Here is a 57,671-nt window from a genome sequence, read left to right as displayed (position 1 = left end):
TCAATGAGACCTGTTGGGGATACCCAGAATACAATCGATACGGATACGTTTAGCTTTTCGTTTGGGTTAAAGCAGATGGCTTATTGGTTAACGTTTATTGGGTTAACGGTTTTATTTGGACTAGCATGGTTTGATACGGTTATTTACAAAAATATAAGAAGAGTGAAAATAGATCGATTGTTTTATTTGCTCAGTGTGATTGGTATTATTTTATTAATCTTACATCATCGATTAGACTTATCTGGGCTTCACCTTAAAGATTTTTTTGCAATAAAATTTGTTTGGATACCTATTTTACAGATTATCCTTATTACCCTTGGGATATGTCTAAGAACGCTCCGTGTGGTAATGATTGGTTTGGCCCTTCTTCTATGGCCATTTATGATAGGACACGCTTCATACCCTCGCTATGGCGGTTATGTAACGATGACTGTAAATGTGATCCATATCTTAGCTGCTGGGATATGGATGGGTGGCTTAGTTGCATTGTTGTTGAAGCCAAAACATCAGGACTCTCAAGAATGGTTTAAAAAGGTAGGTCCATCCTTCTCTAAGTGGGCAGTGACCAGTGTGATACTCATCATATTTTCTGGCGTTTGGATGTCCGCTAAATTTCTTCCATCCTTTTCATGGATTAGTTTAATGGAAAGCGAATGGGGGCGTGCGCTGATTATCAAGGTCACTCTGTTTTTAGTGCTTTTGATGATCGGATATATCCAACGGAAAATAGTCAAACAGATGAAGAGAAAAATTATTCATTCCTTTTTTAAAAGAGTAAGAACAGAAATAATCTATGGTGTACTTGTTTTCTTCTTTGCTGCAAGCTTAGTTGCTGCCAATCCTAGTGCTGCTGAGCAAGGAGTATATGAGGAGCCAGTAGAACGACAAGATGATCTAGAATTGAATGTAGAAATTGCCCCATTAGAAATGGGGCTGAACACGATAACGTTAGATTTTGCTAATAATCCTGATATAAAAAATGTTGCTGTTGAACTAAGTATGCCTCCAAATTGGCGGATTAAAGTAAATGCGTTTAAAGTTGATGAGGGACTATATAAACTGACTGGAAACCTACTCCATGCTGCAGGCACCATTAATATGAAGGTGAACGTAACACTTGATAATGGCAAAGTAATCGAGATTCCGTATCGGATTGTTGTTCCTGGTGAGATACGATTTAATGAATAAAAGGAATAAATTCACTCTTTTGCATATACATTATATATGTGTTACAAAATGGATATCTGTACATACTTAAGATAGAAATTAGTGTACAATGAATCTAAAAGTTGTTCAAAAAGCAGAATCAAGGAGTTTCAACTCGATGGAATTACTACAAGTATTAAAAGATATACAGCATGAATGCAAGTCTCTCGATACTTTAGACCGTTTAAAGATAACAGGGATAGCGGAATCCTCTTCCAGCATAAAAGAGGGTTTTCTTTTTGTAGCAATAAAGGGGAATACATTTGATGGCCATCATTTTATCGATGATGCAATAACTAAAGGTGCATCTGCGATTATTGGGGAACAAGAATTAAGCGGTTTGTCTGTCCCGTACATAAAGGTGGAAAATAGCAGACAGGCGCTTGGGGTTCTGGCAAAAAACTACTATGGAAACCCATCCAAATCGAAAGTAATGATCGCTGTTACAGGCACGAATGGAAAGACAACAACGAGTTATCTTTTAAAGCATATTTTAGAAGAAAATGGATTATCCTGCTCATTGATTGGAACCATTCAGACAATCGTTAATGGAGAAAGCATGAAGTCGAAGAATACGACACCGAGTTCGCTAACCATCAATCATCTATTAAATAAAAGCAAGGATCAATTTGTCATTTTAGAAGCATCTTCTCATGGATTGTCCCAATACCGTCTAGAAGGAATGGAGTTTGATTTATGTTTATTCTTAAATTTGACTCACGAACACCTTGATTATCATGAGACGTTAGAAAATTATTTTGAAACAAAGGCAAGTCTTTTTAATAAATTGAAGCGTGATGGGAAGGCCATTATTAATGCAGATGATATTTGGGGGAGAAAGCTGGTTGAGAAGCTACAACATGAACAAGTCCAAACGTTTTCCGTTGGTCAATCGATGGACAATGACTACTTTATTAGCAAAATCGAACCTTCACCAAATCCGACCATTAAAATAGAAGAAAATTCGAAACAACAGACGATTTCTTTTCCTATGGCGGGAACACATAATTTATACAATGCTGCAATGGCTTATGCTGCAGCACAACAACTATCTATACAAACGAAGGATATCATCGATTCAACCAAAACTTTCCCCGGTGTAGATGGGAGATTTGAAGTGTTCCCTCAACAAAATGGATCAAATGTCATTGTTGATTATGCACATACCGCTGATGCAGTTTTCCATTGCTTACATACAGCGCGTTCCTCCGGGGCACAAAGGATTATTCATATTTTCGGTTTTAGAGGCAATCGGGATACGACAAAAAGAAAAGAAATGATTCAAATTACTGCTGATTTAAGTGATCAATATGTATTGACGATGGATGATTTAAATGCAGTACCTTTGAAGGAAATGTTACATACATTGGAATCGCTTAATAGTACCTATGGCAATGACAAGGGTGTTATCATACCTGATCGTACCTTAGCGATTGAACATGCAGTAGCAAATAGTAAAAAAGGCGACTGGATTATTATTACAGGAAAAGGCCATGAACAATATCAACAAGCATTTGCTTTACCAACAAAAACGGACAAAGAAACGGTGATGTACTTTAAAAGCCTGAAGTTAAAATAACTACCATCCATTGTATATTTTTTCATAAAAAGAGGCTGCCCCATTTTTTGGGACAGCCTCTTTTCTAACAATTTAGTACCATGCTGCGCCTACAATAATGAGAAGGATAAACAGTACAACAATTAATACAAATCCTCCTCCGGCACCATAGCCGCTACAGCCTGCACCATAACCGGCACCATAGCCATATCCACCATATCCGAAGCCCATTAATATTCCTCCTAACTTCAATCTTTAGTAACTGTCACAACGACAAGAAGCGCCTATGATCATTAGTAGAATCTAATAAGATGAATCCTCCGTCGTAGCCACGCCTTCTCCAGCAAATACTGCACGATTTGAAAAATACACTTCCTTCGTTGTCTACTAGTAGCTTATGTAGTTATGTGAAAAATGTAAGGGTTTATGTCCATTCACTTGTAATCATCGCTTTAAGTAGTTTTATAGATTGAGTTAGATTAGAAAAAGCAAGTTGAAGTAACTCCTATGCTTTTCCCTGAAAAATAAGTTATCGTTACACAAATTTGCCATTAGAGACCTATATCAAGATAAGACTAAGGTCTTAGTTAAAAATATACCCTAGGGCCATTAAATCGGGCGAGTAATCTCGGTATGATAAGAGCATGAAAGGAGGGAATAAAAAAATGAAAACATTCCTACTAATCCTGCTTGCAATCGTTGCAGGTATCATCATTCTTGCCAACCTAGGCCCGATGATTATCCTACTGGTAAGTTTACTTGTTTCTTACTATGCGATTAAAAAATTCATCTTAGCAAATACAGCAATGGAAAAGGTACTTTGGGGATTTGCGATTTTACTTGGTATCGCTATTTCCTTGTCGAACGTCCCAGCATTAATAGGCGTTGCCTCCTTTGTCGTGCTTTATTATGCCTATAAAAAGTGGAAAAGTGAAAAGGACCAAAAGTATCTAGAAGAAATTTATGAATAAAACACAATAATTAAAGGAGCGAAAATAATGAGCAATCTATTTACAAGAATAAAAGAAACGATCAGCGCAGACTTACATGAAGTTTTAGATCAAAAGGAGCAAAAAAATCCAATTGGTCATGTGAATCAATATATACGTGAATGTGAGCAGGAAGCGAGAAAAATAAAGCATCTGGTTGATAAGCAATATGACATCAAACAACAGTTTTCCCGTGAGCTTCAGCAAGCGAAAGCAATGGTGGAAAAAAGAAAGCGTCAAGCAGCAATTGCTCAAGAGGCAAATGAAACAGAATTACAGGAGCAAGCATTAGAAGAGCAGCTTCAATATGAAGGAAGAGTTCAGCAGTTACAGGAAATAACAGATAAAGCACGGAACGAATTAGAACTTCTGGAAACCAAGTATGTTCAAATGCGTCATAAACTAAAGGATTTATACGTAAAAAGAATGGAATTAAAGTCTAGGGAGAATGTTGCAAGGGCACATAAGGGAATGAATAAAGTACTGCAATCTGATTTGGCAGCCAAAAGCACATCTAAATTTGAGGAATTGGAAAGCTACATTGAACGATTGGAAAATCAAGTCAAATCGGATTATCGTCTATACACGCTAGATGCAAGATTTGCAGAGCTCGAAAAAAGAGTTGCTTCTAAGTAGTTTCATGGTAGTCTTAAGAGAGAATTGCTAAGGGGGTCAGACCCCTTAGTGAGACTTTATTTTTAAACAGAGGAGAGCTCCTATGATTAATAAAGCGAATATAGGCATCGTAGATATTCTGTTGCTTGGGACGATGCTTCTATTTCTTGTCGAATTGTTGTTTCTTAACACTGGACTCCTCATCTTTTCGGTCATTTTTATATTGCTCGTTTATTTTGGCAAGAAAACCTATTATCGACCTCGTGGGAAATTCATGTTTTGGGTGGGTGCCTTCTTCCTTGCGGTTACAGTGATGAACACGATTGCATTTAAAGTTTTGTTAATGGTCGGGGTTATTTATTTTGTTTACAAATGGTATAAGTCAAAGCAAGATCCGGCTTATTATGCACCGCAGTTTACTGAGCATGAACCGGATGAACCTGAAAAAATTGTTCGAAAAAAGGTTGTCTTTACGAATAATTGGTTTGGGGAGCAAAAGACTCCGCCCCGTGCGTATGAATGGCAAGATGTCAACATTCAAACGGCTGTCGGAGACGTCATTATTGATTTAAATTATACAGTTATTCCAAAAAGTGAACCGGTAGTTGTCATCCGTAATCTTGTAGGTAATGTGCAGATTCGTGTTCCGTATGATGTGGAAGTTAGTGTTCATCATTCGGTTATGTTTGGTACGGTTAAAATATTGGACCATGTAGAACCGAATGTATGGAATAAGGTGCTTCATCTGGAAACACCGAATTACTCGGATACGAATCAAAAAGTTAAAATCTTTACTTCGATGGTTGTTGGGAAAATCGAGGTGATTAGAGGATGAAAACGGTTGTTAATCGCTCGATTGTCCTTGGTGCAATCTATTCCTTTTGTTTATTTTTAGTGTTGGGGGGAATGTTTTTTCTTGCTTTTCCGCTACAGGATTGGACTTTATTATGGGAACAAACTTTGTTTGAACTACCATTTGTTTTGATTGCACCAGTAGTATCACTTGTGGTTGGAGCAGGTTGTGGAATGATTGTTGGCCTAGTAAGTAGAAAGCAATTATCAATCGTAGTACAATCGGTGGAAGCATTAAACCGCGGCACGAATTTTGAGGTAGACAAACAGATCAATATGACCGAAATTGCATCCTTGCAGCTGAAGTTAAAAGAGGTTCAACAATACATCAATGAACAAACGAAACGAACACAACGTTTAGTTGATGAGCGAGTAGAAGACCAGGAAAAGCAAATCGAACAAGTTGTTTCCGAGGAAAGAAATCGCTTGGCAAGAGAGCTTCATGATTCCGTCAGTCAAGAGTTGTTCGCAGCATCGATGATGGTATCGGCAATGAATGAGTCAACGATGGATAAAAGTGAAATGCTAACAAAGCAGTTAAAGCAAATAGAAGCTATTATACAACAAGCACAATTAGAAATGAGGGCCTTACTTTTACACCTGCGTCCTGTTGCATTGAAGAATAAATCCATTACAGAAGGGGTCAAACAGCTATTAGAAGAGCTGCAGCAGAAGGTTCCGTTGGAAATCAATTGGAAAATGGAACAGGTACAGCTCAGTAAAGGGGTAGAGGATCACCTGTTTCGAATTTTACAGGAATCAATATCCAACACATTAAGGCATGCAAAAGCAACTACATTAGACGTTTGGTTAGTGGAGAGAGACCATTTCGTTATTTTACGTGTAACCGATGATGGGGTTGGTTTTGACATGGAAGAAAATAGTGCCGGCTCTTATGGACTGACGAATATGAAAGAAAGAGCTGCTGAAGTTGGTGCAAATTTTCGGATGATAAGTATTCCAAATGAAGGAACTCGTTTAGAGGTTCGTGTTCCAATCATTGATATAGAAGGTGAACGAATTGATTAAAGTATTATTTGTGGATGACCATGAAATGGTTCGTATTGGGGTTAGTTCCTATCTGTCCACACAAGCTGATATTGAAGTTGTAGCTGAAGCGGACAATGGGAAAAAAGCGGTGGAGTTAGCATTGGAGCTCCGTCCGGATATTATTCTGATGGACCTAGTCATGGATGAAATGGATGGGATTGAAGCAACAAGAAAAATCGTTCAAGCATGGCCAGAGGCAAAAATTATAGTTGTCACTAGTTTTATCGATGATGAAAAAGTATATCCAGCACTCGAAGCTGGTGCGACAAGTTACTTGCTGAAAACTTCGAAGGCAAGCGAGATAGCGAAGGCGATTCGCTCCACCTATGAGGGAGAGTCTGTGTTCGAATCAGAAGTAACGAATAAAGTGTTATCGAAAATGAGAACGAAAAATGTTGTCCATCCCCATGAATCGTTAACTGCAAGAGAAATGGAAATCTTGTTATTAATTGCTCAAGGAAAAAACAATCAAGAAATTGCAGACGAATTATTTATTGCTTTAAAAACGACGAAGGTTCATGTCAGTAATATATTGAGTAAGCTCGAAGTTAGTGATCGAACACAAGCAGCTATTTATGCGTTTAAGCACGGTTTAATCAAAGGTTAGATGGAAGATTGCGCGTTGTCGTTCTATCCAATAATTGGTAAGATATAGGAAAAGTAAAGCGGAGGGGATATTGATGTCAGCAACAAATTTACCTGATCTTTTATCTTATCAAGCAACAGATGGAAACCATTTATATTACCGTCATTATGAAGCGAGTAATCCAGGAAGTATCGTTATCCTACTGCATGGAATTGGGGAAGACAGCAAGTATTTGGAGCCATTAGCTGCTTATCTTTCATCTGAAAATTTAGCCCACGTATTTACTCCTGATTTAAGAGGTTATGGAGAGAACCCAATACGTAGAGGAGATCTTGATTATATTGGGCAGCAAGAAGAAGATATTGCAGAATTGATTAAGCAATTAAAGAAAACATATCCATCTACAAAAGTAATTTTAGCCGGTCACTCTGCCGGTGGTGGGACATTTATACGGTTTGCAGATAGTAAATTTGCTAGTTTGGTAGATAAGTATTTACTGTTGTCCCCATTCGTGCATTTTCAGGCTCCGATTATGAAGAAGACCGAGGAGACTGAAAAGAACAAGGTGTGGATGGGAAGGCTGATTAAGCTCATGCTTCTAAATAAACTCGGTTTTACGAAACAGAATCATTTGCCAATATATAGAAGATTTAAGCCGGAAGAATTATTCCATGGTACAGAGACATTAACGCTAAGCTATCGATTATTCATGTCACGCATTCCTGATAATTATAAAAAAGCGCTGGCTAATCTACCTGAGTCTACGTTACTCCTAATTGGCGATCAAGATGAGGAGTTTGATCATACAAAATATGAACCCTTATTCACAAAATACTCCACGACAACACCTCAAGTGATAGCAGATACAGACCATAACGGTATTCTATTCCACCCAGATAGCCTAGACAAAATAAAGAACTGGATAACTGATTAAATTGTAAGACTGCTTTCTAAAAGATTGTTGCTTTGCCTATTTGTTTAGTGGAATCATATTTTATTATCTAGAGTGTTTAATCACAATGTAAGTGTATGGATGGAGGAGGGTTATTAGGATGACGAAAAAAGATTTTTTGAAGGAATTAGACTACCGGCTGAGAAAGGTGCCGCAACAGAAACGTAAAGAAATTATCGATGAATATGAAGAGCAGTTTGACATTGGTTTTACAGAAGGAAAAACAGAGGCCGAGGTTGCAGCTGCATTGGGAATTCCGAAAATGATTGCAGATGATATATTAGCAGATGTCGATGTTCAAGTAATAGAAAAGGGGAACCCAACGACAAGTATTTCCCGAGTCATCATTGCTGCGATTGGTTTATTCTTTTTCAACTTAATTTTTTTGCTAGGTCCAGTAGTAGCAATCATTGCGGTGTATCTATCGTTTTCAGCCGTTGGAATAGCCTTCTCCTTAACACCACTGGCCTGGCTTGTCTCCATTGTTCTTGGGCAGGCAGCAAATGTGCTCGGTGAATTTTTTATTGTTTTAACGGTTTCTAGTTTGGGTGTGCTTATTTCCATCGGTATGATGTATGTCGGTAAAGGATTAATTAAAGGAATTGGAACATATGTAAAATTTAATATTCGGGTCATTAAGGGGTGACGGGTATGAAAAAAGTTGCACTTATTGCGTTTATTTTTTTCATTATAGGTATTGTAGGCTCTCTTACTTTTAGTAGAGATGTATTTTCCATGAAGTCAGAAAATACTATTCAAGAGTCAAAGGTTGTTGATGGAGAGGCAATCGAATCTGTAGAGATCATAATGGATGTAGGAAAAGTCAACGTAACAGAAAGTATCGATGATTCGATCCACATCGAACTAAAAGGAAAATCATTAAATAAGCAATTGCAATTTGATGTCATAGAAGATGATGAAAAGTTAACGATTGAAACCAGGCAAAAAGATAAGGGGTTCCAATTTAATATCACTTCTCTATTTCGTTTTAATGAATCATTACAGTTAGATGTTCAATTACCTGCAAAAACCTATCAAAAGGTTGATGTAAAAACAGGTGTTGGTCAGATAAATATAGATTACTTGACGATTAATGAGCTAATAGCAAGTTCTGACGTCGGAGCCGTTCATATAGAAGGTGTGATTAGTGAAAGAGCAGTTTTAAAAAGTAATGTAGGAAAAGTTGATGTGAGGCAGGGAGTCGGTGCATTTACGATCGAAACAGATACGGGAAAAGTGGAGATGGATATGGTTGCGTTTACAGATGATATCATGGTGAAAACAGATGTAGGAGAAGCAGAAGTATCTGTCCAAGAACAACCAACCAGTTTATTGCTAAGCCTTCAGAGTAATGTCGGGGATGTGTCTGTTAAAAATTTAGATATTGTCTCCGAAATGTCTGGCAAAAGTTATTATAAGAAGGTGGGAAGTGGCTCACCGAAAGTTCATGTGCAGACAGATGTGGGAAAAGTTTCTGTTATAGGCCGCTAAGGAGAATGGACCTTTTAAGTGAATTCGTGCAATACAAGGAGAGAAAAGGTGCTGAATGTAACGAAAACGCCGAGGCTCATATAGTTCAATGCCAATCTAGTGCTGAACTCAATCAAACCAGAAGTATGATTGAGTTCAGTTCCTAGTCTTGTTCTCTCTCTAAAACTATAAGCCTAACGTTTCATTTGGAACTTTTATTCGAAACGAAATGTTATCATTTTTTAAGTCGAACTGTTGAGCCTTTATTTTAAAATTACTTTTAATATCCATTTGCGTAATGGCAACATAAATATTCTCTTCCTTTGGATTAATGACTACCCATTCAGGTGTAGGAATATTTCTTTGTAAATATTGCAACACTCTTTTATTTGGAAGATGTAATAATCCTAAAGAAATTTCTTTTTGGTTTAAGATTAAGTCTCCATTTTCCAGGACAACCGGCTCCAATCTAATGGAGATTGGAATTTCTGTATCAAAAGCTTCAATCGACCCCATTAGGTGGACATCATCGCCAAAGTCAACCGTATATTTGTCGCCTTTGTTATCTAAAAGTTTATCAACATAGGCATTGACAAGCTCATTTAGGTTCTCTTTGCTTGAACGAATGGTGAATTCTGCCCCATCTTCCTCTTCAATAAATTCTTTTTCGGGTACCTGTGTATGTGGCACAGGCCACATGATCAGTAATAAAATAATAAGGACACAAGCAAGAATAAAACTAAATAATCCGTACGTTAGTACTTTCCATTTATTGATTCCGTCCATTTCTACTCACCTTTTCTCAAATGTCAAAGTCCTTTACGCAATACACAGCAGCATTAGCGGCAGCCTAAATTAGAAGTCTTCCTTTTTCTCAATTGATGGTTTAATAAAATGAAGGACACGCTCTGCCATTAACTCATACCCGTTAATATTAGGATGAAACTTATCCTCTGCGAATAAACTTTCATCACCATCTTGAAATAAGTCTCTAATTGGAACGAAGGTTACTTGATCATAACGGCTTGCAACAGCTAAGTTCGTTTGATTCCAATTTTCAATAATTAAGTTTAGTTGTTCAATATCACCAAAGTATTTTTCGAATGGGTTATAAATGCCAAGCAGATAAATCTCTGTTTCCGGATTCATTGTTTTCATTCTTTCAATTATTTCTCGAAGCCTATCTTCATAATCATCCAATTCCACTCTAAATGGTTCATAATGAAGGTTGGTAAAATTGTTTTGCACTACTTTCATGATATCATTAGCGCCGATTGTTATAAGTGTAAGGTCAGCGTTTTCAATCGATGAGGAAATTTCGGGATCTTCAAGTCTCTTTAGCAATTGATCAGACCGATTGCCTCGCTTCCCATAGTTGACAATATCTATCGATTGATCCATTTCCTCAAATGTATGATTAAGAATCCCTACATAGCCACCATTATTTGTTTCATCGCCGACACCTTGGGTTAGGGAGTCGCCTATCGCTACAATAGATAAGTCCTCTTTTATAAATAAATTAACGGCACCCTCAATCACATGCTTAACGGTCTCTTTTATGTTGCTGGCAATATTATGATTGGCCTGTTCTTCTTGATTTTGTTCAGGTTCTTCCTCTTCCTTATCCTCTTCTTCCTGTTGTCCCTCTTCGATAATTTGTGAATCTTTCATCTCTTCTTCATGTGGAACATAACTTGTTGAATGATCAAAAGAATATGAAACTCCAAGTAAAAGGAAGAGGATGGCGAATGTTGAAATAATAAGTATAGACTTGCGCATGCACACCACACCTAAATGAATTTAACTATATTTTTCCCTATTCTAATCGATACAAAACGAGTAATTAGGATACTTTATTTTATGATAACTTGTTCGTAATTAGCAATAACTATTTTAAAGGAGTTATATTTTCATTTAAAGGGGGGGATTTAGAAAGAAAAAGAAGGAGCAGTCTCCCTGTCCTTCTTTAAATGGTTTCTTTATTTTTGTGTCTACCAGAACATTCACTGATTTAAGAAAATTAGTGGTACTTCCTCCATTTAATGAAAGGATACAATCTTATACACGAACTGTTTCCCTTGTTTCATTTCGACGGATTCGATCCAGTTCTTTAAATGGATTCAAGTTTTCAACCACAACAATACCGTTTGCTTCTGCAAGCTTTTTCGTTGCTTCATTTCCGTTTTCTAACCAAAGAATTTTCACGTTACTTTCCTCTATGCCGTCTACAAAGGCTGCATCCTTTGCATAAAGAACATCAATGTCAGAAGAGACAGATTGAAGTGATGGCACGGTTTTTACGCCAAATAATGTTTCCTCTTGATCATCAATTGGTGCAATATTATAGCCAAGTGACTGAAGCTTCTGAATGGTTTGATACCCTTCATCTGTCGGTTCATTCACTACACCAGCGACCGCGATTGTCTTTTGTCTAACCTGTCCATCTCCCCTAGCAAATGGCGAAGATAGAGCCCATTCGATTGCCTGTGCTTCTGTTGGAACAATCGTTGGTTCTGTTCCAGTCGCTTTTGAAATTGCTTGATCCAAATCTTTAATAATATCATCAACGGTTTCTATTCCAACGGATAAGCGAATAAGCTCTGCCGTTACACCACTACTTTTTAAACCTTCTTCATCTAGCTGCTGGTGTGTAGTGGAAGCAGGGTGGATAATTAATGATTTTGCATCACCAACATTGGCAACATGAGACCATAGGTTAATATTGTCGATAACCTTTCTGCCAGCCTCACGACCACCTTTAATTCCAAAAGTAATGATGGAGCCAAATGTGTTCGATAAGTATTTTTTAGCTAGTTCATGGGATGGATGCTCCTCCAACCCAGGATAAGTAACCCAATCGACAGCAGGATGATTTGATAAGTATTCTGCAACACGCTCTGTATTTTCACTATGTTTTTGAATACGTAGATTTAACGTTTCTAGTCCCTGTAAAAAATAAAAAGCATTTTGTGGACTTAAGCATGCACCAATATCTCGTAATAGCTGTACGCGAAATTTGATTGCAAATGCTGGAGCACCGATGTCCTGTGCATAGCGTAAGCCGTGATAACTACTATCAGGTTCAGTAAAGCCAGGGAATTTTTCATTATTCCAGTTAAATCTTCCCCCATCAATCACTACCCCGCCAATCGATGTTCCGTGTCCACCGATCCATTTTGTTGCAGAGTGAACAACGATATCTGCACCCCATTGGATAGGCTTACACCCATACGGGCTAGCAAACGTATTATCAATAATAAGCGGAATGTCATGTTCATGAGCAATGCTAGACACCACTTCTAAATCAAAAACATTGAGACTAGGATTAGTTATGATTTCACCAAAAATTGCTTTCGTTTTCGGTGTGATTGCGTGACGGAAGTTTTCTGGATCAGAACCGTCAACAAAAATCACATGAATCCCATATTTCGGAAGGGTAGTCGAAAATAAATTGTATGTTCCGCCATATAGGTTACTATCAGCAATAATTTCGTCTCCGGAGTTGGCAATATTTAAAATAGAAAGTGTGATCGCTGCTGCCCCAGAAGAAGTAGCTACTGCTGCCACACCATCTTCTAGTAGCGCCATTCGTTGTTCAAAGGCATCAACCGTTGGATTCATAATACGGGAATAAATATTTCCTTGTTCAGCTAATGCAAATAAATTTTGTGCATGCTCTGCATCTTTAAAAAGATAAGAAGTCGTTTGGTAAATTGGTACCGCTCGTGATCCTGTTGTTGGATCGGCTGTTTGTCCTCCATGAAGCAATTGTGTTTCTGTTCCTTGAAAATCAAAAGAATTTCCCATCAATGATTCCTCCTCAAATTATTTTCCTAGGTACGAACAATTGTTAAATCCTTCAGGACGTTTGGAGAAGATGCTTCGCTTGGTTAGAGGTAGAGGCAAAAGAAAAAGCCCCTCTTTTAAGAAGAGGGACTGTGCACTTTCCGTTCCTCCTCTTATCTTCCAGATCGGTGACCTGTAGGATTTAGCACCTTTTCAAGCTTTACACTTGAAGGTTGCTGGGCATCATAGGGCCTAGTCCCTCTGCCGCTCTTGATAAGAGATTACAATATCACTTAGTAAAAAGTATAGGTTAATATTCCCAATCCGTCAACCACTTTTTGGAAGCTCATCTTGCCTTTTGATAAAAAAAACTGAGCGAATGTCTATGTCAAATAGAAAGTCTGGTACATAAGCTGATAGTAAAAAAGTGAGAAAGGGAGGGAATACTTATGGGTGAGGAACCAAGGCGACCAAAGAAAAAGCCTGATTTTCAAGAGATGGGCTCCGACTTTTTACGTAAAATGGATGACTTTTTTACAAATAAACCGCCAAGAAATATTTTGGATTCCATTGATTCATTCTTTCAAAATCAATCATTGCCAGCAAGAATTCCTGTCGATATGTTTGAGACAGATAAGGAATGGATCGTAAAAGCAGAACTGCCAGGGGTTAATAAAGAAGATATTAAAGTAGATATTAGCGGGGATCGCGTAAACATTTCATTAACGAATGATGAAGATGTAAAACAGTATGATGAAAAGCATGAGTTTTATCAGCGAGAAAGAAAATACTATCACACAGAGCGGACCGTTCAGTTGCCTTATGCAATTGATAAACGAACTGCAAAAGCAAAGTATAACAATGGAATTCTGGAGATCCGCGGGCCCAAGAAACCTCGTTCCAACTACCACTTAGATATTGAATAAGAACAAATAATGGAGCCGTGATTTGCGGCTCCATTATTTGTTCATTTGGTGACTTTTTGAACGTCCTCTTCAAAAGATTTCCGTTTGTACACCATTTTTTGCTCTACCTGTTTAAAGGCTTTTGTTTTCGATGCAGTATAAATCGCAAGTGCCGTCCATATTAAGAGGAATGCAACGAAATGTGCATTGGTAAATTCCTCATTATATAGGAATACGCCTAAAATTAACATGAGGGTAGGGGCAAAATATTGCAAAAATCCAATCATGGATAAAGGGATTCGTTTTGCTCCACTTGCAAACAGCAAAAGAGGTACTGCTGTTGCAATTCCTGATAAAATTAGTAAAACCGTCGTTGTATTCCATATTTCTGGAAGAGTTCCTATATCGATTCGCTGATAAACTAAAAAAATCAATGCAATTGGTGAAACGATTAATGTTTCAATCGTAAGACCGAACATTGAGCTAATCTTGACGGTCTTTTTTAATAAGCCATATAACCCAAATGAACACGCAAGTACAATCGACACCCATGGGAAAACACCATAATTAAGCGTCAAGTATAGGACTCCAATTGCTGCTAAAATAAATGAAAATAATTGCCACTTCGTTAACTTTTCTTTTAAGATGAGCATTCCAAGCAGAATACTAATTAATGGATTAATATAGTAGCCGAGACTTGCTTGAATCACATGATCGTTGTTTACTGCCCAAATAAAAATAAGCCAATTAAGACTTATGAAGATGGAAGCTAGCGTAATTCCCGCCAGTCTTTTTTTATCTTGAAGGATTCGCTTTCCTTCCTTTATAAATCGTTTAAAGCTTCTTGTCACGAGCAATAAAATGACCATAAAGACCAGTGACCAAACAATACGGTGTGCCAATATGGACCCAGCAGAAACCCCGTCTATCGCTTTCCAATAAATCGGGAGAAATCCCCATAATATATATGCCCCTGCTGCGTACAGGATGCCTATTTTCAGTTCATGATTATTGTTCATTATGATTACCTCGGTTCCCAGTAGAATATGATTAAGTTTAGGGGCTTTAGCAACAAAATGCAATACATCCGCTTATCCAATATTTGGTTGGGGAATTCAGCAAATCAATAAAGTGGGCTCTCGTTCCGCTAAATCGAAAAAAAGCTGTCACAATAGGGGGGAGTCGGATTCTGGTTCCGTTAATAGCACAAAGTTGATGAAATGTTGGGTTGAAAAAGGCAAATAACGGAACGAGAATCCTAAACCATGCTTAAAACGATGGTTTTAGAGTAAATAACGGAAGGAGAATCCGCCAAATCAATAAAGTGGATCCTCATTCGGCTAAGTGAACAATTTTGTGTATTCTTCTGCTTCAAAGATAGTAGGAAAAATCATCGCTGGTTCTGCTGTATTTCGTTTCGAACTTGTTCCGCATTCGTGTTACTAAATTTGTTCGTGTTGTGACCGCCTGTTGTTCTTGCTATATATTCCTTGGCTTCATTATAAGACATCCCCGAATGCTGATTTTTCTTTTTCACGTCATCTATATTCGTACCACTAACCGTAAATTTGTTTGCCAATGTTTATCCTCCTTCTTAATTAAAACCATTGAACGACTTCTTCTATCAGTTTTTCCAACCAAATCACCATTACTCGAGTCAACAGTTGGAAATAAATGAAGCCCAAGCCTGTGTATAGGAAAGCCGGAAAGGCAAATGGCTAATTGGAATAGAGAAAAGTAAACGGAATGATGTCAAGGAATTGTACATATATGCTATATTATGGGTAGGTGTGGAATTCCGATTAGGGGGCTTTAATGTGGATGTTATGTCGTATTTATTAGGATCGCTTTTATTCTTTAACATACTATTAGCCCTAACGATTGTCTTCTTAGAGCGAAAAAATGCCACTGCAACTTGGGCATGGTTAATGGTATTATTATTCATTCCTGTAGTCGGATTTATTTTATATCTTATTTTTGGAAGAAAATTGAGTAATAAAACAATTTTCACTTGGGATACGAAGAGTAGACTTGGGGTAAAAAAAGTAGTGCAGCAGCAGTTACGTGCTTTAGAAAAAGGTACGTTCCAAATTCATCAACAGAGTCTCCTCCCGTACAAGGACTTATTTTATTTACATTTAAGAAATGATGATGCAATTTTTACCCAAGATAACGATGTAGAAGTATTTACAGATGGAGAAAAGAAATTCCATGCCTTGTTAAATGATATAGAAGGAGCAAAGGACCATATTCATTTGCTCTATTACATCATTCGTAATGATGGACTTGGAGAGCGAGTGTCAGAAGCTTTAATCAGAAAGGTAAACGAAGGCGTTCAGGTTCGGTTACTATTTGATGATTTGGGGTCTAGAACGTTAAGTCGTAAATTTATCAAAAAATTACAAAAATCTGGTGTGGAGGTAGAGTCGTTTTTCCCTCCATTGATTCCAAAAGTCAACCTTAAGATTAATCATCGAAATCATCGAAAGCTGGCCATTATCGATGGGAAAATAGGATATATAGGTGGCTTTAATATTGGTGACGAATACTTGGGCTTTAATAAACGTTTTGGCTATTGGCGTGATACACATTTAAAAATTACCGGTGGAGCCGTTCAGCAAATGCAAACCCGTTTTATTTTAGATTGGAATCAGGCTTCACAGCATGCCATCGTTTATGAGGATAGGTATTATGCTTCAGAACCGAGTGGAGAAATCGGCATTCAAATTGTTTCGAGCGGACCTGATTCGGAATGGGAACAAATTAAAAATGGCTATATCAAAATGATTTTAGGTGCCAAGGAGCATGTGTTTATTCAGACACCATATTTCATCCCGGATGACAGCCTTGCTGATGCCCTGAAAATAGCCGTTATGTCTGGTGTTGATGTTCGAATTATGATCCCAAATAAGCCAGATCATCCGTTTGTTTATTGGGCAACGCTGTCTTATATTGGTGAGTTATTGAAGGCAGGAGCAAAGGTCTATATCTATCAAAATGGATTTCTCCATTCTAAGTCAATAGTTGTTGATCGGACAATTGCCTCCGTTGGAACAGCGAATATCGATGTGCGGAGCTTTCGTTTAAATTTTGAAATCAATGCATTTTTATATGATGAGACATTGGCAGCAAGGCTAGTAGAAGAATTTAAAAAAGATATTATCTTATCCTCACAGTTAACGCTTAAACTTTATCAGCAGCGGTCTTTATGGGTACGTTTTAAGGAATCTATTTCAAGATTAATATCACCTATTCTTTAAGAAAAGATGGAAAGCGAGGCAAAAACGATGAAATCAAAACCATGTGCTGCATCCTTAACGGTAAAAACTGCTTTCGTATTACCACCTGATACAAACAGCTATGGAACGTTATTTGGTGGGAAACTAATGGCACATATTGACGAGATCGCTGCGATTGCTGCTACGAGGCACGCACAACGGCATGTCGTTACCGCTTCAACCGATTCCGTAGACTTTCTGCATCCGGTAAAAGATGGAGACACGATTTGCCTGGAAGCATTTGTCACATGGACACATCAAACGTCAATGGAAGTGTTCGTTAAAGCAATAACAGAAAATGTAGTGAACCAAACGAGGACGGTTTGTGCAACAGCATACATGACAATGGTTGCCCTTGATGAAAACCACAAACCAACCACAGTACCTGGTGTGTATCCGGAATCAGAGGAAGAAAAATATTTACATCAAGATGCAGCCCAGCGAGCAGAGCAAAGAAGAGAAAGAAGAAAAAGGTCGAAGGAAGTAGCAAGAAAGTTTGGCTCTGCTTTTCCATAAGTTAGCATGGATGGAAAAGTAGTTTTTTCTGCTTAAGTAGCGGGTAAATCCTATTTGTTTTTAATCATCAGCTGTTTAAAAATCTGGTTGAGCTCCTCTAATGCATCTGAAGGTTCTATTACCTTTTTTTGAAGCTGTTGATTGCGAATGTTCGCATAAAGCTTTCGAATCATCTGTTTGTCTACGGTAGAAATCTCATCTAAATCAATGACAGGTGCTTGATTTAAATCATTCGGTTCCAACTTTTTTAAGCCACTTCCATATTCACGATGCTGCTCTTCAACAATCTGATGACAGATATCCGTTAAAAAATAAGCCATCAAAATGTCCGTTTCCTTGTCATAGGCTGGATGTACATAAATACCATGAAACGCAGTCAAATGATATACGTTAGCTTCATTACGAATAAACCGTAACTGATTACGGCTGAAAACGTTAACAAGTATCGGTGCAGGTTCTCGATGTTCACTTTTATACCATGGCCTACGATTTTTTGTTAAATACCGCTCGTTCACTTTATTTTCCTCTCCGAAAGTAAGGTACTTGTGAACGTTAGGATCAAGCGAATCTTTTTCTTGAATCGTTAACAGTTGAACAGGTGCCCCATCGGAAACCAATTGTTGATAATTCTCGGTCGAAAAAAAGTTCGTCTTCAATTGATGAGATTTCGTCACACACGGTCGGAAATAGGTTGAACCCAATCCCCATGCTTGTCTTTTTTCTTCATCAAAGCAAAAAAAGTGATTCGCCCCCGTTGCAATTCCTCGTGTGACTTTGGCAAATGTAGATAGGGGTTTTAATCCCTGAAAGTCAGATTTGACACGATTTTGATAAAACGCTCGCCACTTAATCGATGGATCTAATTGGTGATAGGGGACTGTCTTTCCAATTGATTCGCCTTCATAAAAATTTTTCAAGCGATGCTGAACCGTATGTATCTCTGAAGGCTGAGAAATTTGGATGAATTCCATTTGTTCAGCCTTTACTTGATTATCAAAAAATAACAAACAGGAAGTAGTTATCGCATCATCAAACCACCCTTGCTTAAAGTCAGCGACAACGATAAGATGTAAGTTTTGTTCATTTAGGAAAAAGGATTTTATTTTTTCACCATAGCCAGCATTAAGGAAATCAGAAGGTACAATAAACGCAGCACGACCATTAGAGCTTAGTTGATGGAGCGCCTTAAAAAGAAAGAAAGCATAAAGGTTACTGAAGCCAGAGAACTTCATCCCTAGTTGTTCTTGGAAAAGCTGATTATAGAGTTTTTTCTCCTTTAATTTTCTAAACGTGACATACGGAGGATTACAAACAATTCCATCGTAGGATTGTTCCCAATTACTCATAAGGAAGTCCTGTTCGTGCAGAATAAGGTTCGGTTTGTGTTGGAGGTATTGTTGGGCAGCGGATAAAATCAATGGGTCAATGTCATATCCTTCAACTTTTATATCGTCTGGCAGGGATTCAACGAGATGGCCCAGTCCAATGGAGGGTTCAAGAACAGTATCGATATGTGGGCAAGCAGTAATCCATTGTACAAATAGATCAGAAATAAAAGCTGGGGTGAAATACTGACCGAGCTGCTTGCGGTGTACCGGGGAAGTTGTTGACAGATAATGATGCTGAATATATTTTATATCTTTTTTTTCCATGTGAACCGTTCCCTTCGTTGAAAAAAATCTAGCAAAAGTGGTATGGTGGGTATCTTTACTTTGCGAGGGACCAGATAAAACTATTCATAGAAGTGGAAAAAAAGCCGCTTCAAAGGCGGCTTTTCTGTCTGAAATTATAGGTTACTATTTTCCACTTCTTTTTTTGTAATCCAGCTTTCCGACCATGATTGAATTTCCTTAATAACAGGATCTAATGCTTTTCCTTTATCCGTAAGTGCATATTCAATCCGTACAGGAAATTCAGAATATACCTTTCTTTCGATGATTTGTTCCTGTTCTAGCATTTTTAATCGTTCCGATAATAATCTGCCACTGACAGGAAGCTCTGACTCCATTTCAGAAAAACGTTTGGGACCCTCAAGTAATTCAAATAGTATTAAGCCAACCCACCTCTTGCTGAAAAGCTGCATTGCTTTTTCAAATCGCGGACATAATTCTTTCATCGTCTTCATCACCCCTGCTTTTTTACGAACACGAAGCACTTTGTTTATCTATGTTGACAGCTTAACCTGACTAATATACACTTTACTTACTAAAAGTAACTATAACTATGTTACCTTTAGAATAGCATATTAGCGAGAAATAGTAAATATGGCGCATATTCCATTAGAGTCGTTTACCATAACCGATGTAGCGTTAACCATTAGTAATTTAGACGTTCCATCGAATTTTATACGAAGTAATTTTATATTGATACATTGTAGATCCATGAAATGAGATTCTTTCTAAATAAAATAGCATGTAACTGCAAGATCAGAATAGAATCTCATAGAGGTTCTATTTTTTCTTTTTAAAGGAAAAAACGTAGAGGTCAGAACTTACCAAAAGCATAATAGTAGCTAACAGTTTTAACTAATCCGACATTCTTATATAATGTTTACATATTGGTAAGTTTGAAAGGTGACATTTTATGAGCATATTATCCGTAGAAAATTTGTATAAATCATATGGAGACAAGGTATTATTTGATTCGATTTCGTTTACAATCGAAGAAAGAGAGAGAATTGGTTTAATCGGTGTAAATGGAACAGGTAAATCAACATTATTAAAAGTGCTAGCAGGGTTGGACTCATCGGAACAGGGGTCGATCAAGCATGCCAATGATTTTCATGTGGAGTATTTAAGTCAGGAGCCACAATTAAATGAAGATTTAACCGTATTGGAGCAAATCTATTATGGCGAATCGGATTTAATGAAGGTGATGCGCCACTACGAAAAGACATTGTTAGAATTAGAGGCGAATCCGAACAATGAATCCTTACAAAATAAACTGCTTCAAGTGCAGCAGCAAATGGAGCAGCAGGATGCATGGGATGCCAATACAGCTGCTAAAACAGTGTTAACAAGGCTGGGAATAACAGCCTTTGATAAACAAATCAGTCAGCTTTCTGGTGGTCAAAAAAAGCGGGTAGCCATTGCAAGTGCACTCATTCAACCGGCAGATCTATTAATTTTGGATGAACCGACGAACCATCTCGATAATCCAACGATTGAATGGTTAGAAAGCTACTTGCCACAATATAAAGGTGCCATCATTCTAGTGACGCACGATCGTTATTTTTTAAATCGAATAACGAATCGGATTTATGAACTGGATAAAGGGAATTTATATATTTATGAAGGAAACTATGAAACCTTTTTGGAAAAGAAAGCCGAGCGTGAGGAACAGGAACTTCAAAATGAACAAAAGCATAAAAACACGTTAAAACGAGAACTTGCTTGGTTAAAAAGAGGTGCAAAAGCTAGAACGACGAAACAAAAAGCACGGATTCAACGTGTGGAGGATATGAAGGAAACAAAGTTTGATACAAGCTCAGAACAGGTAGATTTTCAAGCTGGTTCGACCCGCCTCGGGAAAAAAGTAATCGAGTTAGAAGGTATTGAAAAGTCTTATGGCGACGGAGCGATTATAAAAGATTTTGACTACTTGATTACGCCGGGTGATCGGATTGGCATCATTGGACCGAATGGGAGTGGAAAAACAACCTTATTAAATATAATGGCGAATCGAACTTCTGCAGATAGCGGGCAAATTGAAATTGGCCCGACAGTGAAAATTGGTTATTATACACAGGACCATTCGGAAATGGATGAGAACCTGCGTGTGATTGAGTATATACGTGAGGAAGCAGAAGTTATTCATACAGCGAAGGGAGAGGTCATTACAGCAGAACAAATGCTGGAACGATTTTTGTTCCCGCGTTCCCAACAATGGACGTATATTCGTAAGCTGTCCGGAGGGGAACGGAGAAGGCTCTATCTATTGCGAGTGCTGATGAGTGAGCCTAACGTTCTTTTTCTTGATGAACCAACCAATGACTTAGATACGCAAACGCTAGGTGTGCTAGAAGATTATTTAGATCAATTTCCTGGTGTCGTTGTCACTGTCTCACACGATCGATACTTTTTAGATCGTGTGGTTGATCAGTTGATTGCTTTTGAAGGGAATGGCAGTACGAGAACCTTTTATGGCAATTATTCGGAATATTTGCAGCAGGTCACAGAAACGAAAGCGCAAACAGAAAAAACAAATAAGCAGAATCACCAAACTAAGCAACCAACTAGAAGAAAAAAGCTTTCCTATAATGACCAAAAGGAATGGGATGGAATTGAAGACCGGATTACGGAATTAGAGGACAAGCTGGAAAAAATAAAAGCTGATATTGCAGCGGCGGGCAGTGATTTGGAAAAGGTCCAGCAGCTATACGACGAACAACGAGTGATCGAGGAAAAGCTAGAATATGCGATGGATCGTTGGACGGAACTATCGATGTTAATTGAGGAGATAGAAAACGAAAATGCTTAAATAGCTACAAAAGTACTTAAGCTTTATGATTTTGATCTTTTGTGGAATAATAGCTTCAGAGTATGAGATGAGGCTGCCCCAACAACAAAGGGGTCAGACCCCTATGGGACAGTCTCAGCTTATTATGAAATAGATACAGAATAATGGAGGGAATGTGATGGCAGATAAACAAATGCAAGAAAAGTATGCAGAGTTAGCACTGCGCACTGGGGTGAATTTACAAAAAGGTCAAGCGCTTGTCATTAATTCATCGATTGAAGGTGTGGAATTTACACGAGTTGTTGTAAGAAAGGCTTATGAGCTCGGCGCTAAAAATGTACATATCAACTGGACAGATGATGAAATTACATTGTTAAAATATGAGAATGCCCCTGAGGAAGTTTTGACAACGATTCCACAATGGCAAGTGGATAAGCACCTGTATTATGCGGAGGACGGCGCTGCACTACTAGCGATTCGGTCTACAAATCCAGATTTATTAAAGGATATTAATCCCGGACGTGTTGCTAAGGCAACGAAGGCTGGGGCAGAAGCAATGAAGGAATTTAGAAAATACACGATGAACGATCGAATTCCATGGTCGATTATTTCCATTCCAACTGGAGACTGGGCGCAAAAAATCTTTCCGGATAAAACAAAGGAAGAGGCAATCGAAAGCCTTTGGGACCAAATTTTTAAAATTGTTCGTGTGGATAAAGAAGATCCTGTTGCAGCTTGGGATGAACACAATAAAACATTAAGAAAAGCTAGGGAATTTTTAAATAAACGACAGTATAAGAAGCTAGTTTTTAAGTCGGAAGGAACAGATATTACATTTGAATTACCAGAGGGACATATTTGGAAGGGCGGATCGGCTAAATTAGCAGGTACGGATATCGATTTTAATCCAAATATGCCAACCGAAGAAGTGTTCACAATGCCACATAAGTATGGGGTGAATGGCACGGTGTCCAGTACAAAGCCTCTAAACTATGGTGGAAATGTGATTGATAACTTTAGCTTAACATTCAAGGATGGAAAAGTGGTCGACTATAAGGCGGAGCAGGGTTATGAGACATTAAAGCACTTGTTAGAAACAGATGACGGTTCTAGTCGCTTGGGTGAGTTAGCGCTCGTTCCGCATGAGTCGCCAATTTCTCAATCTGGGTTAATTTTCTACAACACATTGTTTGATGAAAATGCATCGTGTCACATCGCTTTAGGGAAAGCATATCCAACAAACCTTAAGGGTGGATCTGAAATGAATGAGGAAGAGCTGGATAAACATGGGGTAAACGATAGCCTTACCCATGTGGACTTCATGATTGGATCTGCTGATTTAAACATTGATGGTGTAACAGCAGATGGGAAATCAGAACCGGTATTCCGTGATGGGACTTGGGCGTTAGATTTTAACGCGTAATATAAAAAAGGAGCAGATCATTTCGTCTGCTCCTTCTTTATATGTCACGAAGGTCCCGAGCGATTCGTGAGACCAGGCACTCGACCCAGCTTTTCTAACTATAAGAATTCATTTTTAACGAGTACCGCGCGAATCACTGTATAATCAAAATCCTCTGGAAGCTGCTCTTTTAAAGGCTTTAGCTTTGGTTCCTCAAGCGTATCTCTGACCCTTAGCACTTCGATTTCCTGCTCCTCATTAAAAAATGTAGACCAGTCTAGTTGATATCCATTTTTGTAAGCTGTTAACAGATGATTTACAACCGTTTGCTCCGTAATTTGTCTCTCATCAGCTACTGCCTTCAATCCGTTTCCATTAGTAAACAGATTGTAACTGATCAGGTAACTAGGCTCCTTATTTTCAGTAAGGGTGGGTGCGGGTTTGGATACAACAGTTTTTTCGTTGATTGCCCCTGCCGATTGCGTAATTACTGACATAAACTGTTCCCCGTATTGGTCGTATTTCTTTTGTCCGACACCTTTAATTTGTAGCATGGCATCCTTTGTTTTCGGAAAATATCTGCACATTTCCTTTATTGTTGCATCTGAAAATAACACGTAAGGTGGAACCTTCTCTTCATCGGCAATTTGCTTACGAAGGGAACGCAGCTCTTCAAACAAAGCTGTATCGTAGTCGGTAGATTCGGAGAGCTCAATATTTCCAACCTGCATCCAAACTTGCTTTTGGCCCTTTAACACAGCTGCTGCTTTTTTAGTCAGCTTAAGGGTTGGAAATCTTTGGTCCCCTGCGGATAAAATATCCTCAGCGACAAGGAAATGAATAAAGTTGGTAATTTCCTTTTCTGTATGCTTCGACATGATGCCATATGTCGTTAATTTATTCAGTTGAAAGGAATTAACTTTCTTATCCTTTGACCCTTTTAGCACTTTCGCTGTCATGCCAGCTCCAAATCTTTCTCCCATCCGCTTGACACAGGAAAGGACCATTTGTGCTTCTGTTGTCATATCCTTACGCTCTAAATCACTCGTACAATTCGTACATCTTCCGCAATCTTCGCTTGTACTAAAATCGTTAAAATAGTGAAGGATAAATGTTTGTAAACAACTATGGGTATGGCAATAGTTAATCATTGCTTGCAGTTTTTTATACTCATTGACTTTCTTTTCTTCATCCATTAGAGATTGTTCAATCAAAAATTTCTGCAATTGAATGTCTTGCCCAGAAAACAGCAATAGGCAATCACTCGGTTCCCCATCTCGCCCAGCTCGACCAGCCTCTTGATAATAGGATTCAATATTCATCGGCATTGCATAATGGATCACATAACGGACATTGGACTTATCAATCCCCATACCAAAAGCATTCGTTGCAACCATGATCGACTTTTCTTCTTGGATAAATGCATTTTGCGCCTGCTTACGATCTTGTTCTGATAGGCCAGCATGATATTTTGCAACAGCAAATCCCCTGCTTCTTAAATAGTTATAAAGCTGATCGACTTGTTTTCTCGTTGTCGCATAGATAATCCCTGATTCTTGCTTACGTTGCTCAACATATTCTAGAATAAAAGCTTGCTTATCTCTTCCTTTTAGTAAATGAAACGATAAGTTTTCTCTAGCAAAACCGGTGTTTGTTACTTGTTGATCTTGAATATGTAGCAATCGCTGAATATCTTGGATTACTTCATCTGTCGCTGTTGCAGTCAAAGCAACGATAACCGGAATCGATGGGATTTTTTTCAATGTAGGTACAATGGAACGATAGCTCGGACGAAAATCATGTCCCCATTGAGAAATACAATGCGCCTCATCAAAGGCTAGTAAAGATATCGAGATATTTTTTAACGTTTCTATAAAAGCAGGTTGCTCAAACCTCTCCGGAGCAACATAAAGAAACTTGTAACGGCCTTCACGAAGCATATGTAACCGGTGCTGCTGTTCTTCATTGCTTAAGGAGCTATTTATGTAGGTAGCGGGAATGCCAAGCGATGCTAGTGCATCCACCTGGTCCTTCATGAGCGAGATTAAGGGGGAAACAATCACAGCTGTTCCATTCATGGTCAGACCAGGAATTTGATAACAAAGTGATTTTCCCCCTCCAGTAGGCATAATCGCTAAAGCATTTTGCTGCTGTAATAATTGTTCGATGACTTCCTGTTGCCCTGGACGGAATTCATCGAAGCCGTAATATTCTTTTAGTAGTTGCTGTGCTTTTGTTAACATGAGATCCATCCTTTTACGAAACTAAACTTTACGGAATCAGTTTTCAGCTATCGATGATCCAATACCCAGCCAATCCCGCCGCCTATAATGGCAGGCACAATCCAAGCTAGTCCTAACGTATATAAAGGCAGCATTTCGATAAGATCGTCAATGGCTGCTAGATTGATTTGAAAGGCAGTTAACCCTTGATAAATACTTATTACTGCAGTGAAAAGGACAGCCAATCTTTGTATGTTTTGGGAAGCTTGAAAAATCGTTAATATTATTAAAACAATCGCAATGGGGTAAATGATGGATAACACTGGAACAGATATCGAAATAATCTGGGTTAACCCTAAATTTGCAATAACAAGACTGGCAATTGTAACAATTCGGATAATCGGTCGATAATCCATGTTTGTTCGTTGTGAAAAATATTGCCCACAGGCAACTGTCAAACCAATCGATGTAGTTAAGCAGGCTAAGGCGACGATTACTCCTAATAAAACTTTTCCATAGAGACCAAAGACAATTTCAGAAGCAGTAGAAAGAACTTGTCCGCCATTATCAAACGTTCCCACGGGATCCATTTTTGCACCGACCCAGCCAATCGAACTATAGACGAGCGTTAAGGCAATACCTGAAATAATTCCTGCTTTAATCGTTGAAACTACCATGTCTTTCCGATTGCTCAATCCAGCATTTTTGAAGGCTGTTACGACAATAATCCCGAATGCTAATGCAGCAATTGCATCCATCGTTAAATAACCTTCTACAAATCCGGTGAAAAATGGGTAAGTTTCATACTTTGAACCTGGGGCCTGTACATTGGTATTAAGCAGAAATATTCCACCGATACTGAGTGCTGCGATGGCAACAACTAAAATAGGAGTCAGCCACCGGCCAATATGATTCACTAGCTTTGATGGATATAAGCTTAAAAAGTATACAGCGATGAAAAAAGGAATGGTAAATAGTGCTAGAGTTAATGCTGTATTCGAATAAGTACGCATAAATGGTTGGGCTCCCATTTCAAAGGCTACATTCGCTGCTCGAGGTATCCCGAAAAAGGGTCCAATTGCTAAATAAATAATCGAAGAAAAAATAATCCCGAACGTAGGGTTAATCTGATGACCAATTTCCGTTGTTTTATCACTAATAACAGCGATTGCGGCAATGGCTAGAATTGGTAATCCAACACCGGTGATAATAAAGCCGGTCATTGCCGACCAATAAGAGGTACCTGCTTCTATCCCTAACGTAGGAGGATAAATAAGGTTTCCCGCACCAAAAAACAATGCGAAAAGCATAAAACCGATAAAAAAAGTATGTCTGTTCATGGTGTAACCTCCGTCAAAATTTGCTTGATGTCCTATTATTTTTAGTGGGTGTGAATATAAAAAGCAGAATTATACTACCAATGCCTATATGTTTTGTCAATCCGCTATCCATTAGGCATCCAAACATCAACACCGAACTTTAACAAAGCCTTTCTGTTAAATAAGTAACTATTCCTTCAGCTCTGCCATCTTTTTATTTAAGGAATCTAACTCCTTCTCCAACTCCTCTAGTTGCTTCTCTGCATTGGCAGTATTCCCGCCAACGGAGTCCAATTTCTCTAAATCACCCTGAATTCGTATGTAATCCGACTTTACCTCATTAATTCTATCCTGCAACGCTTTCCTTGTCATCCTAACACTCCTCTTTACAATTTAACCTCTTTTTTTATACTATCAAATGTCAGTTAAAAAAACTAAATCATTTGCAATAAAGTGGATATTAGAGGCATGAGTATGATTTCCTATTACAAAAGGTTTATGAAAAGAATGAAATGCTTAAAAATAGGTGATTATACACGTAGTAGAAAAGTAACGCCTTATTACTAGATATTGTTTAAGCTAATGCATGTATTGGGATAAAAACCATCGAACGGAATGTATACCTTTTCCAATTTTAGAGTATTCAGAATATATTGAGAGTATTTGGGTCTATATGTTCATTAAAATGATTCATTAAATAGAAATTCCAAAATTTATAGAAATTTAACAAATAATAGGAACACAATGGATTTGTACAAACATAAACATTTTTGTAAGATTATAGTAGTCTGGTGAATAAGAGGTTTTTATCCTACTTAAGGAGGAACTGATAGATTGAAATTTTTTCAAATTTTAGATAAAGCCGTCATGAAATTAGAGGAATGGATTTTAAGCTTTTCTGTAATCCTTATTTCAATTATGATCATTGGTAATGTAATTGCACGTGAGATTTTTAATTCAGGCGCATTTTATTTTGCTTATGAGGTAAGTAAGTTTGCTATTGTTATCGCGACGTTTATGGGAATAGGATATGCTGCAAGAAAAGGTCGCCATATTAGCATGTCCGCTTTTTACGATTTTGCACCATTTAAAGTAAGAAAAGTGATGATGATTGTTATTAACTTTATAACATCTGTTGTTATGTTTATGATGGCTTATTATACATATAGTTTTGTTATGTTTGAGTATGATACTGGCGCAATTACAACGTCTCTACAACTACCAAGATATTTAATGTCAGTCTTTTTACCGATTGGTTTCATAGTCGCAGGTATTCAATTCCTTCGTAACACAATAGTTAACTTTACTGCTAAAGCAAAAGATAAGGTTTACTTAGGTGTTGACGCTGTAGATTATAACGATACAAAGGACAAAGATGTAAAACTGGAAGATATATCATCTGTATAAGCTGATTTAAGAATACTTCTGGAGAGGACAATGTTATGTTAGCCACATTATTATCCATAATGATCGTATTTTTACTATTAAATTTCCCAATGATGATCCCGTTAATTCTTGGTCCTGTTATCATCATGCTGATATTTAATCCGGCAGTTAATATGGACCTATTAATGAAGCAATTAGTAACAGGGATTGAATCACCAGTTTTATTAGCTGTACCTTTATTTATTTTTGCAGCTGATATTATGACAAATGGAAAGACTGCGCAACGTTTATTAGATTTTATCGGTTCTTTTGTTGGTCACATCCGTGGAGGGTATGCTGTCACAACTGCAGCATCCTGTACATTGTTTGGTGCTATCTCAGGCTCCACACAGGCTACAGTTGTTGCGATTGGTAGGCCGATGCGAGAACGTTTGTTAAAAGTTGGTTATAAAGATTCGAGTATATTGGCACTTATCATCAATTCTAGTGATGTCGCATTATTAATTCCGCCAAGTATCGGGATGATTATTTATGCTTTAGCTGCGGGTTCCGGAGTTTCGGTTGGTGATTTGTTTATAGCGGGCATCATTCCAGGTATCATGGTATTTTTAGCTTTTACCATCTATAGTATCGTTTATGCAAAAGTGAAAAAAATACCAAAAACGGAAAAAGCAAGTTGGTCCAGCCGATTTAAATTTTTTAGAAAAGCATTATTGCCGTTAGGCTTTCCAATTATTATTGTAGGTGGTATTTATGAAGGCTGGTTCACACCGGTAGAAGCCTCCGGTATTTCGGTTTTATATGCATTTATTTTAGAAGTGCTCATTTTTAAAACAATATCTTTAAAGCGTATTCCTAGCATCGCATTATCTACAGGGTTGGTTACATCTGCTGTTTTTATACTAGTTGCAGGTGGACAACTCTTCACATGGGTACTAGGTTATGCTAGGATTCCACAGCAAATTACAGAAGCTGTGTTAGGAACAGATCCAAGTGCTCTATATGTCTTGATTATCGTAAGTCTTTTCTTCTTTATTGGATGTATGTTTGTCGATCCAATTGTTGTTATCCTAATATTAACACCGATTTTTGTTCCTTCGGCAGAAGCTGCAGGTATCGATTTAATACACCTTGGAATCATTGTTACATTCCAGGCTGCACTAGGTTCAGCGACACCGCCGTTTGGTGTTGATATTTTTACAGCCAGTGCGGTGTTTAAAAAACCTTACTTAGAAGTTATAAGAAGTACACCGCCATATATTATCATGTTATTAATCATTGGGGCATTGCTAGTATTTTTCCCACAATTATCATTGGTATTAATTTAGTTTTTAATGGGTGCTAAATTTATTTTAGCCCATTATAAATACAATTTTTAAAAAAACTAGGGGGTAATTATCATTTTTAACAAAAAGTTTCTATTTATGCTCATTTCTATCTTGTCACTTTCATTCTTACTAGTGGCTTGTGGTGGAGCAGACAATGATGAAGGCACTGCAGACGAGGGAGCTGACAACGAAGAAGATAATACAGAACAGCAGGACACCGAAGATACTGGTGACACTGGTGAAACTGCTGAAGATGAAGGTACAACGTATGAAGAGCAAACTTGGGGCTTTGTAACAGAAGAGTTGGAAGGACAAGTTCAATATGAATATGCTGCAGAGTTTGCAAACCGTATTTCGGAAAAAACAGATGGTGCAATAACAGTGGAACCATATGAATATGGTGGATTAGGTAGTGAAGTGGACCAAGCACAGCTATTACAACAAGGTGGAATTGAAATGGCTGTTATGTCACCAGGTTTCACTGGTGGTCAGGTACCAGATGGTCAAATTTTCTCCCTACACTATTTCTTCCCGGCAAAACCGGAGTTAACACAGGAAGTTTTAACAAATAGTGAAGCATTGAATACTGATTTAAGAGCTAAATATGAAGAGCATAGCATTACTCCATTATCTTTTTGGACGGAAGGGTCAATGGCTTGGACAAGTAACGTTGGAATTGATGAGCCATCTGATTGGGAAGGTTTAAACATGCGTGTCCAAGAATCACCGTTAATGCGTGAAACATATGCAGAGTATGGAGCAACTGTACAATCGTTAAGCTGGGGTGAATTATACACCGCACTTGATCGTGAAACAGTAGACGCACAGGAAAATCCAATCTTCTTCATTGAATCAGCAAGCTTCCATGAAGTTCAGGATACGATTACCGTTTCACACCATAACAACTATATTGCGATGACAACTGTTAATACAGATTGGTATAACGGTCTATCTGATGCAGAGAAGACTTTAATTGATGAAACAGTAGCTGAAATGCAAGATTGGGTATTTGAAGAGCAAAAGAGTCAAAATGATGCTGGATTAGAAGCTATTGAAGCAGATACTGAGAATCCTACTGAAATTATTGAGTTAACAGAAGAACAAATTGCAGCATTTAAAGAAGTTGCAGAACCAGTACATGAATTTTACCGTGATGAAGTGGAAGGAATTGACCCAGAACTATTTGACAAGCTAAAACAGGAAATTGCGGAAGTCACTGGTGAGTAAAACAAAGATAAAAAAACCGAGCATCCTATTAGGGTGCTCGGTTTTTTGCGTACCTCTTATTTACACAATCTACGATTTAATTGCACGCGCCTATATAACCGCTCTTCAGAACTTACTAATTAAATAAGGTTTTTATTACCAGGATCTTGCTTTTTTCGCCATTCCTCATAAAAATGAGCGACAATCGTTTTGATAACTGCGTAAGCCGGGATAACAAATAGTAAGCCGAGAAATCCAGCAATACTACCCGCACCCAAAATTAATGTAATAACAGTTAGTGGGTGAATGCTTAAAGCTTTCCCCATAATGTTTGGAGAAATAATATTTCCTTCTAATTGTTGTGCTGCAACCATAACAATAATCACATAGACAATCATAATTGGATCCTGGAATGCTGCAACTAAGATTGCTGGAATAACAGATAAAAATGGACCAATAAAAGGGATAACATTCATCGCCATGGCAAACAAAGCAAGTGTTAAGGAATAATTCAGTCCAATAATTAAATAACCGATGAACAGTAAGACACCTACACTAAAGCTCACCAGTAATTGTCCCTGAATAAAGGCTGCCAATGTATGATTAATATTACCCATTAATCGTTTGAAGCTTTTTGCTTTTGGCTTACTAAGAAACTGTGCGATAAATGGAACAAACTTACGATCATCCTTAAGCATAAAGAATAAAAAGAAAGGCACTAAAACAATGGCAAAAACAAAATTAAATACATTAGCGATAAATGAAAAGATGAAAGTAGAGAACCCTTCCAGGTGTGATTGTAGGTTACTTGTGAAATTATCAATCATCGATTCAACTTGAGGTGGAATAAGATTTTGGTTTTGCTGCCAATAAGTGATCAACTGAAAAGTAGAATCGATCATCCTTGGAATATTATCAATTAATCGACCAAATTGCTTTTGGACAATTGGCGCGATATAGGTACTAACTAAAAAGATAACGAGAATAATTAATACAAAGACAATCATAATTCCAATAATTCTATGTATCTTGTATTTTTCCAGTAATCTGACTAGTGGCTTAGTAATATAATAAAGAATTCCAGCGCCAATGAAAGGAAGCGCAATAGCAGTTAAATAAGCAAAAATTGGTTCAAAAACAAAATTAGCACTAGAGATGAGTAAAATTAATAGGAATACTAAAATTGCTACGACTAGTGATTGAAACCATTTTTTTTCAAACAAAAAATCACAACCTTCTATTAACTTGTAGTCATAAACCGAGTATAGCATAGTATATATGAACAGAATGCCCAAAATTGGAAAATATTAAACGTATATGAAAAATGAAAGGAAGTTAGATAGATTAATAAATGTAAGTATGATAAAATTTTTTTATGAATATATTAACCTGTCAAAAGTCTATGAAAAAGGAATAGGGGGAGCAAAATGTCTTGGCAAGATACCTTTAAAAAATGGAAATCATTTGATCAGCTCGATGCACAATTAAAACAGCAATTAATGGAGATTGCTAACTCGGAAAAAGGCCTAGAGGACGCTTTTTATAAACCGCTTACATTTGGTACTGGCGGAATGAGAGGGATCCTTGGACCAGGAACAAATCGAATGAATATTTATACCGTCCGAAAAGCAGTTGAGGGATTAGCCATCTATTTAGAAGAAAATTACCGTGATGCCCAATCTCGAGGGGTTGCAGTTGCTTATGATTCGAGGTATATGTCAAAGGAATTTGCGGTTGAAACAGCGAAGGTTCTTGGAAATCATGGAATAAAAACATACATATTTGAATCGATTCGACCAACACCTTTATTATCATTTGCTGTGAGACATTTACAAGCTGCGGCAGGCATTATGATTACTGCCAGTCATAATCCACCAGAGTATAACGGGTTTAAAGTATATAACGAAGATGGAGGACAGGTGCCCCCAGACGAAGCTGCTGAGATTATTTCGAAGGTAAATGATGTAGAGAATGAACTGACTATCGCTGTTCAAAGTCAGAAAGAAGTAGAACGGCAGGGTTTATTGAAATGGGTTGGCGAGGAAGTCGATCAAGCATATTTAATAGAGTTAAAGAAGCTGACAAAAATGAGCCAGCAATCATCAGATTTCAGCTCTTTATCCATTGTATTTACCCCGTTGCATGGAACTTCCCACTCATTAATCATGAAAGGCTTGCAGCAACTTGGTTTTCAAAACATCCATGTGGTGGAAGAACAAGCTACACCTGATCCTGAATTTTCAACGGTAGCTTCTCCTAATCCGGAAGAACATCAAGCTTTTTCTATGGCGATTGAATACGGACAACAGGTCGATGCGGATATTTTAATTGGAACAGATCCTGATGCGGATCGATTGGGAGTGGCAGTGAAGGATGGCAGTGGCTCCTATCAAGTCCTGACGGGAAATCAACTTGGAACATTGCTGTTTGAATTTTTAATGCGCTATGAAAGCGATGAAAATCGAAAAAATGGTCGTTTAGTGAAAACGATTGTTACAACGGAAATGGGTCGTGCGATTGCAAGTGACTATGGCGTAAAAACAATAGATACATTAACGGGTTTTAAATACATTGGACAAAAAATTAAAGAGTTTGAATCATCAGGGGAACGTTTTCTGTTTGGATATGAAGAAAGCTATGGCTATTTAATCGGAGATTTTGTCAGAGATAAAGACGCAGTCCAAGCAGCGATGGTTGCCTGTGAAATGGCAAGCTATTGGAAATCTGAAGGGAAAACATTACTGGAAGCATTAGAGCTTCTGTATGATCAATATGGTTATTATTTGGAAGATATGACCTCCCTAACCTTAAAAGGAAAGGATGGAGCGGAGAAGATTGAAAAGATTTTAATGGATGTTCGGGAAAATCCTTTTACCTCGATTGGAGGATTAAAGGTTCATTATCTGGAGGATTATCAAAAACAAGAGCGATATAATGTGAACACAGGAGAAAAGCAGCAAATCCATTTACCAGAGGAAAATGTGTTGAAATTTTTACTGGAAAATAATGCTTGGGTTTGTTTGCGTCCTTCAGGCACAGAGCCAAAAATGAAGTGCTATTATGGTGTCACTAGTGGATCAGGTCAAGAAAGTGCAGCTATGATAGAAGCATTAAAAGTGGAATTAGACAATCGTATTCAAGTGATTATAAAGTAAAACTTCACCCAGTGGGGCCTTTCCCTCACTGGGTGTTTTTTAGGATGGCATTTCTGAAAGGTTGTTGCCTATCATGCGCAACATAAGATTAATGCGACATAATTATTACATGGATTTGCTTTCTTCCAGGTCTTTTCTATTGAGTAACATACAATCGCTTCGGCAGAATACTTCGCTTTCCGCGGGCACGGCCTCAGCCTCCTCAGAAGCAAAGAGCGCTTCTTGCGGGGTCTTCGGACACGTGCTGTTCCCGCAGGAGTCTACGTATTATGACTACGCTAAAAGAGATTCTTCGATTAATCATATGTGTAAGTGGAATTCACATTACGTGGATGTCTTCTCATTGTTTTTTGCACAAGACAAGGAAAGCACCGGCACTATTACATCGCACATAAGAAATTGTTTTATTTTTTCGATTTGTCTACATGTGCCTTCACAGCTTAATAATGGAAATTTCATAAAATAACTAATTTTAGTTAAAAGAAATGGTATCAAAGCTTCGTTACAGCAGTTGGACAGTTTCTCACTTATAAAAAAATAAATCCAAGCTGTGGAAAAATGCGAGATTCCTGTGGGAAAAGCAAATGGTTTTCGGTGGGGCGAGTAATCGCAGTCCCAACAGGTGAAGACCCCGCAGGAAGTGGTTTTCTTCCGAGGAGGCTGAGGCGTTGCCCACGGAAAGCGAGTGTTTTTCCACAGCGTTGGTTATGCACGCTTTTTTTCGTTAGATTTATGATAAATCATCTTTTGTGCGCGTTATCTGTCTACTGTGTAGCATATTAATTGGCAACTAAAAACGGTGATTGTGAGGCCTTTACCACATTGTTGGTAAAAGCCTATGTTTATACTTATAGAAATCTATACGTTAAAATGTTAAGCAATTGTAGATGGAAACCAACATCAAGCAAAAGACAGAAAGAGGTGGAAAAATGGCTACGCATTATTTTCATTTGCACGCAGACTGGCCGGGGGGACGAAACAATGTAGGTGCGATTGAAGCAGGTAATTTAAAGACAAAAATATCCATTCCGCCTGAAATGGAAGGACCGGGTATCGGAACAAACCCTGATGAAATGTTACTAGGTGCTGCTTCGACCTGCTATATCATCACATTAGCAGCAATGATCGAACGAGCTGATCTACCATTAAACGAAATGGATCTTGAATCCATTGGTGTTGTCGATGTAACAGACGGAGTTTTCACTTATCAAAAAATTATTCATAAGCCGAGAGTGGTGCTAGCGAACCATGCAACAGAACGGCAACTAGCGCAAACAAAGAAGTTAGTCGAGCATGCAGAAAAATCTTGTATGATTTCTCGAGCTGTTAAAGGTAATGTCACGTTAGAGCTTGAAGCTAACGTATCCCGAAGTGTATAAACTTTAAAGTAAGACAACCACTTTTGGTTTAACTTCCAATCCCTACCAAAATGTGAAATAATAAAAAGAAAAAAGTAAGGGAGTCATCATATGTCAGTAAGTCACGAACAACTAGAAAAGTACGCAAAGCTTGCCATTCAAACAGGCGTAAACTTGCAAAAGGGCCAAGGGTTAATTGTAAATACATCCGTGGAAGCAGCAGCATTTGCTAGAATGGTTGTGAAAGAGGCATACGCAGCAGGCGCTAAAAATGTCCATCTCGAGTGGAATGATGATGAAATAAAATACTTAAAAATGAAGCATGCGTCGATGGATGTTTTGGAAAATTTCCCGAAATGGAAAGCGCAAGGGTTAGAAGAAATGGTGAAGGATGGCTATGCATTATTGAACATTTACGGAGAGAACCCAGATCTCTTGCAGGACATTGACCAAGCGCGAATATCAGCAGTAACCAAAGCAAGTGGCCAGGCTCTCAAAGAATATAGAGATTATATCATGAATGATAAAATATGCTGGTCGATTGTCGGATATCCAGCGGAGGCATGGGCGAAAAAAGTGTTCCCGAATTTGTCAGCTGAAGTGGCAAAGGAAAAACTTTGGGAGCATATCTTTCGTATTGCTAGAGTTGGTCAAGACGATCCAGTTAAAGCATGGGAAAAGCATAATGATGCATTAAAACAAGCGAGAGAGTTTTTAAATAAGAAACAATATCAATCGTTAGTGTATCAAGCAGAAGGAACAGACTTAACGATTGATCTTCCAGATAACCATATTTGGCATGGGGGTGCAGCAACTTCCACGTCTGGAGTGAAGTTTAATCCAAATATCCCGACAGAAGAAGTATTCACGATGCCGCACAAATACGGTGTTCATGGAACAGTGACAAGCACGAAGCCACTTAGCTACGGTGGAAATCTGATTGAAAACTTCACGCTTACTTTTAAGGACGGGAAAGTAGTCGAGTTTACTGCTGAAAAAGGTGAAGAAGCATTAAAAAATATGCTTGAAACAGATGAGGATGGTGCTAAGCGACTTGGCGAAGTGGCTTTAGTTCCACATGATTCACCAATTTCTAAATCGAATATTATATTTTACAATACATTATTTGATGAAAACGCATCCTGTCACTTGGCATTAGGAAAAGCGTATCCAACGAATATTGAACATGGTCCATCCATGAGTAAGGAAGAAATGGATCAGCACGGTGTCAATGATAGTTTAATCCACGAAGACTTTATGATTGGTTCTGCTCAGCTGTCGATTGATGGAATAACAAAGGACGGGAAAAAAGAAGCCATTTTCCGAAATGGCAATTGGGCAATTACTTTCGCCTCGCTTTAAAAGGGGTCAGACCCCTTTTGTGTGCACAAATTCTTTTATAAATGATAAATCTTGGTTGTCTCTTACTTGCTCATAGCTGGCAAAGGGACAACCTTTTTCTTTGACTCTTGCTAATACAGAGGTAATCGTGAATTGGTCCGGTTTTAATGATTCATTTACTTCATCCCAAAACAACGGAGTCGATACAGTAGCTGCTTCGCTTTTTCTTGGCGAGTAGGGAGCAATCAATGTTTTATCTTTTCCGTGTTGGATGTAATCAATATATAACCGGTTGTTACGGTTCTTTTTTAAACGTTCGGTTGTAAATAAATCAGGGTGTTTCTTTTCTAATAAAAAGGCTATTCCTTGTGTAAAGACCGCAGTTTCGGCATAAGTCAAACTGTTCTCTGGAATAGGAATATAAACTTGTATTCCTTTATTACCTGACGTTTTTACGAACGACTGTAGTTGTAATTGGTCGAGCAGCTCCTTTAACAAAGATGCTGCATAAATCGCCACATCAAATTGATCAATGCTTGGTGGGTCTAAGTCAAATGCAATTTCGATTGGATTGGATTTACCCATGTACTGAAAAGGGACATGATATTCCAGTGCACCATGATTGGCCAGCCAAGTCAGTGATTCCGCGCTCCCTCCGTGAAGCAGTGTTTCATCTCCAACTTGAATGCCACCGACAAACGCAGGTCCATAATCAGGTAGATGCTTTTGGAAAAATGACTGTCCATGAATGCCGTCTGGACAACGTATAACGGTCAATGCTCGATTGGTTGTAAATGGTAACATATATGGGGCAATTTGCCGTACGTACACAAGTAAATCTCCCTTTGTTTTTCCTGCTTTCTCCCAAAAAACTTTTGTCTGATTGGTTAAGGATATTGAATCTGGAAACAAACTTAATGCTTCTTGTACCTGTGAAACAGTACAATCCTCTGGGGATAAATCAAAACGAAATTGATGAAATTGCGGCTCACGTAAATCCCCCTCGTGGATTCCTAAGCAATTTACATCGAGACAAACAGCAGGTGGTAGTTCATATTTATTGCCTGTTTTGTTTCCCTTTGCATGGATGAACTGTTTGATCGTTTCCAATTCATTTCCCTCTAATCCATGCTTGAATTTTCCAAGGGGGACAAGGTTTTTCCCGTCATATACCGATAACTCAAAGTATCCATTCTCCTGATCATAAGAAGTTAATACACCAGGAATTGTTCGCCAGTTTTTCACTTTGTACCAGTCATGATGGTTCTTCCCTTCTATGTACTTACTCTCTAAGCGTTTAGCAATCATTCCTTCACCAAGCTGTTCGTAAAGGTTATTCCATAATTTCTTATGATCCGAATAAGTTTGAATATATCCTAACCTGTCGTTCCAGCTAATGTGGAAACCTATTTTCAATCGATCGAACACTTTTTTTAATTGCGTTTTCCGTTCTTGGAAGGGATGGGATAATAGAGATTTTCCTTCGTACTCTAATAAATCAAAGCATAGAAAATGTGCAGGTCGATCTTGTGCTGCTTGTTCAATTTTACGCGTAGCTTTGAACCTTCCTCTTTGCTGTAAAAGGGAAAAGTTCGCTTGTAGAAGTGTATTTAGAATAACAATTTCACCATCAAACTTTAATGGTAACAGCGAATGTACCAGATCCTGCTTTTCTTGGCAGGCGCTTATAATTTCGGGAAAATTGTTACTTAAGTCTTTTCCATTGCGACTAACAAGTGAAAGGTTATCTTCCTTCCAAACCAACGCAGCACGGAAGCCGTCATATTTTACTTCATAAGCCCAATTATTTCCAGTTGGAATGGTTTCACTTGGTTTTGGTTGCATCATACGTTACACCTCTAACTGAATGTAGTTTTACTTTATTGTGTAAAAATAAAGATTTTCTTATGCAGTGAAGATTAAGTAGAACCGCGTGAAAATTTTCTTTCTTAGCGTGTAAAAAATAGCGGGTATCACAAACTAAATATAAAAAGGAGGTCGTGTAGATGCATACGATGTGGAAAGGGTCGATTAGCTTCGGGTTGGTAAATATACCTGTAAAGCTACATGCTGCCACGGAAAATAAAGATGTAAGGTTAAGGCAGCTGCACAAGGAATGTCAATCGCCAATTAAGTATGAAAAGATATGTCCTGTTTGCGATAAAGAAGTAGAAAATGATGAGATTGTTAAAGCATATGAGTATGCTAAAAATAAATTTGTTATGATTTCGGATGAAGAGCTTGCTGAAATCAAAGAAGAGCAAACCGATAGAGCAGTTGAAATTGTTGATTTTGTCCAGTTAGATGAAATAGATCCGATTTATTTTGAAAAAAGCTATTACCTATCACCAAATGAAGGTGGCGCAAAAGCCTATTCCTTGTTACGAAAAGCATTGAAAGACACTGGGAAAATTGGTGTTGCCAATATGATGATTCGTTCCAAGCAACAATTAGCAGCCATTCGCGTGTACGAAAATACATTAGTGGTAGAAACGATTCATTATCCAGACGAGGTTCGAAATGTACAAGATGTGCCAAATGTACCGGAGGAAACAGAAACACCTGAAAAAGAGTTAGATACAGCTAAAATGTTAATTGACCAATTAACGAGTGAGTTTGATCCGGAGAAATATAAAGATAATTACCGGGAGAGCTTATTGGAATTAATTGATGAAAAGAAAGACCAAGACGATGTAACAACCGCTAAGGAAAAGCCGGTAAAGAACAATGTAACCAACTTAATGGATGCGCTAGAAGCGTCGCTTGACCGTGCAAAGAAAACAAATCCGGCTGCCGAGAAGAAGGAAACAGCTGGAAAGAAAGCGACTGCGACTGCCGAGAAAAAGGAAGCATCTACAAAGAAAAAGGTTACAACACCGAAAAAAGCTGCACCAAAGAAAAAGAAAGAAACGAAAAAACAAGCATAAAGGTTGGGCCTCGTGTTTAGGGGTCTGACCCCTTTGCTTTTGAATGTCAGCAAAGTTACTAATATTTCACATAGATTAATGACGTTTACAGTTATTTAACAATTATTGATTTCCGGGTCATAGTGCTTAAAGTAATATCGAATAAGGTATATAATCGAATAATGAAATTCAAAAAGTTAAAGGATGAAAATGAATGAAAAGAGAGGCATTTATAGATAATGCGAAGGTAGTTTTGATTTTCTTCGTTGTATTTGGTCATGTTATACAGCCTTTTACAAGTCAATTATCTTCTATCCAATTACTGTATTTTTGGATTTATATTTTTCATATGCCTGCATTTATTTTTCTAAGTGGATTTTTTGCAAAGGGACTTGGTAATAAAGGATATATTTTTAAGCTTGCAAAACGATTACTTTTTCCATATTTCGTTTTTCAACTATTTTATACAGGTTACTATTTTACACTCGGCATGGACAATTGGGAAACAACCATATTTCGACCGCAGTGGTCCTTGTGGTTTTTGCTTAGTCTGTTTTGCTGGCATTTAATGCTCGTTATCTTCAAACGTTTTCCGCCGATCGTTGGTATCATTTTAGCTATTGAAATTGGGATTGTTGCGGGGCATATTAACCAAATAGGATATACCATGAGCTTGTCTAGAACATTGGTGTTTTTCCCGTTTTTCCTTTTAGGCTACTGGATTACGAAAGAACAGCTACTATTCGTTAAAGGGAAAGTAGTCAAATCAGTATCGCTAATTGTGATGGCAGGAGTAGCTGCTATTCTTTGGGTAATACCTGAATTCTCAACTTACTGGTTACTAGGTACACAACCCTATAATAACCTTGGGGCTCCAGGTGTAGGGGGACTGGTTCGACTTGGTGTGTATGTGCTTGCGATTATGATGGCCATTAGCATTCTTGCTTGGATTCCGCGAAAGCGAAATCGATTTACGCACTTAGGACAAAAAACTCTTTTCATTTATTTACTACACGGGATATTTATTCAATTTTTCCGCGAAACTGAAATACTAAAAATCAACCATCCGATAGATGTTGTTGGCTTGGCAGTAATTTCTTGTTTGATTGTTCTTATATTAGGAAGTAAGCCTGTCGTTACCGTGACACAACCACTTATTGAGGGAAGAATAAATAGGATAGCTGAAATAGTAAGGGAACGTTCAAAAAAACATGAAGAAATAAATTAATTTTCTTCGACCCCCTAAAAGCGAAAGGATGGTACGAATAGGTATACTGGCTAAAATTAAATTTTAGTCACTATTTTTATTGTAAAATTGGTTTAATGATGGAAGAAGGAGGGTATAGTTTATTACCAAAAATATAGGAAAGAGATGAAATTAGCTCAAAAGTTTGGAGAAAAATCAAAAAATTCCCAAAAAAATACGAATAAAGCTTGATTAAATGCAGGTTATAAAGGTAAAATGAAATAGAGTGTATTAACTATAGACTCGGGAAAGCGCTTACAATTATTAGGGGGAATGAAATCTGATGGAGAATTTCTCATCGTTTGTAAGAAGTGTTGAAGAACAACTGAACCGAAAACTGTGCGAAAAAGAATGGGAGTTCTTGATTTGGCTTTATGAAACGCATCAAATGGAACAAAAGTTGAAAGCATAATTTCTCGTATCGGAGCTGAATACTGTTGCTTAGAAAGGGCTACATATACTTAAAGTGGGGATAGCTTCTCCCAAAGCGTTTGTCAAAATTAGTGTGATTTTAATTTTTTCAACGATCGATAGACTCCGAATTGGATCAAGAAAATACCCATGCCAATTAGTGCAAGATTGAGGATGTACAAAATTCCGTCGCCTAACATGCTAAGCGGTGTATCCGCAGTCGGTTGTCTTGATAAAAACATATAGTTTGCTTCGAACCATGGATTAATCAGAAAGCCGACGAAACATGCGTATGCTATTAAGCTTGCATAAGCCTTCATGACATCGGTAAACCGAATAACAATGTTGCTTGTTAATAGAAGAAATAAACTTGCCCAAGATAAGCAAATGTGCTGTATGAAAAAATTCCAAAAGCGAAAGTGCGGATATCCATGTGGTAGTTCTGGAGTTAGAATTGCCAGAAATGACGGTATTAGCCCAATGAAAAAGGCAAGCACGATTAATATGCGAGTTTTAAAAAATAGGGCAAGCATGACGATAATACCTGCAATGCTGCATAATTGAAGTGGCATAAACTCCTTTACATTCCAAATTCCATTCAATGTTCCCCAAGCCTGGTACCCCAACTCTGATAGTAGCAGTATATAAAACAAACTCCGACGAATGGTTCTTTGCAGTTTTTTATGTACCATGATTTTTTTGTATGTACCTGCTAAAGAAATGATCCCTATAAGATAAATAAGGAATACAATCAAATGAATGACCGTAAATACTTCGAATGCTTCATTGTTTGAATCACCAAACCAATCCCACACTGTGAACACTCCTTACAAAAATTACAATCATATTAAACATACCACAATACTTTTTGGGGATGGTAGTAAAAAACAGGTTATTCGAGAATAATCCTCCGTTCCATTTGCCCCTCTTCAAGTTGTTGGTTTGCTATCACTGTAAGAAATCCCCAATCGTTGACTGAATCTTTTCACCCACGTTGATTTTGTGTAAAATAAGAAACGACATTAACCTGATGGAAGGGAGTATACATGGATGCAACGAGAAAACTGGGCAACGAAGCTTGGTTTCATGCTGGCTGCAATGGGTTCGGCTGTTGGTTTAGGAAACATATGGCGGTTCTCTTATGTAGCCGGTGAAAACGGTGGTGGAGCCTTTTTAATGATTTATTTAGTAAGTGTATTAATGATTGGAATTCCTCTATTATTAACAGAGGTTAGTATCGGAAGAAAAGCACAAAGTGATGTTATTGGTTCTTATCAAACACTCGCACCAAGAAAGCCGTGGTTCCTTGGTGGGTTTTTAGGGCTTTTTGGTGCTTTCTTAATATTAGGCTTTTATAGTGTTGTTGCGGGCTGGGGTCTGTATTATTTATGGAATTATTTAACTGGGAAATTAGCTGTTGAGCCTTCGGTTGGTTATGGTGCAACCTTTGAAATGTTCATCACTTCAACATATCAACCGCTGTTTTGGCACGCGCTCTTCATGTTTATAACTATTTTCATTGTATTATCTGGCGTGAAGAAAGGAATTGAATTCGCAAACAAAATATTTATGCCTGTTTTGGCGACTTTATTAATTCTTTTGGCGGTGTATAGTCTTACTTTAGAAGGAGCGATGGAAGGCGTACGTTTTTTGTTTCAGCCAGATTGGAGTGTATTAAGTAATCCATCTGTTTATATAGCGGCATTAGGACAGGCGTTTTTCTCTCTAAGTTTAGGGGTTGGAACGATGATGACCTATGGGAGTTATTTGTCTAAGGATCATCGACTGCCTGGAGCAACGGTTGGTATCGGGATTATGGATACGTTATTTGCCATCATTTCAGGCATTGTTATTTTCCCAGCGGTATTTGCGTTTGGCATTCAACCTGATTCAGGACCGGTTCTCGTCTTTATTACATTAACCGATATCTTTAGTCAGATGCCTCTTGGAGGGTTGATTGGAATTATCTTTTTCCTTGCTTTAACATTGGCGTCTATTTCATCCTCTATTTCGTTATTAGAAGTACCGGTAGCCTTTTTTATGCGAGCGATGAATTGGAGCAGAAAAGCAGCTTCTATCATAACAGGTATTGTTATTTTTGTACTAGGAATCGGTGCATCGCTTGGAATGGGAGTACTATCAGATGTGACACTGATAGGCGATAATAATATAATGGATTCGATGGATTATCTCGCTTCCAATATCTTTTTACCGATTGGTGGCTTAGTGATGGCCCTATTTATTGGCTGGCACTTCACAAAGGAAGAAGCTCTGGCAGCTACCGATTTAACAGGGTCAAAGCTTGGTACTGTATGGTTTTGGATTGTCCGGCTAATTGCGCCGGTCATGATCATCATTATATTCTTAAATGCATTGGAGATTTTACCGTTTTAATCGATGTAATACTGGTTGGGGGTGAAAGGTGTGGCAATTACAAATCATGTCGTGATGAAGAAAATGATGGAGGAATTAAGGCGAGCGTTAGAGAAGCAGGACGACACATATCTTGCTAGAGAGCATATCCGGTCCGTTCGGTCACTATGCGATTTAATGTTAGAAAGTGAATCAACAAGCACAACGGTTGCTGATGAATCCGTTGAGTGGCAGAAGATGGTTGGTAAATCCAATACAAATAAAAACGCTCCGTTAGAAAATCAAAAGCTTGAAAAGGACGTCGATCATGGAGAGGCGAATGGCGATTCTATTTTTGATTTTTAGCAGATGAATAGGGGGAAATACAGTGAAATTATTATTCTTGTTTGTAGCATTAAATGGCTTTTTATCGGTGGCGCTAGGGGCTTTTGGTGCGCACGGCTTAGAGGGTAAAATCTCGGAAAAAGCATTGAAAGCATGGGAAAAGGCTGTCACCTATCAAATGTTCCATACCGTTGCCATTTTTATTGCTGCGATATTACTAGCAAAATACGGAGGAGCCAGCTTCCTCACCGCTGGATGGTTCTTTTTAGTTGGTATCGTATTGTTTTCCGGAAGTTTATATATCTATGCGCCGTCAGGAATTAAAGCATTTGCAATGATAACCCCGTTCGGTGGACTGGCTTTTTTAATTGGATGGGTATTGCTAGGCTATGCAATTGTAAAAGTTGTTTAATGTAGAAGGCTTGGCCATTCATAGGTTGGAACTACCCAACCGATAGAGAAGCATGAAACTAACCAAAATATAAGTAGCAGACAAAGATAATGATGATCATCGAACGTAGTATTTGTTGGCCAAATTGGAGCGTGTTTTGCTTCTTTAGTTCAGCAAGTCCTTCAAACGTGAAGCTTAATGCTAAGGTAAGACACGTGAATAAGGCTAATAACATGCTTGCTTTTACAAGTGCAAAAATTCCGATGACCAGTGTGATCGCCATCATAAATAATTGAAGCTGTGCGAATTTTTTATAGGGGTGCTTCATAGAAAGGTCACTCCTTGTTGTTTGTAGAATGAAAAAAAGAGAAATTTGATGTAATCTTAAAGTTGCGTCATCGTACTTCCGACTAAATCTTAATGAGTAAAAAATCAACCCTTGCTGCGAACAAATTGCGGCAAGGGTTTCATCATCATACTAGCTTTTGTTATTATCTTGGCGGATAGGATACTGTATCAGCACCACCAGCAGCGTAAGGATATTCATAGTTAAGCTCTTCATCAAATGTAATGTAGTCCAAATAAATCATCAGCAGTAAGTATCTTTTACCTGTTTCTGGATCACTTAAGATGATGTGGTCACGGCCTGCAGCTTCAATGACACCTTTGAAAATTTTTGCATTCCAACGCTCGTTGTTTTCAAAAGTCATATAGACAGTAGCAATTTTCCCCTTATTTAACCGTAAAATATTTTCAATATACGATTCTTCGACCGGTAACATTCCAGGGACATCTGTTGTAGGTGGCATCTGTTGGCCTGGAAATTGTGGCATAGGACCTCCCATTGGATAGCCAGCAGGTACCTGCTGTTGGTATGGACTTTGACCATAGCCAGGTGGAAAGTTTGGTGAATATCCTGGAGCACCTTGTGGAAATCCAGCTCCTTGGGCACCTTGTGGGTAGCCTGCTCCTGGCATTCCCCCACCTTGAGGTGAATAATATGGCTGTGGTGTTTGACGATTTTCCTCATTACTCATGAAGAAACCTCTCCCTTCTTTATGGTAAATCTTGAAAATGAATTGGAAACAGTCTGCTGCTTACTGCTGTTTCCAATGATCTAAAAAGCTAAAAAACTCTTGGACACTCTGATTGTGTAGGATTGTAAAAGCAGTGTGATTTGTAACGACCGGCGTTCCATTGTCCGAACCATTGGGCAGGGCAACTTCCTTCAGGCATGAAGAACCAAAGGGAATTACTTGCTGGATGATATTTTTTTCCTTGAATAACCTTTCTGGCTAAATCAATATCTTTTTGTCTGGCTCGTTGATAAAAATAACCTTTCTGTGTTGCTTCAAACCCACCAGGACTTTGGAAAACCATATCCCGAATACTCGTTAATTTTTCGAAATCGGAACAGTCACCGCGGACTCGATTAACCCCTGTATTGCCAACCATTAACATCCCGAGCTTGCCGTCACCCTCAGCTTCTGCTCTCATTAGTCGCGCGAGTAATTTCACATCTTCCTCCGTATGTTGTACAACAGCCACGCAGTCACCTCTCTCCATGAAGCAAGATGATAAATGAATATGCCTGCTTTTCGCGCACATTCTCTAATACCTATAGGTATGCAACAACCCAAAAAGAATGAATCATTTTTTTGAATTCTAGTAGAAAATGTTCAAAAAGTCCGGGGAAAATTGCTTTGAATCTCTTCGTTGCGCTTTTTTTCCTTCTTTTAAACACGAACGAATAGAAAAATGATTAATGTGCAAAAAAAAGACAGACTGCATTACATCAGCCTGTCCTACTATATTTATACATGTAAAAAGGAGGGAACCGCTTCTTTCGGTAAAATATTTCCTACGTAAAAAGCGCCAAACTCTCCATATCGAGCACTTACCTCATCAAAGCGCATTTCATATACGAGCTTTTTAATTTGAAGCGCGTCATGAGCGAATAGCGTAACACTCCATTCCCAGTCATCAAACCCCATCGATCCAGTGATAATTTGGCGAATTTTACCAGCGTATTTCCTCCCAGTTAAGCTGTGCTCATACATCAGTTGTCTGCGCTCGTCAAAAGGAAGCGTATACCAGTTATCGTTCCCTTCTCTGCGCTTGTCCATTGGATAAAAACAGATATGCTCCCATTTTGGCAACCTAGGCTTAAGTCTTGCTTGAATCTCTGGTTTTTGCTCAGGATCCTCGCCTTCTTTTGTCATATATTTTGATAATTCAACGACAGATACGTATGAATAAGCAGGAACTGTGAATTCTGCCAGCTTAGATTTGTTAAAAGCTAGTTCAACCTCGTTAAGTTCTTTCATTGTCGGACGTAAAATCATCATTATAAAATCTGCTTTTTGTCCTACAATCGTGTATACTGCATGGCTTCCGTTTTTAGCTTGTTCCACATCATCCCAATTTGATAAAAGTGACTGGAATTCAGTAATCGCAGCCTGGCGCTCTTCGCTTGAAGCTTTTTTCCAAGCGCTCCAATTTATTTTTCTTAAATCATGTAAACAATACCAACCATCCATTGTTTCAACTGCTTCAGCCATTCAACTATCTCTCCTTCTTTATTTGTTAGTCAATTTATTAACTTGAAAAGCTCTGCAAACCGATGTTATGTGTTGAACCTTTTCGTATTCTTTGTTGTTTTTAACTACTTAGTAGACCTATAATGCGACATAACCATTGCATGGAATTGCTTTAATACACTCTTTTTGAATCGGGTGCTATAACCGCTTCGGCAGAATACTTCGCTTTCCGCGGGCACGGCCTCAGCCAGGGTACTACTTGAATAAACTTCTTTGATCCCTTGCGCCGAGGAAGCCTACTACGAAGCATTACTAGAAGACGCAGGCGCATCCACGGGGTCTTCGGACACGTGCTGTTCCCGCAGGAGTCTACGTATTCTGCCTACGCTTAAAGGGATACTCCGATTAATGGTAAGTTTATGTACTGGGACTCATGATCGTGGAATGCTTCTCTTCGCTTTTTTACAAAACAAGACAGGTCGAATCCTCGAAAATATAGACCAATTTTTTGCGTGCGATATAACGTTACTAATGTTTTCAACATCACAAAAGTAAATGAAGAGTCTGACATTTTCAGCAGCTTGGATTTGTTCTCTTGAGTAAATAAAAATTTGTCCCATTGCAATAGATAAGATGTTGCAAAGAAGCTTTTACAAATCTTTACTATATAGCGGAGGAAATACACGTAGACTCCTGCGGGAGGAATGGCATCGGTGAGACCCCGCAGAGCGAAAGCTCGAGGAGGCTCACCAGCCGCCCGCGGAAAGCGAAGTGTATTTCCGCAGCGATATTCGAAGCTATCACTCTGGCGCATTAATCTTGTATTGTGCATTAATCTTATGTTACACATTATAGTTTTAGAAAACATCCTATGTTTTTAATATAACATAATTAGGGAATGATAATCATGAACAAAGGATGACGATGGAATGGGCGAATCAGTTAAAGATGATGAAAGGAAGTACGAGATTCGTACCATTCAACAGTGAATCCTTACCTTATATCCTTTATATACTTACACGAAAAATTGTCATCATTTTGTCAAAGAACAAAAATGCTGCTTTGGCAGGATTGTTAGCGGTTAACAATGATACAGACAAAATATCGATGACTTTTATTCATACACAAAAAGGCGTATCATATATAACAGAAATATATTTGGAGGGTTAAAGCATGAGCGATTTATTTGGAAAATTAAAAGCATCACTAAAGGAGAATGGTAGACGTATCGTGTTTCCAGAGGGTCTGGATGAACGAATACTGACAGCGGCAAGCTTACTTGGCACAGAAGGAATCTTAGTACCTGTACTAGTAGGTGATGAAGAAAAAATAAAACAGAAGGCTAGAGATGTTGGAGTAGATATTGTCAATACGGAAATCATCGACCCGAACAATTATGATGAATTCGATGAAATGGTTGCAAGTTTTGTTGAACGGAGAAAAGGAAAAGCGTCGGAAAAGGACGCCCGTAAGATTCTATTAGATGAAAACTATTTTGGAACCATGCTTGTTTATATGAATAAAGCAGATGGACTGGTAAGCGGTGCAGCTCATTCAACAGCAGATACGGTTCGTCCAGCATTACAAATTATTAAAACAAAACCTGGTATTAAAAAGACTTCCGGTGTTTTCATTATGGTTCGTGAGGAAGAAAAATATGTGTTTGCTGATTGTGCCATTAACATTTCTCCAAACAGCCAGGATTTAGCAGAGATTGCGCTGGCTAGTGCAGAAACAGCTGAGCTATTTGACATTGACCCAAGAGTGGCAATGCTAAGCTTTTCAACAAAAGGGTCAGCAAAATCAGAAGAAACAGAAAAGGTTGCGGAAGCTGTTGCGATTGCAAAGGAGTCTAAACCAGAGCTAGTATTGGACGGGGAATTTCAATTTGATGCCGCCTTTGTCCCATCTGTTGCCGAGAAAAAAGCACCAGACTCTGTTATTAAAGGGGATGCCAATGTATTTGTTTTCCCTGGGTTGGAAGCGGGGAATATTGGTTATAAAATCGCTCAGCGTTTAGGTAATTTTGATGCGGTAGGACCAATCCTACAAGGCCTTAATAAACCAGTGAATGATTTATCTAGAGGTTGTGACTCGGATGATGTTTATAAACTAGCAATTATTACAGCAGCTCAATCACTATAAACTAGTTGGAAGGGGGGGGTCAGACCCCTAGGGGTCTGACCCCCCCTTCTACTTTGTCTGTTTATAGAGGGTAAATCAAAAACGAAGCGCTTTATTATTTCTATCGATTACTTGCGCCATTCTTTTTTCAAAGTCAACTAATTCTTCATCGTTTATATCTGTAGTCACCAATTCATCTGCAAACTCCTTGAAGCATTGTTCAATTCGTCTGACCACGCTATCTACAGTGATTTCCTGATCGATTAATTGGGATAAAGATTTCATCGTTCCGGGCTCAATGAGAGGATAATCAAAGTTTCCCTTTTCTCCTTGCAACCCATATTCATAAAACGATTGGATTAGCTTGGCCCTCACAGATCCATCTCCTTCAACACAAAGATAAATTTGTACCGCTGTCCCGTTTTTTACACGCCGTTGTGAAATACCAGCAAACTTTTTCCCTCGAATACTAAGGTCATATTCGCCAGGACAATAAGAACCTTTTATTTCAAATGCTTGAATATCATTCGTTACATCGCGAAACAGATATTGAATGAAGTGAACCATTGCTTGATAGCCATCATGGATACTAACACGTTTCACATCTGGTAGGATGAAGGACATATTTAAAATACCAGCATCCAGTGCAACTGCTAGACCACCAGAATTACGCACAACTGTATCGTAGCCCTTGTTATGGAGAAAGCGCACACCTGATTCAAAATAAGGTAATCGAACGTCTGGAATTCCTAAAACAACCGTTTGTTCATGGACCCAGAGCCTCACTGCAGGAGGGGATGCTTCATTTCCAACCGAAATAGCAATAGCATCATCAATCGCAAAGGAAGCCATTGCCGTTGAAAGGTAACTTGGATTACTATGATTGATATATCGAATGGCGCGATGATTAAAAAATTTTTTCCAATCTTCCATTGTTTTTTGCTCCTTGCTTCATTTATATAAGTGGCTCACACATGTCTAGTATTTTTAATAAAAATTTCCAAATAAATTTCGAGCCTTATCGACAGTACAATTAAAGCCTTTACTATTATAGCAGAGTTATCCTTTTTACCGAAAAGCCTTTTTATCTAGTATAAATCTAGTATATAATAGTGGCAGATATAAAGCAGAAAGGGTTCACTTTGAACGAAAGAAAGGATCAAAAAATGCCATATAAAGACGAGCAATTGAGTGAAGAAAAAGTATTTAAGGATCCCGTACACCGGTATGTTCATGTAAAAGATCAAGTGATTTGGGATTTAGTTGGAGCCCCGGAATTTCAACGCTTACGTCGGATTAAACAGCTAGGTACATCTTATGTCACCTTTCATGGTGCGGAGCATAGCCGCTTTAATCATTCGCTAGGAGTATATGAGATTGTCCGTCGAATTTTGAATAATTTTGACAGAAAGCCAAATTGGAATAACGAAGAAAGACTTCTCTGTCTATGTGCGGCACTATTACATGATTTGGGCCATGGGCCGTTTTCGCATTCGTTTGAAAAAGTGTTCAAATTGGATCATGAAGATTTCACTCGGAAAATTGTATTAGGCGATACCCATGTCAATCAAATACTTTCGCGTGTCAGTAAGGATTTCCCACAAAAAGTAGCAGATGTCATTAATAAAACGTATGAAGACAAGCTTGTCGTTAGTTTAATCTCTAGTCAGATTGATGCGGACCGGATGGATTATTTACAACGAGACGCTTATTTTACTGGAGTCAGCTACGGGCATTTTGATATGGAACGGATTCTGCGGGTAATGCGGCCGATGGAAGATCAAGTCGTTATTAAAGAAACGGGGATGCATGCGGTTGAGGATTACATCATGAGCCGTTATCAAATGTACTGGCAAGTCTACTTTCATCCAGTTACTCGCAGTGCGGAGGTTATTCTTTCAAAAATTTTACATCGAGCCAAATATTTGTATGACAATAATTACCAATTCTCTTTGAAGCCAGCTCATTTTCTGTCATTTTTTGAAGGTGATGTGCAGCTAAAGGATTATTTAAAATTGGATGAAGCAGTTGTTTTGTATTATTTTCAAATGTGGGCAGATGAACAAGATGAGATATTGAGCGACTTATGTGCAAGGTTTATGAATCGTCATTTATTTAAATACATAGAGTTTAATTCTAATTTACAAATGAAGGAATGGATGGAGTTATACAGCCTTTTTAAAGAAGCTGGTATAGACCCAGAATATTATCTTGTTGTTGATTCTTCGTCTGACTTACCTTATGACTTTTACCGTCCAGGAGAAGAAGAGGAACGGCTACCGATTCATTTGTTAATGCCGACTAATGAAGTGAAAGAATTATCAAGACAATCCGATATTGTAGAGGCAATTTCCGGGAAGAAGCGGACGGATCATAAGCTTTATTTTCCAATCGATTTTATTGAAGCATTGCCTGACGGTGAAACGAAAAACAAAATTATAGAGATATTATTTGCTTAATACAGGTGAGAAACACGGACAATAGGCAATTTTTTCGAAGATAAGGGGATGTTATTTGTGTTAGCAAATCATGCTAGATTGATGAAGTTCTTTTTGGATTCCAACGAAGTAGTTGGACGTAAAAAGCTGCAAAAAATGATTTATATTTTAAAAAAATGTGGGATACCATTTGAGGAGAAGTATGAGTTCCATTTTTACGGACCGTATTCAGAGGAGCTGACACTACGAATAGAGGAATTGTGTAATTTAGGCTTTATTTCTGAAGTAAAAGAAGATAAAAGTAATTATTATCAATATCGCTATCAAGTGACGAGTCAAGGTGAGGAATTTTTAGACCATTCTCCTGTTGAACTACCAGCAATGGAAGAAAGAATTGCAGTCATGAAAGAAAAAAGCTCAAGGTTTCTAGAATTAGTTTCTACGATGCTCTATTTTGATAACTTGTCCAAAGTGGAAGTAGAGGAAAAAGTACGTACAGTAAAAAAGAAGCAAAATTTCACAGATCAGGAATTAGTGGATGCCTGGGATTTTATTGGTTGTTTAACAGAAAAGCACTGATAGAGTGGTAGCCTTGATGAGTAGAAAATACTTGTTGAGGCTTTTTCTTATGGGGCTAATTTTATCGTATGGTATTCTGCCGTAAAATAAATAGACGAAAAATTATGGTCGATGTATAATAAAAGAGTGAAAGGAGGTGAATGGCGTGGAGGAGAAAATTTTATCCATTCTTCAAGAAATGAATACTAAAATTGATTCGATGAGTGAGACACAGAAAAAGCACGGCGAAATTTTAGACGAGCACACCGAGCTATTAAATGAACACAGCAGAATTTTAAATGAACACACCGAGCTATTAAATGAACACAGTAGAATTTTGAATGTGCATACGGAGCAATTAAATGAACACGGTAGAATTCTAAATGAGCATACGGAGCAATTAAATGAACACGGTAGAATTCTAAATGAACACACCAGCCAATTAAATGAACACAGTCAAACGTTAGAAGAGCATGGATTGATTTTACGGTCTTTAAGGACTGGACAAGAATCGCTCCAAGCAGAAGTAAGTGAAATAAAGCTTCAAAATGCGGAAGAAGCTGGTTCAATGAAAAAAGAGATTGCAAAAAATGAAGCTGGAATTGAAATTTTAAAAGAAGAAAGCTGGAGTAACAGAATAGATACCCAAAGAATAAAGAAGACGATGGGAATGGCGTAGGGAGTTCCTAAGGACTACAATGTTGTTCGGGATTTTTCTTTATGCCTTCCCAAAATTTTTAAATACCTCTTTGAACAACCTCTATTGTTATGCATTTTCTAGTCGTTTCCCCGCATATTTACCTTAAGTCTATTATTTTCCAATCGTTCTATTTCTAATAATCAAATGGTAAAATTGTTTCTATCTAAAAAGTGCCGCATCCTTATGTGCGACACTTTTTTGCTTTACACGATTAATCAATCAGTCGTTTGCCACCAACACCGTAATGATTTTTGTTGATTTCCTCTACAAAAACTACAACTTTTTCTCTAGATGCACCAGTGGTATCTACTACTGCATCGGTTACTTTTTCAATTAATGCTTTCTTTTGATCATCGGTACGACCTTCTAACATTTCTACTGTTACGTAAGGCATGACAAGCCCTCCTCTCGATAATTAACACGAATGGTACGTGTTCAAAAAGTCGGTATTGGTGATTTTTTGAACATGATAACTATATAATAATTCTCGAAAAATAGGGAAAATCCTGCCTGATTCAATAAGATGAAAAGGGATTTTTGATTTGCTACAATAGTAGTATAAGGAAAAGTAGAAACGAATATCCTGTAGATAGTACAAATCATGTTTTCGTACTTATAGTATAAAGGAGGTATAACATATGAGTGGCGAAGAATCTTCTAAAAAGAAGAAAGGCAATTCATTTACAATTTTAAAGGATGACTCTACGGATGGTCACGGTGGTTATGGTATAGGGTCTATATCATTAGAAAATGTTTCTCCGGTGATTGTTGATCCGAATGAAGATAAAGCTTACGTCGATATGGCGGCCATGCACGCGCGCAGTGATGTTGAGCGCCGGGTCAAATTTTTACCGGATAGGGACGCAGTACCGAACGGAAAATTATACTGGATTGTTTGGGTAACCGTCCATCGTAGTGAAAAAGGACCTTATTACCACGGGGTAACAGGCTGTGAAATCAGAGTGGACCGTTCGATAAAACGAGCGTATAAATCAATGCCGGAGCACGTAAACCGCTTGGATAAATCATTAAAGGGGCACGTGATCGTCGAGGATATGGATGAAAAGTCAAAGCAATTACTTGGAGATTTTCTAAGAGAATTTAGTGAAGAAATGTGGGAAAATTCATCCGAACAATTAACAACAGCATTACCTAAAAAATGAACAATTTGTGAACATCGATAAAATTCAATAAAAGCGCTTGTGGTTTCATGCGGGAATTTGTAAAATATGTATCAGTATCACATGGTTTACTCATGTTACTAGGACAAAGAAAAAGGTCGGATCATTTGGATCCGGCCTTTTTCTTTTAGAGCTGTGGTATGCAAAAAATACGATGATTCTGAGCTGAGCGGACATTCCGTTATCATGGTCAGAAAATAAGCATTTCATAACGATTTCGATGTCCGCTCAAAAGGGATCGCAAAAAAATCTACTACCCCTTACCGAAAAAAATCCAACAGCCGTTTAAAGAAACCACGTTTGTCCTCACTATCCTTCTCCTTCTTATCATCCAACCCACTCTCCGCATCGTCTGGTTTGTGTGCTGTACAATAGGAGGTTGGCTCTGTCCCTTCGAGAAAATACATCAAGCGATGGTTATCACAATAAGGAGTGGCTAAATTCCCCGATTCCGTATCGACATAAGCGCCAACAACGCCGTCAGGAACTTGAAATGTTCGCAAAGGCTTTCCCTCATGAATTTTTTCCATATAACCAGCCCAAATTTGCTTCGCGTATCGCTGTTCTTTTGTTTTTTCAATTGGAATATTATTGTCGTATCCAGTCCAAACACTCGTTACCACCTCAGGACTAAATCCAATCATCCAGCTATCTGTCTTTGTTGTACCGGACTTTCCGGCGTATTGTCTGCCTAACTCATCACTAATGGCAGCACCTGTAACACGCATATAACTGCTTAGTGATTCGTCAAACATTCCTGTCATGAGATGCGTTAAAATAAACGTTTGCCTCGGATCAAATACGCTTTTTTGTTCTTTTTCCGGCCGTTCATACAAAACATTTCCTTCTGCATCGGTTACTTTTTCAATCGTATAAGGATCTATTTCTTTTCCACCGTTAGCAATCATGCTATAGCCTCGAGTCATTTCTTTCACGGAAACAGAAGCGGTACCTAAGGCAAGGGAAGGATATGGCTGTAAATTACTTTTGATTCCAAATTGCTTTGCTGTTTCTACTAGCCTCTCTGGTGTTAAAAATAAGTTCGTTTTAACCGCATAAATGTTATCGGATAGCGCGATTGCTTCTGCCAGCGTAATGGGTTCATCTGCATAATAGCCATTATAATTGCTCGGCTGATAAACCGTGCCGTTCGCAAGCTCAAAGTCCGTTGGTTTACTCATCAACGTTGTCGTAGGCGTGTAGCCATTTTCAAGCGCAGCATAATACAAAAATGGCTTGAAGGTAGAACCTGGCATCCTTTTTGCCTGAACAGCACGGTTAAATGGACTTTCGTTATAATCCTTCCCGCCAACCATGGAGAGAATCGCCCCTGTCTGGTGGTTAACAGCAAGGGCACCCACTTGCAACTCCGTGTCAGAGGAAATCGTCTTCTCGACTGTTTTTTCTAAGGTCAATTGTTTATCAATGTGTAAAGTTGTATATACCTGATATCCGCCAGAACGGATTTCTTCCTTTGTTTTATTTAATACGTGTTGTAATTCCCGAAGTACCTCATCCTGAAAATACGGGGCAATTGCCTTCTTTGATTGTTCATTTGGTTCTGTAAAAGATAACGCTTCCTGCATCGCAGCATCTGCTTCCGCCTCAGAAATAACATGTTGTTTGGCGAGGTTTGCTACAATTTGATTTTTTCGACGCTCTGCATTTTCTGCATGATTAAAAGGAGAATAATAAGAGGGCCCCTTTGGGATTGCTGCGAGCATAGCTGCTTCTGCGATGCTTAAATCATTTGCTGATTTATCAAAAAAATAACGACTTGCAGCTTCCACACCATAAGCGCCGTGTCCATAATAAATCGTGTTTAAGTATCCTTCTAAAATTTCATCCTTGCTATAGAACATTTCCAGGCGTATCGTATAAAAAGCTTCCTTTATTTTTCTTTTCCATGTTTTATCATGGGTTAAATATAGGTTTCTTGCATATTGCTGGGTAATCGTACTTGCTCCTTGTTCCATCGACAGACTGCGGATATCCTGTATCGCAGCACCTAAAATTCGTTTGAAATCAAATCCAGGATGATTGTAAAAATTTCGATCCTCTGTCGTTAAGGTTGCTTGAATCAAGTCTTCATCGATATGATCTAATCCGACCCAATATCGATTCTCTAACCCGTGCTCTTCCCCAATCACTTTTCCATTCTGACTATAGTAAACCGTATTTTGGTTGTTTGTTAAGGCTGGAGGCCCAAGACTATATGTATAGGTAAACAATGCCACGACAAAAATTACCATCGAAATGGCAATGAAACAAAAACTAATTAGTAACCAACGGAGCTGACGATTTTTAATTTTCGCTAGCATTTTTTTAACCGATCGGAACATGTGAAGTCTCCTAAATTTTTCAGGATAATGTTTTTAACATTATGGCAAAATAACCAGGGAAATAAACATTGTAGCGGAAGATAGTTATATGATTTTTTGAAACTTAAAAAATTAATGCTTGATTTTTTGAGGGAATTCTCTATAATTTCCTTGTTTGGATATAAAAAAATTGGTAAATAGAGTAGTAATTGGAATTTTGGGACAGTGAACCTGTCCCTCTGTCCCGATATTTTGAAATAAAGGAGTTTTTTTAATGGATTTATGGTTTACGGAAAAGCAAACGAAGGACTTTGGAATTACAGCAAAAACGAAACAGACATTACACACGGAAAAAACAGCATTCCAGCAGCTGGATATGATTGAAACAGAAGAGTGGGGCAACATGCTTGTACTAGATGGCATGGTAATGACAACCCAGAAGGATGAGTTTGTCTATCACGAAATGGTTGCACATGTTCCGCTATTTACTCATCCAAATCCGAAGCACGTACTAGTCGTTGGCGGTGGTGATGGTGGAGTTATTCGTGAAGTGTTGAAGCATAAGTCTGTTGAAAAAGCGACACTTGTGGAGATTGACGGAAAGGTCATTGAGTATTCGAAACAATACTTACCAGAAATTGCAGGTGATTTGGACAATCCTAGGGTAGAAGTAAAAGTCGATGACGGTTTTATGCACATTGCCAATAGTGAAAAAGATTATGATGTTATCATGGTAGATTCAACGGAACCTGTAGGACCAGCTGTTAACCTGTTTTCAAAAGGCTTTTATGCAGGAATTTCGAAGGCGCTAAAGGATGATGGGATATTTGTTGCGCAAACGGACAATCCGTGGTTTAAAGCAGATTTAATTCGTCAGGTGTATCATGATGTCAAAGAAATTTTTCCTGTGACAAGATTATATACCGCGAATATCCCAACCTACCCAAGTGGATTATGGACATTCACGATGGGAAGTAAAATACACGATCCATTGAAAGTAAAAGAAGAACGTTTTACAGACATCGAAACCAAATATTATACAAAAGAACTTCACCACGCAGCCTTCGCACTACCGAAATTCGTAAAAGACCTAACAGACTAAATTTGACAAAATTCGGGTGGTGACAGCGTATAATGGTAAATAAGTCAACCACCATTTTTAAGTAAAAAAGACCGACCTTAACTAAAACTCTTAAAATCGCTTTTTAAAAAGTTCATCT

Annotated in this window: 55 protein-coding genes and 1 riboswitch (1 of these 56 running past the window's edge); of the genes, 34 read left to right on the top strand and 21 right to left on the bottom strand. The window is 38.2% G+C overall.

Translation table 11 applies throughout. The annotated features are described in order from the left end of the window. Positions 1–1,188 carry the 3' portion of a copper resistance protein CopC gene (locus JOC48_RS05030; RefSeq protein WP_204497982.1) on the top strand. It extends 723 nt beyond the left edge of the window, so the window shows 1,188 of its 1,911 coding nt (coding positions 724–1,911); its start codon lies beyond the left edge, outside the window; it ends in the stop codon at positions 1,186–1,188. Between the two features lie 136 nt (positions 1,189–1,324). Continuing rightward, positions 1,325–2,785, top strand: a complete 1,461-nt coding sequence (locus JOC48_RS05025) for a UDP-N-acetylmuramoyl-L-alanyl-D-glutamate--2,6-diaminopimelate ligase (RefSeq protein WP_204497981.1) — start codon at positions 1,325–1,327, stop codon at positions 2,783–2,785. A 72-nt stretch (positions 2,786–2,857) separates the two neighbouring features. Here the strand turns inward: JOC48_RS05025 and JOC48_RS05020 are convergent, their stop codons facing one another. After that, positions 2,858–2,995 (bottom strand): YjcZ family sporulation protein, encoded by a 138-nt coding sequence (locus JOC48_RS05020; protein WP_204497980.1) that lies wholly within the window; start codon positions 2,993–2,995, stop codon positions 2,858–2,860. Positions 2,996–3,429: 434 nt separating this feature from the next. Here JOC48_RS05020 and JOC48_RS05015 point away from each other — a divergent pair, with 434 nt between their 5' ends. The 8 genes from JOC48_RS05015 to JOC48_RS04980 all read left to right on the top strand — a co-directional run bounded on the left by JOC48_RS05015 (position 3,430) and on the right by JOC48_RS04980 (position 9,299). Continuing rightward, entirely contained in the window at positions 3,430–3,735 is a 306-nt protein-coding gene (locus JOC48_RS05015; RefSeq protein ID WP_204497979.1) for a lmo0954 family membrane protein, read from the top strand. 27 nt (positions 3,736–3,762) lie between these two features. Beyond that, entirely contained in the window at positions 3,763–4,389 is a 627-nt protein-coding gene (locus JOC48_RS05010) for a PspA/IM30 family protein (protein ID WP_204497978.1), read from the top strand. Positions 4,390–4,471: 82 nt separating this feature from the next. After that, a complete protein-coding gene (gene liaF, locus JOC48_RS05005; RefSeq protein WP_204497977.1) occupies positions 4,472–5,203 on the top strand; it encodes a cell wall-active antibiotics response protein LiaF in 732 nt (243 codons plus the stop codon). Beyond that, positions 5,200–6,249: a sensor histidine kinase gene (locus JOC48_RS05000; RefSeq protein WP_204497976.1), complete on the top strand. Its 1,050-nt coding sequence runs from the start codon at positions 5,200–5,202 to the stop codon at positions 6,247–6,249. Before liaF ends, JOC48_RS05000 begins: the two co-directional genes overlap by 4 nt. Continuing rightward, on the top strand, positions 6,242–6,877 hold the full coding sequence (locus tag JOC48_RS04995; protein ID WP_204497975.1) for a response regulator: 636 nt from the start codon (positions 6,242–6,244) through the stop codon (positions 6,875–6,877). The genes JOC48_RS05000 and JOC48_RS04995 overlap by 8 nt, the downstream gene beginning before the upstream one ends. Positions 6,878–6,950: 73 nt before the next feature. Beyond that, positions 6,951–7,790: an alpha/beta hydrolase gene (locus JOC48_RS04990; protein ID WP_204497974.1), complete on the top strand. Its 840-nt coding sequence runs from the start codon at positions 6,951–6,953 to the stop codon at positions 7,788–7,790. 118 nt (positions 7,791–7,908) lie between these two features. Beyond that, positions 7,909–8,454 carry an HAAS signaling domain-containing protein gene (locus JOC48_RS04985; RefSeq protein WP_204497973.1) on the top strand — a complete coding sequence of 182 codons (546 nt, stop codon included), beginning with the start codon at positions 7,909–7,911 and terminating at the stop codon, positions 8,452–8,454. A 5-nt stretch (positions 8,455–8,459) separates the two neighbouring features. Beyond that, complete coding sequence (locus JOC48_RS04980; RefSeq protein WP_204497972.1) at positions 8,460–9,299, top strand: DUF4097 family beta strand repeat-containing protein; 840 nt, start codon at positions 8,460–8,462, stop codon at positions 9,297–9,299. Between the two features lie 165 nt (positions 9,300–9,464). Here JOC48_RS04980 and JOC48_RS04975 read toward each other — a convergent pair whose 3' ends face one another. From JOC48_RS04975 to JOC48_RS04965, 3 genes are all read right to left on the bottom strand, one after another. Next, the gene (locus tag JOC48_RS04975) at positions 9,465–10,064 is read right to left on the bottom strand and encodes a YpmS family protein (protein WP_204497971.1); all 600 of its coding nucleotides are present in this window, start codon (positions 10,062–10,064) and stop codon (positions 9,465–9,467) included. Between the two features lie 69 nt (positions 10,065–10,133). After that, positions 10,134–11,057, bottom strand: a complete 924-nt coding sequence (locus JOC48_RS04970; protein ID WP_204497970.1) for an SGNH/GDSL hydrolase family protein — start codon at positions 11,055–11,057, stop codon at positions 10,134–10,136. Positions 11,058–11,336: 279 nt separating this feature from the next. Then, entirely contained in the window at positions 11,337–13,085 is a 1,749-nt protein-coding gene (locus JOC48_RS04965) for a PLP-dependent aspartate aminotransferase family protein (protein ID WP_204497969.1), read from the bottom strand. A 149-nt stretch (positions 13,086–13,234) separates the two neighbouring features. Further along, positions 13,235–13,344, bottom strand: a riboswitch (SAM riboswitch). A 169-nt stretch (positions 13,345–13,513) separates the two neighbouring features. Here JOC48_RS04965 and JOC48_RS04960 point away from each other — a divergent pair. Next, complete coding sequence (locus JOC48_RS04960) at positions 13,514–13,990, top strand: Hsp20/alpha crystallin family protein (RefSeq protein ID WP_204497968.1); 477 nt, start codon at positions 13,514–13,516, stop codon at positions 13,988–13,990. A 41-nt stretch (positions 13,991–14,031) separates the two neighbouring features. Here JOC48_RS04960 and rarD read toward each other — a convergent pair whose 3' ends face one another. Both rarD and JOC48_RS04950 read right to left on the bottom strand, forming a co-directional pair. Continuing rightward, positions 14,032–14,988, bottom strand: a complete 957-nt coding sequence (gene rarD / locus JOC48_RS04955) for an EamA family transporter RarD (protein WP_204497967.1) — start codon at positions 14,986–14,988, stop codon at positions 14,032–14,034. A 371-nt stretch (positions 14,989–15,359) separates the two neighbouring features. Beyond that, entirely contained in the window at positions 15,360–15,548 is a 189-nt protein-coding gene (locus JOC48_RS04950; RefSeq protein ID WP_204497966.1) for a gamma-type small acid-soluble spore protein, read from the bottom strand. 247 nt (positions 15,549–15,795) lie between these two features. Here JOC48_RS04950 and cls point away from each other — a divergent pair, with 247 nt between their 5' ends. Beyond that, the gene (gene cls, locus JOC48_RS04945) at positions 15,796–17,229 is read left to right on the top strand and encodes a cardiolipin synthase (RefSeq protein ID WP_239584219.1); all 1,434 of its coding nucleotides are present in this window, start codon (positions 15,796–15,798) and stop codon (positions 17,227–17,229) included. A gap of 27 nt (positions 17,230–17,256) precedes the next feature. Next, positions 17,257–17,763, top strand: coding sequence for an acyl-CoA thioesterase (locus JOC48_RS04940; RefSeq protein ID WP_204497964.1), 507 nt, complete (start codon positions 17,257–17,259; stop codon positions 17,761–17,763). A 50-nt stretch (positions 17,764–17,813) separates the two neighbouring features. Here JOC48_RS04940 and JOC48_RS04935 read toward each other — a convergent pair whose 3' ends face one another. Beyond that, on the bottom strand, positions 17,814–19,415 hold the full coding sequence (locus JOC48_RS04935) for an HsdM family class I SAM-dependent methyltransferase (RefSeq protein ID WP_204497963.1): 1,602 nt from the start codon (positions 19,413–19,415) through the stop codon (positions 17,814–17,816). Between the two features lie 134 nt (positions 19,416–19,549). Beyond that, positions 19,550–19,879, bottom strand: coding sequence for a winged helix-turn-helix transcriptional regulator (locus JOC48_RS04930; RefSeq protein ID WP_204497962.1), 330 nt, complete (start codon positions 19,877–19,879; stop codon positions 19,550–19,552). A 467-nt stretch (positions 19,880–20,346) separates the two neighbouring features. Here JOC48_RS04930 and JOC48_RS04925 point away from each other — a divergent pair, with 467 nt between their 5' ends. Together JOC48_RS04925 and JOC48_RS04920 are read left to right on the top strand one after the other, a co-directional pair. Then, on the top strand, positions 20,347–22,242 hold the full coding sequence (locus JOC48_RS04925; protein WP_204497961.1) for an ABC-F family ATP-binding cassette domain-containing protein: 1,896 nt from the start codon (positions 20,347–20,349) through the stop codon (positions 22,240–22,242). Positions 22,243–22,399: 157 nt separating this feature from the next. Then, entirely contained in the window at positions 22,400–23,644 is a 1,245-nt protein-coding gene (locus JOC48_RS04920; RefSeq protein ID WP_204497960.1) for an aminopeptidase, read from the top strand. Between the two features lie 98 nt (positions 23,645–23,742). On the opposite strand, the gene recQ is transcribed toward JOC48_RS04920, so the two are convergent. From recQ to JOC48_RS04905, 3 genes are all read right to left on the bottom strand, one after another. Continuing rightward, positions 23,743–25,866 carry a DNA helicase RecQ gene (gene recQ, locus JOC48_RS04915; protein WP_204497959.1) on the bottom strand — a complete coding sequence of 708 codons (2,124 nt, stop codon included), beginning with the start codon at positions 25,864–25,866 and terminating at the stop codon, positions 23,743–23,745. 47 nt (positions 25,867–25,913) lie between these two features. After that, positions 25,914–27,185 carry a branched-chain amino acid transport system II carrier protein gene (brnQ, locus tag JOC48_RS04910; protein WP_204497958.1) on the bottom strand — a complete coding sequence of 424 codons (1,272 nt, stop codon included), beginning with the start codon at positions 27,183–27,185 and terminating at the stop codon, positions 25,914–25,916. A gap of 168 nt (positions 27,186–27,353) precedes the next feature. Continuing rightward, the gene (locus tag JOC48_RS04905) at positions 27,354–27,536 is read right to left on the bottom strand and encodes an SE1832 family protein (protein ID WP_204497957.1); all 183 of its coding nucleotides are present in this window, start codon (positions 27,534–27,536) and stop codon (positions 27,354–27,356) included. Between the two features lie 462 nt (positions 27,537–27,998). Here JOC48_RS04905 and JOC48_RS04900 point away from each other — a divergent pair, with 462 nt between their 5' ends. From JOC48_RS04900 to dctP, 3 genes are all read left to right on the top strand, one after another. Then, positions 27,999–28,571, top strand: a complete 573-nt coding sequence (locus JOC48_RS04900) for a TRAP transporter small permease (protein ID WP_204497956.1) — start codon at positions 27,999–28,001, stop codon at positions 28,569–28,571. 35 nt (positions 28,572–28,606) lie between these two features. Continuing rightward, positions 28,607–29,878, top strand: coding sequence for a TRAP transporter large permease (locus JOC48_RS04895; protein ID WP_204497955.1), 1,272 nt, complete (start codon positions 28,607–28,609; stop codon positions 29,876–29,878). Between the two features lie 66 nt (positions 29,879–29,944). After that, a complete protein-coding gene (gene dctP / locus JOC48_RS04890) occupies positions 29,945–31,105 on the top strand; it encodes a TRAP transporter substrate-binding protein DctP (protein WP_204498120.1) in 1,161 nt (386 codons plus the stop codon). Positions 31,106–31,224: 119 nt separating this feature from the next. Here dctP and JOC48_RS04885 read toward each other — a convergent pair whose 3' ends face one another. Continuing rightward, positions 31,225–32,307: an AI-2E family transporter gene (locus tag JOC48_RS04885; RefSeq protein ID WP_204497954.1), complete on the bottom strand. Its 1,083-nt coding sequence runs from the start codon at positions 32,305–32,307 to the stop codon at positions 31,225–31,227. A 204-nt stretch (positions 32,308–32,511) separates the two neighbouring features. Between JOC48_RS04885 and JOC48_RS04880 the strand changes: the two genes are divergently transcribed. The 3 genes from JOC48_RS04880 to JOC48_RS04870 all read left to right on the top strand — a co-directional run bounded on the left by JOC48_RS04880 (position 32,512) and on the right by JOC48_RS04870 (position 36,959). Further along, complete coding sequence (locus JOC48_RS04880) at positions 32,512–34,239, top strand: phospho-sugar mutase (RefSeq protein WP_204497953.1); 1,728 nt, start codon at positions 32,512–32,514, stop codon at positions 34,237–34,239. A 929-nt stretch (positions 34,240–35,168) separates the two neighbouring features. Then, positions 35,169–35,618, top strand: a complete 450-nt coding sequence (locus tag JOC48_RS04875) for an OsmC family protein (protein ID WP_204498119.1) — start codon at positions 35,169–35,171, stop codon at positions 35,616–35,618. 90 nt (positions 35,619–35,708) lie between these two features. Further along, entirely contained in the window at positions 35,709–36,959 is a 1,251-nt protein-coding gene (locus JOC48_RS04870; protein WP_204497952.1) for an aminopeptidase, read from the top strand. 6 nt (positions 36,960–36,965) lie between these two features. Here the strand turns inward: JOC48_RS04870 and JOC48_RS04865 are convergent, their stop codons facing one another. After that, positions 36,966–38,786, bottom strand: coding sequence for a DNA ligase D (locus JOC48_RS04865; protein WP_204497951.1), 1,821 nt, complete (start codon positions 38,784–38,786; stop codon positions 36,966–36,968). 158 nt (positions 38,787–38,944) lie between these two features. On the opposite strand from JOC48_RS04865, the gene ku reads away from it, so the two are divergent. The 3 genes from ku (at position 38,945) to JOC48_RS21480 (ending at position 41,502) form a co-directional block, all read left to right on the top strand. Then, positions 38,945–39,865, top strand: coding sequence for a non-homologous end joining protein Ku (gene ku, locus JOC48_RS04860; RefSeq protein WP_204497950.1), 921 nt, complete (start codon positions 38,945–38,947; stop codon positions 39,863–39,865). Positions 39,866–40,058: 193 nt separating this feature from the next. After that, positions 40,059–41,072 carry an acyltransferase family protein gene (locus JOC48_RS04855; RefSeq protein ID WP_204497949.1) on the top strand — a complete coding sequence of 338 codons (1,014 nt, stop codon included), beginning with the start codon at positions 40,059–40,061 and terminating at the stop codon, positions 41,070–41,072. Positions 41,073–41,373: 301 nt separating this feature from the next. After that, the gene (locus JOC48_RS21480) at positions 41,374–41,502 is read left to right on the top strand and encodes a hypothetical protein (protein WP_275580703.1); all 129 of its coding nucleotides are present in this window, start codon (positions 41,374–41,376) and stop codon (positions 41,500–41,502) included. 88 nt (positions 41,503–41,590) lie between these two features. Here the strand turns inward: JOC48_RS21480 and JOC48_RS04850 are convergent, their stop codons facing one another. Further along, positions 41,591–42,316 carry a TMEM164-related integral membrane acyltransferase gene (locus JOC48_RS04850; RefSeq protein WP_204497948.1) on the bottom strand — a complete coding sequence of 242 codons (726 nt, stop codon included), beginning with the start codon at positions 42,314–42,316 and terminating at the stop codon, positions 41,591–41,593. A gap of 235 nt (positions 42,317–42,551) precedes the next feature. Here JOC48_RS04850 and JOC48_RS04845 point away from each other — a divergent pair, with 235 nt between their 5' ends. From JOC48_RS04845 to JOC48_RS04835, 3 genes are read left to right on the top strand one after another with little or no spacing between them, the layout of a single operon-like run. Further along, the gene (locus JOC48_RS04845; protein ID WP_204497947.1) at positions 42,552–43,895 is read left to right on the top strand and encodes a sodium-dependent transporter; all 1,344 of its coding nucleotides are present in this window, start codon (positions 42,552–42,554) and stop codon (positions 43,893–43,895) included. Positions 43,896–43,925: 30 nt separating this feature from the next. Then, positions 43,926–44,219 (top strand): DUF5327 family protein, encoded by a 294-nt coding sequence (locus JOC48_RS04840; protein WP_204497946.1) that lies wholly within the window; start codon positions 43,926–43,928, stop codon positions 44,217–44,219. Between the two features lie 22 nt (positions 44,220–44,241). Continuing rightward, positions 44,242–44,610, top strand: coding sequence for a DUF423 domain-containing protein (locus tag JOC48_RS04835; protein WP_204497945.1), 369 nt, complete (start codon positions 44,242–44,244; stop codon positions 44,608–44,610). 58 nt (positions 44,611–44,668) lie between these two features. Here JOC48_RS04835 and JOC48_RS04830 read toward each other — a convergent pair whose 3' ends face one another. The 4 genes from JOC48_RS04830 to hemQ form a co-directional block, all read right to left on the bottom strand. After that, on the bottom strand, positions 44,669–44,917 hold the full coding sequence (locus JOC48_RS04830) for a hypothetical protein (protein WP_204497944.1): 249 nt from the start codon (positions 44,915–44,917) through the stop codon (positions 44,669–44,671). A gap of 163 nt (positions 44,918–45,080) precedes the next feature. Beyond that, positions 45,081–45,626, bottom strand: a complete 546-nt coding sequence (gene gerQ / locus JOC48_RS21210; RefSeq protein ID WP_239584206.1) for a spore coat protein GerQ — start codon at positions 45,624–45,626, stop codon at positions 45,081–45,083. A gap of 88 nt (positions 45,627–45,714) precedes the next feature. After that, positions 45,715–46,137: a cell wall hydrolase gene (locus JOC48_RS04820; RefSeq protein ID WP_204497943.1), complete on the bottom strand. Its 423-nt coding sequence runs from the start codon at positions 46,135–46,137 to the stop codon at positions 45,715–45,717. Between the two features lie 266 nt (positions 46,138–46,403). Continuing rightward, positions 46,404–47,150, bottom strand: coding sequence for a hydrogen peroxide-dependent heme synthase (gene hemQ, locus JOC48_RS04815; protein ID WP_204497942.1), 747 nt, complete (start codon positions 47,148–47,150; stop codon positions 46,404–46,406). 897 nt (positions 47,151–48,047) lie between these two features. Between hemQ and JOC48_RS04810 the strand changes: the two genes are divergently transcribed. Both JOC48_RS04810 and pta read left to right on the top strand, forming a co-directional pair. Then, positions 48,048–48,299 (top strand): hypothetical protein, encoded by a 252-nt coding sequence (locus tag JOC48_RS04810; RefSeq protein WP_204497941.1) that lies wholly within the window; start codon positions 48,048–48,050, stop codon positions 48,297–48,299. A 3-nt stretch (positions 48,300–48,302) separates the two neighbouring features. Then, the gene (gene pta, locus JOC48_RS04805; RefSeq protein ID WP_204497940.1) at positions 48,303–49,274 is read left to right on the top strand and encodes a phosphate acetyltransferase; all 972 of its coding nucleotides are present in this window, start codon (positions 48,303–48,305) and stop codon (positions 49,272–49,274) included. A 75-nt stretch (positions 49,275–49,349) separates the two neighbouring features. Here the strand turns inward: pta and JOC48_RS04800 are convergent, their stop codons facing one another. Then, positions 49,350–50,186, bottom strand: coding sequence for a lipoate--protein ligase family protein (locus JOC48_RS04800; protein WP_204497939.1), 837 nt, complete (start codon positions 50,184–50,186; stop codon positions 49,350–49,352). Between the two features lie 233 nt (positions 50,187–50,419). On the opposite strand from JOC48_RS04800, the gene JOC48_RS04795 reads away from it, so the two are divergent. The 3 genes from JOC48_RS04795 to JOC48_RS04785 all read left to right on the top strand — a co-directional run bounded on the left by JOC48_RS04795 (position 50,420) and on the right by JOC48_RS04785 (position 52,928). Further along, positions 50,420–51,712, top strand: coding sequence for an HD domain-containing protein (locus JOC48_RS04795; protein WP_204498117.1), 1,293 nt, complete (start codon positions 50,420–50,422; stop codon positions 51,710–51,712). A gap of 57 nt (positions 51,713–51,769) precedes the next feature. Further along, positions 51,770–52,270: a YwgA family protein gene (locus JOC48_RS04790; RefSeq protein ID WP_204497938.1), complete on the top strand. Its 501-nt coding sequence runs from the start codon at positions 51,770–51,772 to the stop codon at positions 52,268–52,270. A gap of 145 nt (positions 52,271–52,415) precedes the next feature. Then, positions 52,416–52,928: a hypothetical protein gene (locus JOC48_RS04785; RefSeq protein ID WP_204497937.1), complete on the top strand. Its 513-nt coding sequence runs from the start codon at positions 52,416–52,418 to the stop codon at positions 52,926–52,928. 232 nt (positions 52,929–53,160) lie between these two features. Here JOC48_RS04785 and JOC48_RS04780 read toward each other — a convergent pair whose 3' ends face one another. After that, positions 53,161–53,343 carry a 2-hydroxymuconate tautomerase gene (locus JOC48_RS04780; RefSeq protein ID WP_204497936.1) on the bottom strand — a complete coding sequence of 61 codons (183 nt, stop codon included), beginning with the start codon at positions 53,341–53,343 and terminating at the stop codon, positions 53,161–53,163. A 244-nt stretch (positions 53,344–53,587) separates the two neighbouring features. Between JOC48_RS04780 and JOC48_RS04775 the strand changes: the two genes are divergently transcribed. Next, entirely contained in the window at positions 53,588–54,112 is a 525-nt protein-coding gene (locus JOC48_RS04775) for a YwhD family protein (RefSeq protein ID WP_204497935.1), read from the top strand. Positions 54,113–54,390: 278 nt separating this feature from the next. On the opposite strand, the gene JOC48_RS04770 is transcribed toward JOC48_RS04775, so the two are convergent. Beyond that, complete coding sequence (locus JOC48_RS04770; RefSeq protein WP_204497934.1) at positions 54,391–56,472, bottom strand: transglycosylase domain-containing protein; 2,082 nt, start codon at positions 56,470–56,472, stop codon at positions 54,391–54,393. Positions 56,473–56,725: 253 nt separating this feature from the next. On the opposite strand from JOC48_RS04770, the gene speE reads away from it, so the two are divergent. After that, positions 56,726–57,553 (top strand): polyamine aminopropyltransferase, encoded by an 828-nt coding sequence (gene speE, locus JOC48_RS04765; protein WP_204497933.1) that lies wholly within the window; start codon positions 56,726–56,728, stop codon positions 57,551–57,553. Positions 57,554–57,671 lie beyond the last annotated feature (118 nt).

The sequence above is a fragment of the Aquibacillus albus genome, from assembly GCF_016908325.1.
Lineage (GTDB): Bacteria > Bacillota > Bacilli > Bacillales > Amphibacillaceae > Aquibacillus_A > Aquibacillus_A albus.
Note: the sequence above shows the minus strand (reverse complement) of the source record. Positions and strands in the feature narration are given on the sequence as shown.

Bases quoted from the DNA above. Each gene is read 5' to 3' on its own strand.
- JOC48_RS05025 (WP_204497981.1), top strand. From the start codon at position 1,325: ATGGAATTACTACAAGTATTAAAAGATATACAGCATGAATGCAAGTCT.
- JOC48_RS05020 (WP_204497980.1), bottom strand. From the start codon at position 2,995: ATGGGCTTCGGATATGGTGGATATGGCTATGGTGCCGGTTATGGTGCA.
- JOC48_RS05015 (WP_204497979.1), top strand. From the start codon at position 3,430: ATGAAAACATTCCTACTAATCCTGCTTGCAATCGTTGCAGGTATCATC.
- JOC48_RS05010 (WP_204497978.1), top strand. From the start codon at position 3,763: ATGAGCAATCTATTTACAAGAATAAAAGAAACGATCAGCGCAGACTTA.
- liaF (WP_204497977.1), top strand. From the start codon at position 4,472: ATGATTAATAAAGCGAATATAGGCATCGTAGATATTCTGTTGCTTGGG.
- JOC48_RS05000 (WP_204497976.1), top strand. From the start codon at position 5,200: ATGAAAACGGTTGTTAATCGCTCGATTGTCCTTGGTGCAATCTATTCC.
- JOC48_RS04990 (WP_204497974.1), top strand. From the start codon at position 6,951: ATGTCAGCAACAAATTTACCTGATCTTTTATCTTATCAAGCAACAGAT.
- JOC48_RS04985 (WP_204497973.1), top strand. From the start codon at position 7,909: ATGACGAAAAAAGATTTTTTGAAGGAATTAGACTACCGGCTGAGAAAG.
- JOC48_RS04980 (WP_204497972.1), top strand. From the start codon at position 8,460: ATGAAAAAAGTTGCACTTATTGCGTTTATTTTTTTCATTATAGGTATT.
- JOC48_RS04975 (WP_204497971.1), bottom strand. From the start codon at position 10,064: ATGGACGGAATCAATAAATGGAAAGTACTAACGTACGGATTATTTAGT.
- JOC48_RS04970 (WP_204497970.1), bottom strand. From the start codon at position 11,057: ATGCGCAAGTCTATACTTATTATTTCAACATTCGCCATCCTCTTCCTT.
- JOC48_RS04965 (WP_204497969.1), bottom strand. From the start codon at position 13,085: ATGGGAAATTCTTTTGATTTTCAAGGAACAGAAACACAATTGCTTCAT.
- JOC48_RS04960 (WP_204497968.1), top strand. From the start codon at position 13,514: ATGGGTGAGGAACCAAGGCGACCAAAGAAAAAGCCTGATTTTCAAGAG.
- rarD (WP_204497967.1), bottom strand. From the start codon at position 14,988: ATGAACAATAATCATGAACTGAAAATAGGCATCCTGTACGCAGCAGGG.
- cls (WP_239584219.1), top strand. From the start codon at position 15,796: ATGTCGTATTTATTAGGATCGCTTTTATTCTTTAACATACTATTAGCC.
- JOC48_RS04940 (WP_204497964.1), top strand. From the start codon at position 17,257: ATGAAATCAAAACCATGTGCTGCATCCTTAACGGTAAAAACTGCTTTC.
- JOC48_RS04935 (WP_204497963.1), bottom strand. From the start codon at position 19,415: ATGGAAAAAAAAGATATAAAATATATTCAGCATCATTATCTGTCAACA.
- JOC48_RS04930 (WP_204497962.1), bottom strand. From the start codon at position 19,879: ATGAAAGAATTATGTCCGCGATTTGAAAAAGCAATGCAGCTTTTCAGC.
- JOC48_RS04925 (WP_204497961.1), top strand. From the start codon at position 20,347: ATGAGCATATTATCCGTAGAAAATTTGTATAAATCATATGGAGACAAG.
- JOC48_RS04920 (WP_204497960.1), top strand. From the start codon at position 22,400: ATGGCAGATAAACAAATGCAAGAAAAGTATGCAGAGTTAGCACTGCGC.
- recQ (WP_204497959.1), bottom strand. From the start codon at position 25,866: ATGTTAACAAAAGCACAGCAACTACTAAAAGAATATTACGGCTTCGAT.
- brnQ (WP_204497958.1), bottom strand. From the start codon at position 27,185: ATGAACAGACATACTTTTTTTATCGGTTTTATGCTTTTCGCATTGTTT.
- JOC48_RS04905 (WP_204497957.1), bottom strand. From the start codon at position 27,536: ATGACAAGGAAAGCGTTGCAGGATAGAATTAATGAGGTAAAGTCGGAT.
- JOC48_RS04895 (WP_204497955.1), top strand. From the start codon at position 28,607: ATGTTAGCCACATTATTATCCATAATGATCGTATTTTTACTATTAAAT.
- JOC48_RS04880 (WP_204497953.1), top strand. From the start codon at position 32,512: ATGTCTTGGCAAGATACCTTTAAAAAATGGAAATCATTTGATCAGCTC.
- JOC48_RS04875 (WP_204498119.1), top strand. From the start codon at position 35,169: ATGGCTACGCATTATTTTCATTTGCACGCAGACTGGCCGGGGGGACGA.
- JOC48_RS04870 (WP_204497952.1), top strand. From the start codon at position 35,709: ATGTCAGTAAGTCACGAACAACTAGAAAAGTACGCAAAGCTTGCCATT.
- JOC48_RS04865 (WP_204497951.1), bottom strand. From the start codon at position 38,786: ATGATGCAACCAAAACCAAGTGAAACCATTCCAACTGGAAATAATTGG.
- ku (WP_204497950.1), top strand. From the start codon at position 38,945: ATGCATACGATGTGGAAAGGGTCGATTAGCTTCGGGTTGGTAAATATA.
- JOC48_RS04855 (WP_204497949.1), top strand. From the start codon at position 40,059: ATGAAAAGAGAGGCATTTATAGATAATGCGAAGGTAGTTTTGATTTTC.
- JOC48_RS21480 (WP_275580703.1), top strand. From the start codon at position 41,374: ATGGAGAATTTCTCATCGTTTGTAAGAAGTGTTGAAGAACAACTGAAC.
- JOC48_RS04845 (WP_204497947.1), top strand. From the start codon at position 42,552: ATGCAACGAGAAAACTGGGCAACGAAGCTTGGTTTCATGCTGGCTGCA.
- JOC48_RS04830 (WP_204497944.1), bottom strand. From the start codon at position 44,917: ATGAAGCACCCCTATAAAAAATTCGCACAGCTTCAATTATTTATGATG.
- gerQ (WP_239584206.1), bottom strand. From the start codon at position 45,626: ATGAGTAATGAGGAAAATCGTCAAACACCACAGCCATATTATTCACCT.
- hemQ (WP_204497942.1), bottom strand. From the start codon at position 47,150: ATGGCTGAAGCAGTTGAAACAATGGATGGTTGGTATTGTTTACATGAT.
- JOC48_RS04810 (WP_204497941.1), top strand. From the start codon at position 48,048: ATGACGATGGAATGGGCGAATCAGTTAAAGATGATGAAAGGAAGTACG.
- pta (WP_204497940.1), top strand. From the start codon at position 48,303: ATGAGCGATTTATTTGGAAAATTAAAAGCATCACTAAAGGAGAATGGT.
- JOC48_RS04800 (WP_204497939.1), bottom strand. From the start codon at position 50,186: ATGGAAGATTGGAAAAAATTTTTTAATCATCGCGCCATTCGATATATC.
- JOC48_RS04795 (WP_204498117.1), top strand. From the start codon at position 50,420: ATGCCATATAAAGACGAGCAATTGAGTGAAGAAAAAGTATTTAAGGAT.
- JOC48_RS04780 (WP_204497936.1), bottom strand. From the start codon at position 53,343: ATGCCTTACGTAACAGTAGAAATGTTAGAAGGTCGTACCGATGATCAA.
- JOC48_RS04775 (WP_204497935.1), top strand. From the start codon at position 53,588: ATGAGTGGCGAAGAATCTTCTAAAAAGAAGAAAGGCAATTCATTTACA.
- JOC48_RS04770 (WP_204497934.1), bottom strand. From the start codon at position 56,472: ATGTTCCGATCGGTTAAAAAAATGCTAGCGAAAATTAAAAATCGTCAG.
- speE (WP_204497933.1), top strand. From the start codon at position 56,726: ATGGATTTATGGTTTACGGAAAAGCAAACGAAGGACTTTGGAATTACA.